At 66.1% G+C, this 47354-nt stretch carries 45 protein-coding genes (1 of these 45 cut by a window edge); 11 read left to right on the forward strand and 34 right to left on the reverse strand.

From position 1 onward, the window contains the following. Both NFH66_RS17435 and NFH66_RS17440 read right to left on the reverse strand, forming a co-directional pair. Window positions 1-996, reverse strand: partial view of an ABC transporter permease subunit gene (locus tag NFH66_RS17435; protein ID WP_349611562.1) — the 5' portion only. It extends 219 nt beyond the left edge of the window; only the first 996 of its 1215 coding nucleotides appear in the window; the start codon lies at window positions 994-996; its stop codon lies beyond the left edge, outside the window. 73 nt (window positions 997-1069) lie between these two features. Then, window positions 1070-1993, reverse strand: a complete 924-nt coding sequence (locus NFH66_RS17440) for a PstS family phosphate ABC transporter substrate-binding protein (RefSeq protein WP_349611563.1) — start codon at window positions 1991-1993, stop codon at window positions 1070-1072. Window positions 1994-2185: 192 nt separating this feature from the next. Here NFH66_RS17440 and NFH66_RS17445 point away from each other — a divergent pair, with 192 nt between their 5' ends. Further along, complete coding sequence (locus tag NFH66_RS17445) at window positions 2186-2587, forward strand: acyl-CoA thioesterase (RefSeq protein ID WP_349611564.1); 402 nt, start codon at window positions 2186-2188, stop codon at window positions 2585-2587. 129 nt (window positions 2588-2716) lie between these two features. Here the strand turns inward: NFH66_RS17445 and NFH66_RS17450 are convergent, their stop codons facing one another. The 3 genes from NFH66_RS17450 to hexR form a co-directional block, all read right to left on the reverse strand. After that, entirely contained in the window at window positions 2717-3817 is a 1101-nt protein-coding gene (locus NFH66_RS17450; protein ID WP_349611566.1) for a TRAP transporter substrate-binding protein, read from the reverse strand. A 127-nt stretch (window positions 3818-3944) separates the two neighbouring features. Then, window positions 3945-6146, reverse strand: a complete 2202-nt coding sequence (gene uvrD / locus NFH66_RS17455; RefSeq protein ID WP_349611567.1) for a DNA helicase II — start codon at window positions 6144-6146, stop codon at window positions 3945-3947. Window positions 6147-6375: 229 nt separating this feature from the next. Next, complete coding sequence (hexR, locus tag NFH66_RS17460; protein WP_349611569.1) at window positions 6376-7233, reverse strand: transcriptional regulator HexR; 858 nt, start codon at window positions 7231-7233, stop codon at window positions 6376-6378. Window positions 7234-7453: 220 nt separating this feature from the next. On the opposite strand from hexR, the gene NFH66_RS17465 reads away from it, so the two are divergent. Then, window positions 7454-7669 carry a PA3496 family putative envelope integrity protein gene (locus NFH66_RS17465; RefSeq protein ID WP_349611570.1) on the forward strand — a complete coding sequence of 72 codons (216 nt, stop codon included), beginning with the start codon at window positions 7454-7456 and terminating at the stop codon, window positions 7667-7669. An 82-nt stretch (window positions 7670-7751) separates the two neighbouring features. Here NFH66_RS17465 and NFH66_RS17470 read toward each other — a convergent pair whose 3' ends face one another. The 25 genes from NFH66_RS17470 to argC all read right to left on the reverse strand — a co-directional run bounded on the left by NFH66_RS17470 (window position 7752) and on the right by argC (window position 33307). Continuing rightward, on the reverse strand, window positions 7752-9095 hold the full coding sequence (locus tag NFH66_RS17470; protein ID WP_349611571.1) for a sodium-dependent transporter: 1344 nt from the start codon (window positions 9093-9095) through the stop codon (window positions 7752-7754). Between the two features lie 332 nt (window positions 9096-9427). Further along, window positions 9428-10297: a DUF72 domain-containing protein gene (locus NFH66_RS17475; protein WP_502878684.1), complete on the reverse strand. Its 870-nt coding sequence runs from the start codon at window positions 10295-10297 to the stop codon at window positions 9428-9430. 5 nt (window positions 10298-10302) lie between these two features. Then, on the reverse strand, window positions 10303-12138 hold the full coding sequence (glmS, locus tag NFH66_RS17480; protein WP_349611573.1) for a glutamine--fructose-6-phosphate transaminase (isomerizing): 1836 nt from the start codon (window positions 12136-12138) through the stop codon (window positions 10303-10305). A gap of 14 nt (window positions 12139-12152) precedes the next feature. Next, on the reverse strand, window positions 12153-13517 hold the full coding sequence (gene glmU, locus NFH66_RS17485) for a bifunctional UDP-N-acetylglucosamine diphosphorylase/glucosamine-1-phosphate N-acetyltransferase GlmU (RefSeq protein ID WP_349611575.1): 1365 nt from the start codon (window positions 13515-13517) through the stop codon (window positions 12153-12155). A gap of 3 nt (window positions 13518-13520) precedes the next feature. After that, the gene (locus NFH66_RS17490) at window positions 13521-14627 is read right to left on the reverse strand and encodes an FAD:protein FMN transferase (RefSeq protein ID WP_349611577.1); all 1107 of its coding nucleotides are present in this window, start codon (window positions 14625-14627) and stop codon (window positions 13521-13523) included. A 22-nt stretch (window positions 14628-14649) separates the two neighbouring features. Beyond that, on the reverse strand, window positions 14650-15447 hold the full coding sequence (locus NFH66_RS17495) for an undecaprenyl-diphosphate phosphatase (protein ID WP_349611578.1): 798 nt from the start codon (window positions 15445-15447) through the stop codon (window positions 14650-14652). Window positions 15448-15551: 104 nt separating this feature from the next. Next, window positions 15552-16925, reverse strand: a complete 1374-nt coding sequence (gene mgtE / locus NFH66_RS17500) for a magnesium transporter (RefSeq protein WP_349611579.1) — start codon at window positions 16923-16925, stop codon at window positions 15552-15554. A 113-nt stretch (window positions 16926-17038) separates the two neighbouring features. Beyond that, window positions 17039-17467, reverse strand: coding sequence for a F0F1 ATP synthase subunit epsilon (locus NFH66_RS17505; protein WP_349611580.1), 429 nt, complete (start codon window positions 17465-17467; stop codon window positions 17039-17041). A gap of 25 nt (window positions 17468-17492) precedes the next feature. Continuing rightward, window positions 17493-18869 carry a F0F1 ATP synthase subunit beta gene (gene atpD, locus NFH66_RS17510; RefSeq protein WP_349611581.1) on the reverse strand — a complete coding sequence of 459 codons (1377 nt, stop codon included), beginning with the start codon at window positions 18867-18869 and terminating at the stop codon, window positions 17493-17495. A 66-nt stretch (window positions 18870-18935) separates the two neighbouring features. Then, a complete protein-coding gene (atpG, locus tag NFH66_RS17515; RefSeq protein WP_349611582.1) occupies window positions 18936-19817 on the reverse strand; it encodes a F0F1 ATP synthase subunit gamma in 882 nt (293 codons plus the stop codon). A 71-nt stretch (window positions 19818-19888) separates the two neighbouring features. Then, window positions 19889-21433 carry a F0F1 ATP synthase subunit alpha gene (gene atpA / locus NFH66_RS17520; RefSeq protein WP_349611583.1) on the reverse strand — a complete coding sequence of 515 codons (1545 nt, stop codon included), beginning with the start codon at window positions 21431-21433 and terminating at the stop codon, window positions 19889-19891. 16 nt (window positions 21434-21449) lie between these two features. Next, window positions 21450-21986, reverse strand: coding sequence for a F0F1 ATP synthase subunit delta (locus NFH66_RS17525; protein WP_349611584.1), 537 nt, complete (start codon window positions 21984-21986; stop codon window positions 21450-21452). A gap of 11 nt (window positions 21987-21997) precedes the next feature. Then, on the reverse strand, window positions 21998-22468 hold the full coding sequence (locus NFH66_RS17530; protein ID WP_349611585.1) for a F0F1 ATP synthase subunit B: 471 nt from the start codon (window positions 22466-22468) through the stop codon (window positions 21998-22000). A 76-nt stretch (window positions 22469-22544) separates the two neighbouring features. Then, window positions 22545-22772, reverse strand: coding sequence for a F0F1 ATP synthase subunit C (atpE, locus tag NFH66_RS17535; protein ID WP_023006402.1), 228 nt, complete (start codon window positions 22770-22772; stop codon window positions 22545-22547). Between the two features lie 76 nt (window positions 22773-22848). Then, window positions 22849-23676, reverse strand: a complete 828-nt coding sequence (gene atpB, locus NFH66_RS17540; protein WP_349611586.1) for a F0F1 ATP synthase subunit A — start codon at window positions 23674-23676, stop codon at window positions 22849-22851. 16 nt (window positions 23677-23692) lie between these two features. After that, the gene (locus NFH66_RS17545; protein ID WP_349611587.1) at window positions 23693-24085 is read right to left on the reverse strand and encodes an ATP synthase subunit I; all 393 of its coding nucleotides are present in this window, start codon (window positions 24083-24085) and stop codon (window positions 23693-23695) included. 176 nt (window positions 24086-24261) lie between these two features. After that, the gene (locus NFH66_RS17550) at window positions 24262-25182 is read right to left on the reverse strand and encodes a ParB/RepB/Spo0J family partition protein (RefSeq protein ID WP_349611589.1); all 921 of its coding nucleotides are present in this window, start codon (window positions 25180-25182) and stop codon (window positions 24262-24264) included. Window positions 25183-25217: 35 nt separating this feature from the next. After that, a complete protein-coding gene (locus NFH66_RS17555) occupies window positions 25218-25988 on the reverse strand; it encodes a ParA family protein (protein ID WP_161431915.1) in 771 nt (256 codons plus the stop codon). A gap of 31 nt (window positions 25989-26019) precedes the next feature. Continuing rightward, window positions 26020-26670, reverse strand: coding sequence for a 16S rRNA (guanine(527)-N(7))-methyltransferase RsmG (gene rsmG, locus NFH66_RS17560; protein WP_349611590.1), 651 nt, complete (start codon window positions 26668-26670; stop codon window positions 26020-26022). Further along, window positions 26667-28571 (reverse strand): tRNA uridine-5-carboxymethylaminomethyl(34) synthesis enzyme MnmG, encoded by a 1905-nt coding sequence (gene mnmG / locus NFH66_RS17565; RefSeq protein ID WP_349611591.1) that lies wholly within the window; start codon window positions 28569-28571, stop codon window positions 26667-26669. The genes rsmG and mnmG overlap by 4 nt, the downstream gene beginning before the upstream one ends. Window positions 28572-29306: 735 nt before the next feature. Continuing rightward, the gene (locus NFH66_RS17570; RefSeq protein WP_349611592.1) at window positions 29307-30074 is read right to left on the reverse strand and encodes an amino acid ABC transporter ATP-binding protein; all 768 of its coding nucleotides are present in this window, start codon (window positions 30072-30074) and stop codon (window positions 29307-29309) included. 33 nt (window positions 30075-30107) lie between these two features. Then, window positions 30108-30779 (reverse strand): amino acid ABC transporter permease, encoded by a 672-nt coding sequence (locus NFH66_RS17575; protein WP_349611593.1) that lies wholly within the window; start codon window positions 30777-30779, stop codon window positions 30108-30110. A 110-nt stretch (window positions 30780-30889) separates the two neighbouring features. Next, window positions 30890-31678 carry a transporter substrate-binding domain-containing protein gene (locus tag NFH66_RS17580; RefSeq protein ID WP_349611594.1) on the reverse strand — a complete coding sequence of 263 codons (789 nt, stop codon included), beginning with the start codon at window positions 31676-31678 and terminating at the stop codon, window positions 30890-30892. 123 nt (window positions 31679-31801) lie between these two features. After that, window positions 31802-32155 (reverse strand): iron-sulfur cluster insertion protein ErpA, encoded by a 354-nt coding sequence (gene erpA / locus NFH66_RS17585; RefSeq protein WP_349611595.1) that lies wholly within the window; start codon window positions 32153-32155, stop codon window positions 31802-31804. 117 nt (window positions 32156-32272) lie between these two features. Beyond that, the gene (argC, locus tag NFH66_RS17590) at window positions 32273-33307 is read right to left on the reverse strand and encodes an N-acetyl-gamma-glutamyl-phosphate reductase (protein WP_349611597.1); all 1035 of its coding nucleotides are present in this window, start codon (window positions 33305-33307) and stop codon (window positions 32273-32275) included. A 129-nt stretch (window positions 33308-33436) separates the two neighbouring features. Here argC and NFH66_RS17595 point away from each other — a divergent pair, with 129 nt between their 5' ends. The 9 genes from NFH66_RS17595 (at window position 33437) to NFH66_RS17635 (ending at window position 42889) form a co-directional block, all read left to right on the forward strand. Continuing rightward, window positions 33437-35281: a chloride channel protein gene (locus tag NFH66_RS17595; RefSeq protein ID WP_349611598.1), complete on the forward strand. Its 1845-nt coding sequence runs from the start codon at window positions 33437-33439 to the stop codon at window positions 35279-35281. Window positions 35282-35317: 36 nt separating this feature from the next. After that, entirely contained in the window at window positions 35318-35749 is a 432-nt protein-coding gene (gene hemJ, locus NFH66_RS17600; RefSeq protein ID WP_349611599.1) for a protoporphyrinogen oxidase HemJ, read from the forward strand. Beyond that, window positions 35749-36594, forward strand: coding sequence for a bifunctional hydroxymethylpyrimidine kinase/phosphomethylpyrimidine kinase (gene thiD / locus NFH66_RS17605; protein ID WP_282040508.1), 846 nt, complete (start codon window positions 35749-35751; stop codon window positions 36592-36594). The genes hemJ and thiD overlap by 1 nt, the downstream gene beginning before the upstream one ends. Window positions 36595-36749: 155 nt before the next feature. After that, window positions 36750-38042 carry a glutamate-1-semialdehyde 2,1-aminomutase gene (gene hemL / locus NFH66_RS17610; RefSeq protein WP_161431925.1) on the forward strand — a complete coding sequence of 431 codons (1293 nt, stop codon included), beginning with the start codon at window positions 36750-36752 and terminating at the stop codon, window positions 38040-38042. Between the two features lie 64 nt (window positions 38043-38106). Next, window positions 38107-39366, forward strand: a complete 1260-nt coding sequence (locus tag NFH66_RS17615; protein WP_349611601.1) for a P-loop nucleotide/nucleoside kinase family protein — start codon at window positions 38107-38109, stop codon at window positions 39364-39366. Between the two features lie 10 nt (window positions 39367-39376). Beyond that, window positions 39377-39991: an RdgB/HAM1 family non-canonical purine NTP pyrophosphatase gene (gene rdgB / locus NFH66_RS17620; protein WP_349611603.1), complete on the forward strand. Its 615-nt coding sequence runs from the start codon at window positions 39377-39379 to the stop codon at window positions 39989-39991. Beyond that, window positions 39991-41172, forward strand: coding sequence for a radical SAM family heme chaperone HemW (gene hemW / locus NFH66_RS17625; RefSeq protein ID WP_349611605.1), 1182 nt, complete (start codon window positions 39991-39993; stop codon window positions 41170-41172). Before rdgB ends, hemW begins: the two co-directional genes overlap by 1 nt. 100 nt (window positions 41173-41272) lie before the next feature. Beyond that, window positions 41273-41950: a YiaD family glycine zipper/OmpA-like lipoprotein gene (locus tag NFH66_RS17630; protein WP_349611606.1), complete on the forward strand. Its 678-nt coding sequence runs from the start codon at window positions 41273-41275 to the stop codon at window positions 41948-41950. A gap of 90 nt (window positions 41951-42040) precedes the next feature. Next, on the forward strand, window positions 42041-42889 hold the full coding sequence (locus tag NFH66_RS17635; RefSeq protein ID WP_349611607.1) for a 23S rRNA (adenine(2030)-N(6))-methyltransferase RlmJ: 849 nt from the start codon (window positions 42041-42043) through the stop codon (window positions 42887-42889). Between the two features lie 6 nt (window positions 42890-42895). Here the strand turns inward: NFH66_RS17635 and mnmE are convergent, their stop codons facing one another. From mnmE to rpmH, 4 genes are all read right to left on the reverse strand, one after another. Then, entirely contained in the window at window positions 42896-44263 is a 1368-nt protein-coding gene (gene mnmE / locus NFH66_RS17640; protein ID WP_349611609.1) for a tRNA uridine-5-carboxymethylaminomethyl(34) synthesis GTPase MnmE, read from the reverse strand. Window positions 44264-44367: 104 nt separating this feature from the next. Beyond that, window positions 44368-46056: a membrane protein insertase YidC gene (gene yidC, locus NFH66_RS17645; protein ID WP_349611610.1), complete on the reverse strand. Its 1689-nt coding sequence runs from the start codon at window positions 46054-46056 to the stop codon at window positions 44368-44370. 135 nt (window positions 46057-46191) lie between these two features. Then, the gene (gene rnpA / locus NFH66_RS17650) at window positions 46192-46638 is read right to left on the reverse strand and encodes a ribonuclease P protein component (protein ID WP_349611611.1); all 447 of its coding nucleotides are present in this window, start codon (window positions 46636-46638) and stop codon (window positions 46192-46194) included. 13 nt (window positions 46639-46651) lie between these two features. Continuing rightward, complete coding sequence (rpmH, locus tag NFH66_RS17655) at window positions 46652-46786, reverse strand: 50S ribosomal protein L34 (protein ID WP_023005112.1); 135 nt, start codon at window positions 46784-46786, stop codon at window positions 46652-46654. Window positions 46787-47354: the final 568 nt, after the last annotated feature.

A 47354-nucleotide genomic window follows, 5' to 3' on the forward strand; every position in this document is an offset into this window, starting at 1 on the left:
ATTGCCGCTGGCCATCAGCACGATCATGGTCTCCCCCACCGCACGACCGGCGCCGATCATGATCGCGCTGAAGATGCCCGGCGCGGCGGCGGGCAGCAATACCTTCCACAGCGTCTGCCAGCGGGTAGCCCCCAGCGCCTGGGCACCCTCGCCGAGGCTTCCGGGGACACTGTTCAGGGCATCTTCGGCCAGGGCGTAGATGCCGGGGATCACCGCGAAGCCCATGGCCAGGCCAACGATCATGGCATTGCGCGCGGCATAGTCGAGGCCCAGGGTATCGGCGAGCCAGCCACGCAGGTCGCCCCCGAACAGTGCGGCCTCGACCACCGGCGCCAGCCACAGGGTGGCAACCCCCACCAGTATCAGCCAGGGCATCAGCCACAGCCCCGCCCAGCCCAGCGAGAGTCGCCTGCGCAGGGGCATGGGCAGCAGCGCCCGGAGACCACCGGCGGCCACGGCCCCCAGCGGCAGGGTCACCAGCAGCACCAGAGCGCCCGCGAGATGGCGCTCCACCCAGGGGGCCAGCAGCATGCCGGCCACGAAGCCGATCACCACCCCGGGTAACGCCTCCATCAGCTCCAGGGTGGGTTTCAGGCGGGTACGCAGGCGACGCGGCATGTAGAGAGCCGAGTGAATGGCGGCGCCCAGTGCCAGGGGAATCGCGAACAGCAGCGCCCAGAGCGCCGCCTTGAGGGTGCCCCAGACGAGTGGCGCCATGCCGAAATGGGGCGTATCCCCCTCGACCAGGGGGCCGGGCCGCCAGCGATGCTGGGGCTCGGCATATCCCTCCACCGGCTGGGGACGCCACAACTCATGGGGCTCCAGGGCATCGGCCCCCAGAAACAGCGGCACCACCTCCAGGGCCAGGAACACCCCGATGGCCAGTACCGAGACCACCACGCCGACGCCCCCCGCGGTAATCAGCAGGGTCGCCAGGCGGTCACGGACGCGACGGCGGCGTAGTCGCAGGGAGAGGGGGTGACGAGGATCGTTCATGGCCACTCATGGGCGTTGAATAAGGGGTGAAGGCACCACTTTACGACACTGTGGTGACAATCACGTGACAACGCTACTCGGCAGGCGGCAGCGAGGCTAGCCATTCGCGCTGCCGGGCCAGACGTTCCTCGGTCAGGACGACGAAGCCCTGCTCCTCCACCACTGTCTGTCCCAGCGGGGAGAATACCAGCTCGAGGAAGGCATGCTCCGGAGCCGGCAACGCGCCGCCGGGAGGCAAGTTAAGGTAGAGATAGAGGGAGCGCGACAGCGAGTAGTCACCACGGCGTACCGCCTGCGGCGTGGGCCAGGCGAGCTCGCCTGCCGCGTCGCGGCGTGGTAGCGCCTTGACCCCGGCGTTCAGGTGGTTGAGGCCGGCGAAGCCGATGGCCGAGGGCTCGGCGGCCACCGCGGCCACCACGGCCGCCGAGCCGGGGTGTTCGTTGAGATCCACCCGGTAGCTGCCACCACACAGCGCTCGCAGGCGGAACAGGTCGTGGGTACCCGAGGCGGCGTTGCGCCCATGCAGCACGACGCGATCGCCCGGCAGCGTCACTCCAAGCTGACTCCAGCGCTCGATGGGGTGCTCGGCGCCACACCGGCGCGACTCGGAGAAGATGGCATCCAGCTCCCGTCGGCTGAGGCTTTCCAGCGGATTGTGGCGATGCACGACGACCGCCAGGGCGTCGTAGGCGACCTCCAGCTCCACGGGAGGATAGCCGTGGCGTTCGATGAAGGCCTCGCGTTCAACCTCGTTCATGGGACGCGACATGGGCCCCAGACGCGTGGTACCTGCCGTCAAGGCGGCGGGGGCGCTGGCCGAGCCGCTGGCCTGGAGCTGCAGACGCACGCCCGGGTGGCGTTCGGTCAGCAGCTCGCCCCAGCGCAGCATCAGCCCCGCCAGGGTGTCCGAACCTACCGCGCCCAGGGGGCCGACGACGTCATTCGCCGACAGCCGTGCCGCCATCAGGCTCAACAGCCCGCCGAGCAGCAGCGCCATCCAGCGCCCTCGCCTGTGCCCTCGTCTGGGCCTGCCGATTACCACCATGCTACCTCCACCGATCGTTGCTCCCCCGGCTGATGATACCCCTTCGTACCCGACAGGCCGGACGGGGCTGGAGGGCGGGCCGGGCTGGGTTTACCATGGGCCGCGGTCTCGCTCCCAATAACAAGCCAGGACAATGACATTTTCATGACAGATCTCGACGACAGCCCCCGCCCACGGGGCGAGCTGACCCTCAAGCTGCTGGCCAGTCGCCAGGACACCAACCTCCACGGTGATATCGCCGGCGGTTGGCTGGTCGCCCATATGGATCAGGCCGCCGAACTGGCCGCCGACCGGGAGGCCAATGGCCGTACCGCCACCGTGGCCATCGAGGCCATGGACTTCCTGTGCCCGGTGCGGGTCGGCTCCGTGGTGAACATCTTCACCCGCCTGGTGGAGATCGGCCACAGCTCCATTCGCATCGACGTCGAGGTGTGGATCCGCCAACCCCATGAACGCAATCCCGACGAGCTACACAAGGTCACCGAGGCACGCTTCGTGATGGTGGCCATGGATGACAAGGGGCGCATCCGCGCGGTGCGCCAGTAGGTTCACTCATCTCCCCAGCGGACTTCCCAATGCAACGGGGGCGCCATTCGGCGCCCCCGTTCTACTCTGCTGGGTCATGCTCGACGGGAGCCTGCCATGCCGAACCACAGGCTGCCAGGCACGCCTCCCTCAGGCGCCGACCGCCTCGCGGGCCTTGAGGTAGGCGAACTCGCCGGCGTCGTTGGAGGGCCGCACCAGCTTCTGGAAGGCGACATAGGAGTCATGGACCTTCTTCGAGTCCGCATCGTTCTCGACCTGCTCGGCGATCACCTCCTGGGAGGCCTCATAGAGCGCCTTCATCACATCCTCGGGGAAGCTGCGCAACTCGACACCATGCTCGTTGACCAGTGTCTCCAGGGCCTGGGCGTTGCGGAAGGTGAACTCGCTGATCATCGCCAGGTTGGCCGCCCGGGCCGCCTCGGTCACCACCACCTTGAGGTCGTCGGGCAGGGCGTTCCAGGCATCCAGGTTGACCGTCCCCTCGAGGATCGCACTGGGCTCGTTCCAGGCCGAGGTGTAGTAGTAGTCGGCCACCTGGTGCAGGCCAAAGGCCAGGTCGTTGTAGGGGCTGACCCAGTCGGCGGCATCCAGCACCCCGGTCTGCATGGAGGTGAAGATCTCCGAGCCCGGCATGTTGACGGTGGTGACGCCGATACGGTTCATCGCTTCGCCGGCCAGGCCGGGCAGGCGCAGCTTGATCCCCTGCAGGTCCTCCAGGGAGTTGATCTCCTTCTTGAACCAGCCACCGGGCTGGGTAGTGGTGTTACCCACCGGGAAGGGCTTGAGGTTGTGCTTGGCATAGACCTCGTCCCACAGCTCCTGGCCACCACCATGATAGAGCCAGGCGTTGGTCTCCTGGGTGTTCATGCCGAAGGGCACCGCGGTGAAGAACTGCGCCGCGGCCACCTTGCCGCGCCAGTAGTAGGAGGCGGAGTGGCCCATCTCGGCGGTACCAGCGGCCACGGCATCGAAGACCTCCAGGGCGGGCACCAGCTCGCCGGCGCCGTGCACGCGAATACGCATGCGGCCGTTGGAGAGGGTCTCGATGCGCTGGGCAAACTCGCTAGCACCGGTGCCGAGCGCCGGGAAGTTCTTGGGCCAGGAGGTGACCATGTCCCAGGTGATGGTCTCCTGGGCACTGGCGGTGGAGACGAAGGGGGCAGCTGCAATACCGGCAGCGCCGGCACCCAGGGTCTTGATGCTGTTCTTGAGGAAGAGACGGCGTTGCATGCAGAAGGCTCCGTACGGATTTTTATAAGGGCGCCAGGAGGCGCTGGTGTCCAGCAGGCAGTATGCGTCAAGGGGCCCGGGGCGCCAAGCGTATGCCGTTGACGTGAAAGTTAACGCACGCAGCCGCTCACAGCGGCGTCAGCTTGGCGAAACCCAGCACCAGCCACTTGTCGCCCTCGCCCTCGAAACTGACCTGCACCCGGGCACGGGGTCCTTCGCCCTCGGCATTGAGGATGACCCCTTCGCCGAATACCGGATGGCGCACCCGCTGGCCCAGGGAGAGCGAAGGCAGGTCGTTGCCGCCATTGACCTCGCTCTGGCGCAGCCCGGCGGGACGCGAGACGGTTACCGGCCGCGACACCTGGCCGCGCAGGCGCACCTCCTCGAGGTACTCCTCGGGAATCTCGCTCAGGAAGCGCGAGGCGCGCTGGAAGGTCTCCTTGCCGTGGAGCCGACGAATCTCGGCGTGGGTCAGATAGAGCTTGCGCATGGCCCGGGTCAGGCCGACGTAGCAGAGGCGGCGCTCCTCCTCGAGGCGGCCCGGCTCCTCCGCCGACATGCGGTGGGGAAACAGCCCCTCCTCCACCCCGGCGATGAAGACCACCGGAAACTCGAGCCCCTTGGCGGAGTGCAGGGTCATCAGCTGGACGCCGTCCTCGAACTCGTCGGCCTCGTGCTCGCCGGCGTTGAGCGCCGCCTCGGAGAGGAAGGCCTCGAGTGCCACCGCTCCCTCGCCGGCCTGCGGCGGGTCGAAGGACTCCCCCTGGGTGAAGGCCCTGGCCGCGGTGACCAGTTCCGCGAGGTTCTCGACCCGAGCCTGCCCCTTCTCGCCCCGCTCGTTGCGATGGTGCTCAAGCAGGCCGGTACGCTCGATCACATGGTCGATGATCTCATGCAGTGCCAGGCCGGCGCTGTCGTTGTCCAGGGCGTCGATCAGGTTGGCGAAGAGCTGCAGGGCGCTGCCGGCACGCCCCTTGAGGGAGCCATCGGCCAGGCCGTCGTGGAGGGCATGCCACAGCGAGACGCCGCCCTCCCGTGCCCGCTGGCGCAGCAGCTCCACGGTTCGCGTGCCGATGCCGCGGGCCGGCACGTTGATCACTCGCTCCAGGGAGGCATCGTCATCACGGTTGAGCAGCAGGCGCAAGTAGGCCAGGACGTTCTTGATCTCCAGGCGCTCGTAGAAGCGATGGCCGCCGTAGATGCGGTAGGGCACGCCCTGACGGATCAGGGTCTCCTCGATCACCCGCGACTGGGCATTGGAGCGGTAGAGGATGGCGATCTCGCGGCGATTGATGCCCTCCTCGACGCGCTCACGCAGGGTATCGACGATAAAGCGCGCCTCGTCCAGGTCATTGAAGCCGCTGTAGACCGAGATCGGCTCGCCGCGCTCGCCGGCGGTCCATAGCGTCTTGCCCATGCGCTCGGCGTTGTGGCTGATCAGGGCGTTGGCGGCCTCGAGGATGGCACTGGTGGAGCGGTAGTTCTGCTCCAGGCGCACGGTCCTGGTGCCGGAGAATTCACGCTCGAAGCGGCGGATGTTCTCCACCCGGGCGCCGCGCCAGCCATAGATCGACTGGTCATCGTCGCCGACCACGGTCATCGGCGTGGTCATGCCGCTGAGCAGCTTGAGCCAGGCGTACTGCAGGGTATTGGTATCCTGGAACTCGTCCACCAGTATATGGGCGAAGCGCTCCTGGTAGTGGGCCAGCAGCGCCGGGGTGTCACGCAGCAACTCCAGGCTACGCAGCAGCAGCTCACCGAAGTCCACCAGGCCACCGCGTTCGCAGGTGAGCTGGTAGCGCTCGTAGAGCTCGACCATCTGCCCCAGGTAGGCGTCACCGTGGACGTCCACCTGGTGGGGACGCAGCCCCTCCTCCTTGCAGCCGGAGATGAACGACTGCACCTGGCGCGGCGGGAAGCGCTCGTCGTCGATCTCATTTTCCTTGATCAAGCGCTTGACCAGGCGCAGCTGGTCGTCGGAGTCGATGATCTGGAAGTGCTGGGGCAGGCGCGCATCCTGCCAATGGGTGCGCAGCAGGCGGTGGGCGATGGAGTGGAAGGTGCCGACCCAGACGTTGCGCAGCGAAAGGCCGAGCAGCGCCTCCAGGCGGGTACGCATCTCGCGCGCCGCCTTGTTGGTGAAGGTCACGGCCAGCACCGCGTAGGGGGAGAGCCCCTCGGCCTGCATCAGCCAGGCGATGCGATGCACCAGCACCCGGGTCTTGCCGGAACCGGCCCCGGCCAGTACCAGCATGTTGCCCTGGGGGGCGCTGACCGCCTCGCGCTGGGCGGCATTCAGGTGGTCGAGGATCGGCGTGACGTCGTCCATGGAGAGGGCATCGCTGCTGGGAAAATGGGCGAACAGCTTAGCATAGCCGCAAGCCGCAAGCTGGAAGGCAGCATGATGCCCCCCACCCAAGGGGTAAGCCGTAAGCCGTAAGCCGTAAGCCGTAAGCCGTAAGCCGTAAGCCGTAAGCCGTAAGCCGTAAGCCGTAAGCCGCGAGGTTACCCCAGCCCACTAACGGCAACGGTTTTACTTATAGCTTACGGCTTAAAGCTTATGGCTTTGGTTCGGGGAAACGCAGCGGCGTCAGGCTCTTCTTGACCGCCTTGAGCTGCTCGGCGAGCTTCGGCCCGCGGGTCTTGGCCACGCCGACGGCAAGCACATCGACCAGCACCAGATGGGCGATGCGCGAGCTCATGGGAGTATAGATCTCGGTGTCTTCGTGGACATCGATGTAGAGCGGCAGGGTGACCTCCTCGGCCAGCGGCGAGCCGCTGGGGCAGAGCCCGATCACAGTGGCGCCGGCCTCCTTCGCCAGGCGCACGCTGGCCACCAGCGCCCGGGTACGCCCGGTCTGGGAGATCGCCACCACCACATCGCCCTCGTTGAGGGTCACCGCCGACATGTTCTGCATATGCGGGTCGGCATAGGCGGCGGTGGAGATCTGCAGGCGGAAGAACTTGTGCTGGGCATCGAAGGCCACCGCGCCGGAGGCCCCGAAGCCGTAGAATTCGACCCGGTTGGCCATCGCCAGGGAGTTGATCGCGCGGCTCAGCGCCTCGTTGTCGAGGCGGTCACGCACCGACAGCAGGGTGCCTACGGTGGAGTCGAAGATGCTGTGGGAAAACTCCGCCACCGAGTCGCTGTCGTTCATGGAGAACTGGGCGAACTGGCTGCCGGCGGCCAGCATCTGGGCCAGGCGCAGCTTGAAATCCTGGAAGCCATTGCAGCCCAGGGCACGACAGAAGCGCACCACGGTAGGCTCGCTGACCTTGGCCTCGGTGGCCAGATCGACGATGCGCATATGGATGACATCGTCGGGGTTGCGAAGCACGAAGCGTGCCACCTTCTGCTCGGAGCGGCGGAAGTGCTCCATGCGGCGTCTCATCTCATCGAACAAGGCACGGCTCACGCGGGACTCCTCGGCTGGCCGCCGGGCGGCGGCAAACGATCATGGGTTCTCGCTACAGTATGCCCCAAGGCGGGGTGGGATGCGCAGCCCATCGCCATACGGCCCGCCACTCCCCCCGGCGCAGGCGCCCCACTCCGCCCCGAAGCTCACAGCGTCATAATTCTGTCAAGTACGGTATAGTAGATAGTGCAGTGTCGCGAACCCTCGAGGAGAGTCGAAGATGCACGACGCCGAACGGTTAACGTCCCTGAAGAGTGAGCTTCTCGATATTTTCATGAGCATGGAGGTCCAGGAGCACCAGCAGCGCGCCCGCACGGCGGCCCAGCGCCATCTGCGCGCGCGGCGAGGCATCGAGCTGCATGAGGAGTTCAAGCAGCTGACCCAGGAGATCGCCGAACTGGCCGAGGAGGAGATGACCGACGACGCCATGCACTGATGCCCTATGATCCAACGGCAGCAAGCCCCACGGAGGTGGGGCTTGCCAGGGCCGACGGATGCCCCGCCAGGGGCTTTCGCGGCTAGATCAGGCCATAGACGAACACCGCAATCACGCCGATCGGCGCTATCACCCGGGCGACGATCTGCCACAGCGAAGCCTGCATGCCGGAGAGGCCCAGTTCGCCGAGCACGCTGTCACGATCGAGGCGCCAGGCCACGAACAGGATCGCCCCCAGGCCGGTCAGCGGCAACATGAACTTGCTGGTCAGGGTATCCAGGAAGTCGAAGATGTTCAGGCCCACAATCGACAGTTCGCTCCAGACGTTGAACGACATCAGCGCGGCGATGCCCAGCGCCCAGACTGCCACGCCGGCCACCAGGGTGGCGGCCATGCGGGAGAGCGGGGTGCGCTCCTCGAGCAGCTCCACCGTCGGCTCCAGCAGGGAGATGGCCGAGGTCAGGGCGGCGAAGGTCAGCAGCAGGAAGAACATCAGGCCGAGGATGGCGCCGCCTGCCATGTTGCCGAAGGCGAGCGGCAGGGTGACGAAGATCAGTCCCGGTCCCTCGCCCGGGCTCAGGCCGTTGGCAAACACGATGGGGAAGATCGCCATGCCGGCGAGCAGCGCGATGACGGTATCGAAGATGATCACGGTACGGGCGGTGCTGATCAGACTGATGTCCTCGCCCAGGTAGGAGCCGTAGGCCATCATGATGCCCATGCCCAGCGACAGGGTGAAGAAGGCCTGGCCCATGGCGGCAAGCACCACCTCGCCGTTGATGGCGCTCCAGTCGGGGCTGAACATGAAGGCCATGGCCTCGCCGAAATGCCCGGTGGTCATGCCGTAGATCACCAGGATCACCATCAGGATCACCAATGACGGCATCAGGGTGCGCACGGCGCCCTCCAGGCCCTTGGTCACGCCGCGGGCGACGATGAAGATCACCAGCGCCATGAAGGCGGTGTGCCACAGGGTCAGGGCCATGGGGTTGGCCAGCAGGCCACTGAACAGGGCGCCGATGCCATCGGAGTCCTGGCCGCTGAACTGGCCAGTGATCGAGCCCAGGGTATAGGAGAGCGACCAACCGCCGATGACGCTATAGAAGGAGAGGATCAGGAAGGCGGCGAGCACGCCGCTGACGCCGACCATCGCCCAGGCCGGTAGACGACCGCTCTGGCGGGCCAGGTCCAGCATGGAGTTGATCGGGTTCTCCTGGCCACGGCGGCCGATCAGCCACTCGGCGACCAGAATCGGCAGGCCCACCAGGGCCACGCAAGCCAGGTAGACGAGCACGAAGGCCGCGCCTCCGCTGTCACCGACCATATAGGAGAAGCGCCAGATATTGCCCAGCCCCACCGCCGAACCGGTGGCTGCCAGGATGAAGGCCATCTTCGATGACCACTGTGCGTGGGAGAGTTTCGACATGTTTCACCCTGAATGTACGTGTCACCAACGGCCGATCCGGCGCGATGGCGGCTTGTGCTTGTCATTGCCACGTCCAGAGCGCCCCGGGTCACGGGGCACCGTCAAGAGTGGCAGGGATCCAGGCAGGATCGCTGCCGTTGCGCTCGCGACAGCCGGCGGGTGGCCATCTGTCGTGAGTGCTGGAGCGCCAGAATATCGAAAGATCCACGCGAATTAGGCGCTAGATCCAGTCAAAATCCAGAGATATGGACGCTCCGACCCATAAAACTATCCGATCAAACGCCCAATGGCCAGCGTCTTTTGGGCTATAAGACTTGTCCCCGGGAGCCCCCCTAGGGACTGAACAGACTGGCCTGGGCCTCGCCGGGAAAGGCGGGAAGCGGTGGCAATGACAGCCTTTCCGCCAGCCGCTCATAGAGGCGCCTGGCCAGCTGGGGTGCCTGGCGATTATCGGGAGTATGCACAAACAAGAAAGGGGTTTTCCCCTGATCTATCCACAGGGAGAGTCGCTCGATCCAGGCCTCGAAATAGCGCTCGTTGACCTCCGCATCCAGGTGCCCGATAAATCGCACCAGCGGTCGATTCCCCGTGGAAAGCACGTGTAATGGGCGTCTCGGCTTCTCGCGCTGGGCTTGGATCAATCCGGCATGGTCACCGGCAGGCGTCGAGAAGAGCGGCCGAACGTCGAGCATCACGCGGTCGACGCCGTGAGTTATCAACAATCTGTTCAGGGCGATCTCGGCCCACCCCTTGTGGAAGAATTCGCTGTGACGCACCTCCACGGCGCAGGGAATTCCTACCGGCCAGCGCGCCAGCAGGGCTTCCAGTCGTCCCAGCTCGGTGCCACCAAAGTCTCGGGGCAACTGGACCATCAGCGGGCCCAGGCGATCATGCAACGGCTCGAGCGCCGCGAGGAAGGCGTCGAGATCCGACTCGATGCCAACCAGGCGCCGCTCATGGGTCAGGGTGGCGGGCAGCTTGAAGCAGAAGCGGAACCCGGGCGGTGCCTGGCGGGCCCAGGCCGCCACCGTCTCGCTCCGCGGTGCGCCGCTGTAGAAGGTGGTGTTGCCCTCCACGGCGGCGAACACCCGGGCATACTCCTCGAGCCCACCACCACCCGCCGGGTAGAGCCCCCCGCGCCAGTCGGCATTGGCCCACATGGGCAGGCCCAGGTGCAGGCGGGGCTCAGCGCTATCGGGGATAAGGGTTACTCCACCGTCACCGACTTGGCCAGGTTGCGCGGCTGATCCACGTCGGTGCCCTTGAGCACCGCCACGTGGTAGCTGAGCAGTTGCAGCGGCACGGTATAGAGGAGTGGTGCCAGCGCCTCGTGTATCCGTGGAAGGTGCAGTACATGGATGCCCTCGGCCGGCGCGAGGCCGACCCCCTCGTCGGTGAATACGAACAGCTCGCCGCCCCGGGCCCGCACCTCCTGGAGGTTGGACTTGAGCTTGTCGAGCAGCTCGTCGTTGGGCGCCACGGAGATCACCGGCATGTCGCTGTCCACCAGGGCCAGGGGGCCATGCTTGAGCTCTCCGGCCGGGTAGGCCTCGGCATGGATGTAGGAGATCTCCTTGAGCTTCAGTGCCCCCTCCAGGGCGATGGGGAAGTGGGCACCACGGCCCAGGAAGAGGGCATGCTGCTTCTCCGCGAAGGCCATGGAGAGTGCCTCGATGGCCGGATCCAGCGCCAGCACCTGTTCCACCAGTCGCGGCAGGCCACGCAGTGCCGTCACCACCTCGGCCTGCACGGCCTCGTCGAGGCCCCGGATGCGGCCCAGCGCCAGGGTCAGCAGCATCAGCGCGGTGAGCTGGGTGGTGAAGGCCTTGGTGGAGGCCACGCCGATCTCGGGACCGGCCTGGGTCATCAGCGAGAGGTCCGACTCGCGCACCAGGGAGCTGCCCGGCACGTTGCAGATCGCCAGGCTGCCCAGATAGCCACCGGCCCTGGCGAAGCGCAGTGCGGCCAAGGTATCGGCGGTCTCGCCGGACTGGGAGAGGGTCACGAACAGGGTGCCCTCGGGCACCACCACCTGGCGGTAGCGATACTCCGAAGCCACCTCCACCTGTACCGGCACGCCTGCGTATTTCTCAAGCCAGTAACGCGCCACCATGCCCGCATGGTAGCTGGTGCCGCAAGCGACGATATGGATCTGCCTGGCCTGCCGGAAAAGCGCCTCGGCGTCGGGACCGAAGCTCTCCACCAGCGCCGAGCGATCCCCCAGCCGCCCCTCCAGGGCGGCGGCGATCACCGCCGGCTGCTCATGGATCTCCTTGAGCATAAAGTGGCGGTACTCGCCCTTGCTGGCGGCGCCGTCGCCGTGCTCGAAAGCCTGCACTCCGCGCTCCACCGCCGCACCCTCGGCGTCGAACACCTCGATGCGTCCGCCGGCGGAGAGCCGCACCGCGTCGCCTTCCTCCAGGTAGATGAAGCGGTCGGTGACCTGCAGCAGCGCCAGCGGGTCGGAGCCCAGGAAGGCCTCGCCGATGCCCACGCCCACCACCAGCGGGCTGCCCTTGCGGGCGCCGATCACGACACCCGGCTCCTCGGCGTGGATCACCCCCAGCGCATAGGCTCCGTCCAGCCGAGCCAGCACCCGCTGCACCGCGGTGAGCAGGTCGCCGGCCTGGCGGCTCTCGCGCTCCAGCAGGTGGGCGATCACCTCGGTATCGGTCTCGGAGCTGAACACATAGCCCTCGGCCTCGAGCTCGCGGCGTAGCATTTCATGGTTCTCGATGATGCCGTTGTGCACCACCGACAGGCTCTCGCCGGACTGGTGGGGATGCGCGTTCTCCTCGCTGGGCCGGCCATGGGTCGCCCAGCGGGTGTGGGCGATCCCGCTGTGGCCCAGCAACGGCTCGGCAACCAGGCGCTCCTCCAGCGCCGCCACCTTGCCCATCGCACGACGCCGCTGCAGGCTGCCGTCGGCGGCGAGCACCGCCATGCCGGCGGAGTCATAGCCGCGATACTCCAGGCGCTTGAGTCCCTCCAGGAGTATCCCTTCCACGTTGCGCTCGGCAACGGCTCCGACGATTCCACACATCGCTGTCTTTCTCCTCAGTCGTCCTGCTTACGGGGTCGCGGCCACTCGGCCTTGCTGACCTGGCGTGCCCGGGTTACCGCCAGGGCGTTGTCGGGCACATCCTTGGCCACGGTGGAGCCGGCCCCCACCGTGGCGCCACGTCCGATGCTCACCGGCGCCACCAGGGCGCTGTTGGAGCCGATGAAGGCATCGTCGCCGATCTCGGTACGGTGCTTGTTGGCGCCGTCGTAGTTACAGGTGATGGTGCCGGCACCCACGTTGACGCCCCGCCCCAGGCGGGCATCGCCCACGTAGCTCAGGTGGTTGATCTTGCTGCCCTCGCCCACCTCGACGTTCTTGGTCTCGACGAAGTTGCCCACCTTGGCCCCCACCGCCAGGCGCGAACCGGGACGCAGCCGCGCGAAGGGCCCGATGGTAGCGCGTCCGGCGATCACCGAACCCTCGATGACGCTATGGGGCTCGATCACGCTCTCGGCGCCGATATGGCTGTCGCGGATCACGCAGTGAGGGCCGATACGCACCCCTTCGCCGAGCTCCACGTCCCCCTCGAAGACACAGCCCACGTCGATCTTGACGTCGTGACCACAGTGCAGGGACCCACGTACGTCGAGACGCGCTGGGTCGGCGAGCGCCACGCCCTCGGTCATCAGCCGCTCGGCGATGGCCTGCTGGTGGGCCCGCTCGAGGCGCGCCATCTGCAGGCGGTTGTTGACGCCCTCCACCTCGACCGGGTCGGCCGGCTGGGCGGTGACCACCCTGACCCCCTCGGCGGCGGCCATGGCGATGATATCGGTGAGATAGTACTCGCCCTGGGCATTGTCGGCGGAGAGCCTCGGCAGCCAGCGGCGCAGCTGGCTGGCGGTCATCGCCATGATACCGGTATTGCACTCGCGCACCGCCCGCTCGCTCTCGCTGGCATCCTTGTGCTCGACGATGGCCACCGCCTCCCCCTCGGCGTTGCGCAGGATGCGCCCATAGCCGCTGGGGTCGTCGAGGGTCACGGTGAGAAGCCCCAGGTGGTCATCATCGACACCCTCCAGCAGCCGCTCGAGGGTCGCCCGATGGATGAGCGGCACGTCGCCGTAGAGCACCAGCACACGGCCGTTGCCGAGCCCCTCCAGGGCCTGGGCCACGGCATGGCCGGTGCCCTTCTGCTCGGCCTGCAGCGCGAAGTGCACCCGGCAGTCGGCCAGCGCCTCGCGCACCTTCTCGGCACCATGGCCCACCACCACATGGGTACGCTCGGCATGTAGGCCTGCGGCGGTTTCTATCACATGGCGCACCATCGGCTTGCCGGCCAGGCGGTGCAGCACCTTGGGCAGGGTCGAGCGCATCCGGGTGCCCTGCCCGGCGGCCAGTATCACGACGTCAAGTGTCATCCATCACTCCTGATCCTGTTGTCCATGTGGCTGCGGGCGGACGCCGGCCATGGCCTCGAGGCCGAGCTCCTCCACCCGCGCCTGGCCGAACCGCTCGACGAAGGCGGGGGTGACCCGGCTCGTCCAGCCGTCGTCCTCGCGTATGATCATCAGCGCACTCAGCTGGCGCTCCCGGGCCAGTGCCATGCCCGCCTCCTCGCCCAGTACCATCAGCGCCGTGGCCCAGGCATCCGCCCAGGCGTTGGAGGCGTGGAAGACGCTCACCGAGGCGAGCCGATGGGTGATCGGCCGCCCGTTGCGCGGGTCCAGGGTGTGGGAGTAGCGCCGCCCGTTCTCCTCGAAGTAGTTGCGGTAGTCGCCGGAGGTGGCCACCGAGACATCGTGCAGCGGCAGCAGGTGCCGCGCCTGCTGGCGATCCTCCAGGGGGGCCTCGATGCCGATGCGCCAGGGCTCCTCAGCGCCGTCGCGGTAGCCGCTGGCGAGCAGGTCACCGCCAAGGTTCACCAGGTAGTGCTCGATGCCCTCGCGGTCCAGGAAGGCGGCTACCCGGTCGGTGGCGTGCCCCTTGGCCACCCCGCCCAGGTCGACGGTCACCTCCCGCGTTCGCCTGGCCTCGCGGCGCTGCTCGTCGAGCTCCAGGGCATCCGTGCCGATCTGCGCCAGTCGCTCGGCCAGCTCACCGGCGGCGGGGATCTCCCTGGGACGCGCCTCCGCGCCGAAGCTCCACAGGTTGACCAGCCCGCCGACCGTCATGTCGAAGGCGCCGCCGCTGGCCTCGGCCACCGAGCGACCGATGGCCAGCACCTCGACCAGCTCGTCGGAGAGGGGCTGCCACTCCCCCGTCGGGGCCTGGTTGAAGGCCGTGAGCTCGGAGTCATCACGGTAGATCGACATGCTCGCATCGACGGCCTCCAGCTCGGCGAGGATCCCCTCTTCCAGGGCATTGACCTCGGCCTGGGTCAGGGCATCGACGAGGGTGACCTGATAGAAGCTGCCGAAGATGGCGCCCTCGAGGCGTACCGGCGAATCGAGCGGCCGGTCACGCTCGGAGCAGGCCGCCAGCGCAAGCAGCAGCAGTAACAAGGGCCACAGCAACGGGCGTCGGGTCACGCGGAGCCTCCTCACAGGGTGTTTACCAGAATAGCCACAGCAGCCAGATACCGAGAAGCAGCCGATAGATCACGAAGGGCTGCATGCCGACCCGCTTGATGAATGCCAGGAAGTAGTGGATGCAGAGATAGGCGCTGATCCCCGAAAGCAGGGCTCCCACCGTCAGAGTAAACCAGTCCACCTGGGTCGCGTCGCGGATCAGCCCGCTAACCTCCATGCCACCGGCCAGCACGATCACCGGGATCGACATCAGGAACGAGAAGCGCGCCGCGCCTTCCCGGCTCATGCCCAGCAACAGCGCCGCGGTGATGGTGATGCCCGAGCGCGAGGTGCCGGGGATCAACGCCAGTGCCTGGGCCAGCCCGATCAGCAGGGCATCGCGCAGGGTCAGCTGATACTCGTCGCGGCTGCCACGCTGGCGCAGGTCTGCATAGGCCAGCAGCAGCCCGAAGGCAATCAGGCCGAAGGCGATGATCAGCGGCGAGCGCATGCCTTCCGCGATGGGATCGTGGAAGGCCAGGCCCACCAGGCACACCGGGATCGTCGCCAGTACCACCCACCAGGCCAGGCGGGCGTCCGGATCCGCCCCGCGCCCCGCCAGGGAACCTCCCCAGCTCAGCGCCATGCGTACCAGCTCCTGGCGGAAGTAGAGCACCACCGCGGCCAGGCTGCCGATATGCAGCGCAACGTCGAAGGCCAGGCCCTGGTCGCCCCAGTCGGTAAGCGCCGGCACCAGGATCAGGTGAGCGGAACTGGAGATCGGCAGGAACTCGGTGAGTCCCTGGACGATGGAGAGTACGACGACCTGAAGCCAATCCATGGAGATGTCCTGTCAGCTGTAGCCAACGCCCGCAGGCGACACGCCGCGCAGAGGATACACGCCCGGCGGCGGACTGTCCGCCCCGCTTGCCATCGGGCCAAGCCTCATGCCGCGGAAAGGAGCGCCGTGGCGATGCCGAAGTAGATCAGCACTCCCGAGGCGTCGATCAGGGTAGTCACCAGTGGCGCCGAGGCGGTGGCCGGATCCCAGCCCAGGCGATCGAGCAGGAAGGGCAGGCACATGCCGAGCAAGCTGCCGAACAGCACGATGGTGACCATGCTCATGGCCACCACCAGGGCCAGCGCCTCGCCGCCGCGCATGACCCCGATGGGTGCCACCGCCAGGGCCATGGTCAGCCCCAGGGAGCCGGCCACCAGCAGCTCGCGCCCCAGCAGCTTGCTCCAGTCCTTGATCCCCACGTCTCCGGTGGCCATGCCGCGTACCATCAGGGTGGCGGCCTGGGCACCGGCGTTGCCGCCGCTGCCGATCAGCAGCGGCAGGAAGAACACCAACGCCACCTGGGCGGCGATGATCTGCTCGAAGTAGGCGATGCCCGCCCCCGAGAAAAGGTTAGCGAACACCAGCAGCACCAGCCAGGTCACCCGCTTGCGGTACAGGCTCCACAGCGGCACCCGGCTGACCCCGTCCTCCAGCGTGCCGATCGACATCCCCTTGTGGATATCCTCGGTGGCCTCGGACTCGACCACGTCCATGGCATCGTCGTGGGTGACGATGCCCACCAGCCGCGTGTCGGCATCCACCACCGGCAGCGCCAGCAGGTCATAGCGAGCGACGATGCGCGCCACCGCCTCCTGGGTCTCGTCCACCGGAACGTGGATGACGTCACGGATCATCAGCGCGTCGATACGCTCCCCGGGGGGAGCCACCATCAGTTGGCGCAGCGACAGCGTGCCGGCCAGCCGCCCCTGGGCGTCGACGATATAAAGCTGGTAGACCGTCTCGGCATCGGGGGCCGTCTGGCGCACCCGCATCATCGCCTGGGAGACCGTCATGCCACTGGGGATGGCCACATAATCCGCGGTCATGATCGCCCCAGCGGTGCCCTCTGCGTAGCTGGCCAGGCGCTTGAGCTCCTCGCGTTCGTGGCGTGCCATCCGTCGCAACAGCCGCTGGCGGCGATCCTCGTCGAGCAGGTTGAAGAGATCGGCACGCTCGTCGGACCCCATCTCCTCGAGGATCGCCAGCAGGCGCTCATCACTGAGCGCCTCGGCGAGCACCAGCTGAGCATCACCGGGCAGATGCCCGAGCACGCTGGCGCGACGCTCCAATGGCAGGCGTCCCAGCAGGGCAAGGGCCCGGGGCGGGTCGGCCTGCTCCTTGAGGATCGCCTCGAGAATCTCGGCAATATCCGCCGAACGCAGCTCGGGCAGCAGGGCATCGAGGCGTTCGCCATCCTCCTCGTCGAGGGCCTGGCAGAGTGCGAGCCGGTGCGTGTTCAGGCTCTCGCTGATTGACATGGCATCCTCCACGGCGCCCCAGGGACAGGCCACCGGGATGTCAGAGACAAGAACGCCCCCGTACGCGTCGTTGCCGACGAGCAGGGGGCGCGAGACTCACGCAGGGGCGATGATCAGCCCTTGCCGGCCTTCTTGCGCAGTTGCTGGATCGTGCGCAGTTGGGCCACGGCCTCGGCCAGCTCGGCCGATGCACGGGTGTAGTCCAACTCGGCGGACTTGTCGTTGAGGCTCTTCAGCGCATGCTGACGTGCCTCTTCGGCCGCCGCCTCATCGAGGTCATGGGCACGGGTGGCCGAGTCGGCCAGGATGGTCACCACGTCCGGCTGGACTTCCAGGAAGCCCCCCGAAACGTAGTAGCTCTCTTCCTGGCCGCCATCATGAAGCACGCGCACCGGTCCCGGCTTGAGCTCGGTCAGCAGCGGGGCGTGGCCGGGCAGGATACCCAGCTCGCCCATACGCCCGTTGGCGATGATCCGCTCGATCTGGCCGGAGAAGACTCCCTCTTCGGCACTGACGATCTCGCACTTGAAGCTCTTCGTCATGACGACGTCTCCCAGGTAGACGGGATTACTTCATCTGGTTGGCTTTCTCGACGGCCTCGTCGATGGTGCCGACCATATAGAAGGCCTGCTCCGGCAGCTCGTCATACTCGCCGTCGAGGATGCCCTGGAAGCCGCGGATGGTGTCCTTGAGGGACACATACTTGCCGGGCGAGCCGGTGAACACCTCGGCGACGAAGAACGGCTGCGACAGGAAGCGCTGGATCTTACGCGCCCGTGACACGGCCAGCTTGTCCTCGTCGGAAAGCTCGTCCATGCCCAGGATCGCGATGATGTCCTTGAGCTCCTTGTAGCGCTGCAGCACGTTCTGCACGCCGCGAGCGGTCTTGTAGTGCTCCTCGCCGACCACCAGCGGATCGAGCTGGCGGGAGGTGGAGTCCAGCGGGTCGATGGCCGGATAGATCCCCAGCTCGGCGATCGAACGCGCCAGTACCACGGTGGCATCCAGGTGCGAGAAGGTGGTCGCCGGAGACGGGTCGGTCAGGTCATCCGCGGGCACGTAGACGGCCTGCACGGAGGTGATCGAGCCGGTCTTGGTGGAGGTGATGCGCTCCTGGAGCACACCCATCTCCTCGGCCAGGGTCGGCTGGTAACCCACCGCGGAGGGCATCCGGCCCAGCAGGGCGGAAACCTCGGTCCCGGCCAGGGTATAACGGTAGATGTTGTCGACGAACAGCAGCACGTCACGGCCTTCATCGCGGAACTTCTCGGCGATGGTCAGGCCGGTCAGGGCCACGCGCAGGCGGTTCCCGGGCGGCTCGTTCATCTGACCGTAGACCAGCGATACCTTGTCGATAACGTTGGATTCGGTCATCTCGTGATAGAAGTCGTTACCCTCACGGGTACGCTCACCGACACCGGCAAACACCGAGTAACCGCTGTGCTCGGTCGCGATGTTGCGGATCAGTTCCATCATGTTGACGGTCTTGCCCACACCGGCGCCGCCGAACAGGCCGACCTTGCCGCCCTTGGCGAACGGGCAGACCAGGTCGATGACCTTGATGCCGGTCTCGAGCAGCTCGTTGGAGGCCGCCTGGTCGGCATAGCCCGGCGCACTACGGTGAATCGGCATGCGCTCTTGCTCGCCGATCTCGCCCGCCTCGTCGATGGGCTCGCCGAGCACGTTCATGATGCGACCCAGCGTCTCCTTGCCCACCGGCACGGAGATGGCCGCACCGGTGTTGGTGACGTCCATGCCACGCTTGAGCCCCTCGGTGGAGCCCATGGCGATGGTACGCACCACGCCATCACCCAGCTGCTGCTGGGTCTCGAGCACGGTCTCGACATTCGAGACCTTCAGCGCGTCGTAGACCTTGGGAACATTGTCCCGCGGAAACTCTACGTCAATCACCGCGCCGATGATTTGTACGATACGTCCGCTCATCTTGGTTCCTCTCAAATACCTGAAAATGAAACCTGCATGCCGGGAGGACCATGGCCTCCCTGGCGCTTATACGGCCGCGGCACCACCGACGATCTCGGAGATTTCCTGGGTAATGGCCGCCTGACGGGCCTTGTTGTACACCAGCTCCAGGTCGTCGATCAGATTGCCCGCGTTGTCGGTGGCACTCTTCATGGCGATCATCCGCGCGGCCTGCTCGCAGGCCCCGTTCTCGACCACCGCCTGGTACACCTGCGATTCGACGAATCGCACCAGCAGGCTGTCCAGCAGCGCCTTGGCATCCGGCTCATACAGGTAGTCCCAGCTACCGGGACGCTTGTCTTCTTCGTCGTTCGAATCCGAGCCCATATCGGGTGACAGGGGCAACAGCTGACGGACCACCGGCTTCTGGGTCATGGTGTTGACGAACTCGTTGTACACCACGCACAAGCGGTCCAGCCGGCCCTCGTCATAGGCATCCAGCATCACCTTCACGCTGCCGATCAGGGCCTCGACCTCGGGCGCTTCGCCCAGGCCGCTCTTCGCGGCGACGAGGTTACCCCCGTAGCTCTTGAAGAAACTGCCGGCCTTGCTGCCCAGGGCACAGAAATCCAGCTCGGCCCCCTGGTCGCGCCACTCCTTGGCATCCTTGATCACGGCCTTGAACAGGTTGACGTTCAGGCCGCCACACAGGCCGCGGTCGGTGGACACCACGATGTAACCGACGCGCTCTACCTTGCGCTCGACCATCCAGGGATGACGGTACTCCGGGTTGGCATCGGCGACATGCGCGACCACGTTGCGAATCTGGCGCGCGTAGGGCTGGCTGGACTTCATCAGGTCCTGGGCCTTGCGCATCTTCGACGCCGCGACCATTTCCATGGCGCTGGTGATCTTCTGCGTGTTCTTGATGCTCCCGATCTGGGTGCGTATCTCTTTTGCAGCTGCCATAGCGATCTACTCCGTTCGTGGCACTCAGTAAGCTCCAGGGCCCGTCCCGCTGACGGGACGGGCCAACGGGATTACCAGCTCTGAGTGGCCTTGAACTTCTCGAGACCCTCTTTCAGTCCATCCTGGATCTCGCTGTTGTAGTCGCCGGTCTGGTTGATCTTGTCGAGCAGCTCGGCGTACTCGGCCTTCATGAAGTCGCGCAGGGCACGCTCGAAGTCCAGGATCTTGCTGACCTCGACCTCCTCCAGGTAGCCCTCGTTGGCGGCATACAGGGAGAGCGCCATCTCGGCCACGGACATCGGCGAGTACTGGTTCTGCTTCATCAGCTCGGTCACGCGCTGGCCGTGCTCCAGCTGCTTGCGGGTGGCCTCGTCCAGGTCGGAAGCGAACTGGGCGAAGGCCGCCAGCTCGCGGTACTGGGCCAGGGCCAGACGCACGCTGCCGCCGAGCTTCTTGATGATCTTGGTCTGGGCGGAGCCGCCGACACGGGAGACCGAGAGGCCGGCGTTGATGGCCGGACGGATGCCCGAGTTGAACAGGTCGGTCTCGAGGAAGATCTGGCCATCGGTGATGGAGATCACGTTGGTCGGCACGAATGCCGAGACGTCCCCCCCCTGGGTCTCGATGATCGGCAGCGCGGTCAGCGAGCCGGTCTTGCCCTTCACCTCGCCGTTGGTGAACTTCTCGACGTAGTCGGCGTTGACGCGCGCGGCACGCTCCAGCAGGCGGGAGTGGAGGTAGAAGACGTCACCCGGGTAGGCTTCGCGGCCCGGCGGACGGCGCAGCAGCAGGGAGACCTGACGATAGGCCACGGCCTGCTTGGAGAGGTCATCGTAGACGATCAGGGCGTTTTCACCGCGGTCGCGGAAGTACTCGCCCATGGTGCAACCGGAGTAGGCCGCGAGGAACTGCATCGGGGCCGGATCGGCGGCGCCGGCGGCGACCACGATGGTGTGCTCCATGGCGCCATGCTCTTCGAGCTTGCGCACCACGTTGGCGATGGTCGACTGCTTCTGACCGATGGCCACATAGACACAGGTGACGCCGGTGCCTTTCTGGTTGATGATGGCATCGATGGCGATGGCTGACTTGCCGATCTGGCGGTCGCCGATGATCAGCTCACGCTGGCCACGACCGATCGGCACCATGGCGTCGATGGACTTGAAGCCGGTCTGGATCGGCTCGTCAACGGATTGACGAGTGATGACGCCGGGGGCGACCTTCTCTACCGCGTCGGTCAGCTTGGCGTTGATATCGCCCTTGCCGTCGATGGGGTTACCCAGCGCATCGACCACGCGCCCGCACAGCTCGGGGCCCACCGGCACCTCGAGGATACGACCGGTACACTGGGCGGTCATGCCCTCTTCGAGCTGCAGGTAGTCGCCCAGCACCACGGCGCCCACGGAGTCGCGCTCGAGGTTGAGCACCATGCCGAAGATGCTGCCGGGGAACTCGATCATTTCACCAAACATCGCGTCCTCGAGGCCGTGCACTTTCACGATGCCGTCGGAAACGCTGACGATGGTGCCCTGATTGCGGGCTTCGGATGCGACGTCAAGCTTCTCGATACGCTGCTTGATGATGTCGCTGATCTCGGAAGGATTCAGTTGCTGCATGCCATGTCCCTCAGACTCAGGCGGAAAGGGCTTCGGAGAGGCGGTTCAATCGACCACGCACCGACCCGTCGATGACGGTGTCGCCGGCACGCAGGATGACACCACCGAGAAGCTCGGGATCCACCTGAGTGGTAATGGAGATTTCGCGATTCAGGCGCTGCTTGAGCGCGCCGGCGAGCTTGTCCTGCTGGGCCTTGGTGAGCTTGTAGGCCGACACCACGCTAACGTCGACGCGCTTCTCGTGATCGGCGAGCAGCGTCTCGAACTGTTCGCGGATCGCGGCCAGCGCCGGCAGGCGCCCCTTCTCACCCAGAGTGGCGAGGAAGCGGGCGGCCGCCTCATCGAGCTCGACCTCCGCCAGTTCGACCACCAGGGCCACCTTGCGCTCGACGTCGAGCTTGGGGCTGGAGAGAAGCTTGAGCGCCTCGCGGCTCGTTACCACGATGGCCAGCTTGTTCAACCAGTCGGACCAGGTATCCAGCGTCTGGTGATCGCGTGCGTACTCGAACGCCGCCTTGGCATAGGGCCTGGCGACGGTAGACAGTTCCGCCATGGATCACCTCCTCACAGTTCGGCAGCAAGCTGGTCGAGCAGCTTGCGATGGGCCTTCTCGTCGATGGAGGCTTCCAGGACACGCTCGGCGCCGGTGACCGCCAGGCGGGACACCTGGGCACGCAGCTCGTCCTTGGCACGATTGACTTCCTGCTCGATCTCGGCGCGGGCGGAGGCGACGATACGCTCACCTTCGACGCGGGCCTGCTCGCGGGCCTCCTCGACCATCTGGGAGGAGCGCTTGTTGGCCTGCTCGAGAATCTGTGAAGCCTGCTCCTTGCTTTCGCGCAGCGTCTGCTCGACACGCTCCTGGGCGAGCTCCAGGTCGCGCGTGGCACGACTGGCCGCATCCAGCCCATCGGCAATCTTCTTCTGGCGCTCGGCAAGCGCGTTGCTGACCGGCGGCCACACGTACTTTATGCAGAACCAGACAAAGATCGCGAAGGCGATCGTCTGCCCGATCAGCGTCATGTTGATATTCACGGGGCGGTACCTCTGACAGGTTCGTGTTGTCCGGAAACAAGCAAACCGAGCGCCAGGCGCTCGGTGCTGTCAGGCATCAACCGGCAACGACGAAGATCAGGTACATCGCGATACCCACGCCGATCATCGGCACGGCGTCGAGCAGGCCGGCCATCAGGAAGGTCTTGGTCTGCAGCTGGTCGCCCAGCTCCGGCTGGCGAGCGGTAGACTCGAGCAGCTTGCCACCCAGGATGGCGAAGCCGATGCCGGTACCCAGCGCGCCCAGACCGATCATGAGAGAGGCAGCGATATAGACGAGTTCCATGGTAGTGCTCCTGATTGAGAGTAGTTAAGGGTAAAGGTTAAGGGTTGAGGTTAAGGGTGTTGCAAGGGGTTCGACTTCAGTGGTGCTCGTGAGCCTGGCTCAGGTAGACGACAGACAGCACGGTAAAGATAAAGGCCTGCAGGGTGATGATCAGGATGTGGAAGATGGCCCAGGGCACGTTCAGGGTCCACGCCACCCAGAAGGGCAACAGGGCGATCAGGATGAAGATCACCTCACCGGCAAACATGTTGCCGAACAGACGCAGGCCGAGGCTAAGCGGCTTGACCAGCAGTCCGATGGTCTCCATCACCAGGTTGAAGGGGATCAGCGACCAGTGGTTGAAGGGCGTCAGCGAGAGCTCCTTGGCGAAGCCACCCACTCCCTTGACCTTGAGACTGTAGTAGATGATCAGGGCGAACACGCCGATGGCCATGCCCAGGGTGGCATTGGGATCGGTGGTGGGCACGATCTTCATGTAGTTGATGCCGAGGCGGGCAAACAGCTCCGGCGCATAATCCACCGGGATCAGCTTGAGCAGGTTCATCAGGAAGATCCAGACGAACAGCGTCAATGCCAGGGGAGCGATCACCGGGTTGCGGCCATGGAAGGCGCCACGCACGGTAAGCTCAACAAACTCGATGACCACTTCCACGAAGTTCTGTAGCGGCCCGGGAACACCGGTGGTCGCCATCTTGCCGGCCTTGCGGAACAACCAGATGAACAGCACGCCCATGGCGATGGACCAGCCCATGGTATCCAGGTGAATGGCCCAGAAGCCCATCTCGCTGGCCTCTTGACCACTATGCGCCAGCGACCAGCCATTCTCGGGGTGGTGGCCGAAGGTCAGGTTCTGGAGGTGGTGCTGTATATAGTTAGCCGCCGTGTTATCACTGCCTGCTGCCATGCGAAGTTCACCTCGGTTAAGGGGTCGACCGCTCGCGCCTAAGCCATATTGCCAGCCAGGGCATGAGGTGGGTCGCCACGTATGCGCTGAAGAAAGAAATCGGGTTTGAGGGGGGCACGGCCACGAAGACCAATGCCAGCAGTGCCACCGTCAAACCAAACTTGCCCGCTTCCGCACGGTAAAGGTTCATCACGAACCGATGTGCCTGTCTCCCTCCTCGCGCCAGGCTGCTACGCCAGACGAAGAATGCCTGGGGAACCAGCCCCACCAGGGCGCCTGAAAACGCGGATTGTCCCGCCTCGATGCCGCCGAGCAGGGCCGCCCCCGTGATCACGACGAGCATTCCCAATGCTTCCAGCCGCAGCAGGCGCCAGCCCATGGTACGCCGGCGGGTGACGGTATGCCTCATCGTCTTCTCACCGCCCCCTCGGGCGGACCTGGCGCCAGGCCAAAACCACCGCGGATTATAGGGAAGCCCCCTCGGGGCTTCAACTGAGGCATCATGCTTTCGGCCTGATTTTCGATCATTTCTCGACCAAAGGCGCAGAAGTTGTCGACAGCTTGACGCGTATCATGCCGCATCGCCTACCGAATATGTTCCAGGATGCCATCCAGCTCGTCGAGGCTCGAGTAGCGAATGGTGACGCGCCCCTTGCCGCCACGCCCATGCTGAATCTTTACCGGCGCGCCGAGTACCTCGCCGAGACGCGTCTCCAGGCGCGCGACATCGGGGCTTACGGGTGCCTGCTCGGCCGTCCTGCTCCCTCCCTCGGCGAGACGCTTCACCAGCGCCTCGGTAGCGCGCACGGTGAGGTCCTGGTTGACCACCTCGTGGGCGGCCCGGCGCTGCTTGGCCGCAGAGAGCACGAGCAGGGCGCGGGCGTGGCCCATGTCCAGGTCGCCGCGCTCGAGCAGGGTCTGTACCTCGGGGTCGAGAGCCAGCAGGCGCAGCAGGTTGGTGACCTGGGTCCGGGACTTGCCCACCGCGTCGGCCACCTGCTGCTGGGTGAGCTCGAACTCCTCCAGCAGGCGTTTGAGGGCCATCGCCTCCTCGATCGGGTTGAGGTTCTCACGCTGGATGTTCTCGATCAGCGCCAGGGCCAGGGCCACCTCGTCGCTGACCTCGCGGATCACCGCGGGGATCACGTCGAGCTCGGCCAGCTGGGCGGCGCGCCAGCGGCGCTCGCCGGCGATGATCTCGTAGCGGTCCTCGGCCACGGGGCGCACCACGATGGGCTGCATCACCCCTTGGGCACGAATCGAGTCGGCCAGCTCCTCCAGCGCCTCGGGCTGGATGTCGCGGCGCGGCTGGTACTTGCCGCGGGAGAGCTGTCCCAGCGGCAGGCGCTCGAGGCGTTCGGCCGGTGCCGGTTCGGCAGACGGGGTGCTGGCCGCCACCTCGCCATCGGCGAGTTCCATCTCGGGCAGGTCGAGGCTCTCGCGACGGCGGGCATTACCACCGATCAAGGCATCCAGGCCTCGTCCCAGGGCGCGTTTACGCGTCATCGACATTCCCTCATCACTGATGTTGCACAACAGGGTTACAGCGACAGGCGCCGAATCAGTTCCTTGGCCAGCACCCGGTGGGCCTGGCTGCCCCGCGAGAAGCGCGCATATTTGGTTACCGGCAGGCCGTGGCTGGGCGCCTCCGCGACCCGCACGTTGCGCGGGATGGTGGCCTTGAGCAGGGTCTCGCCGAAGTAGTCGCGCAGCTGCTTGGTGACGTCGCGGGTCAGGCTGTTGCGGGCATCGAACATGGTGCGCAGGATGCCGTAGACCTCGATCCGGGGGTTCACGCTGTCCTTGATCTGCTCCACGGTGTCGAGCAGCGCCGAGAGGCCCTCCAGGGCGTAGAACTCACACTGCAGCGGAATCAGTACGCCATGGGCGGCGGTCAGGCCATTGACGGTGAGCATGTTGAGCGATGGCGGGCAATCGATCAGCACGACGTCGTACTCGTCCGCGACGCCGGCCAGGGCGTTCTCCAGACAGCGCTCGCGCCCCGCCTCGCGATCCAGCAGCGCCACCTCGGCCGCGGTGAGGTCGCCGTTGCCCGGCAGCAGGGCATAGCCGGCTTCGGGGCAGTCGAGGATCACCCCGGCGGCATCGCGCTCGCCCAGCAGCACCTCCAGCACGCTGCCATCCAGTTCGTGCTTGTCGATGCCACTGCCCATGGTCGCATGGCCCTGGGGATCGAGGTCGACCAGCAGCACACGACGATCCAGCGCCGCCAGGCTGGCAGCGAGATTGACCGCGGTGGTGGTCTTGCCGACGCCACCCTTCTGGTTGGTCAAGGCGATGATCTTGGTCACGGGCAACTCCGTTGCGAGGAAACGCGGGTTGTCAGGGAGCCGGGACTCGTGTCCGGCGCTCGAGCACCACCAGCAGGCGTGTGCCAACCTCGAAGGGCACCTCGAGGAGATGGCGGGCCACCGGCGCGACCTCCGCCGGCAAGCCGGCAAGCTCCTCATCCACGGCCGGCCCCTTCATGGCGAGCCACTGCCCGCCCGGGGCCACGCAGTCACGGGTCAGCGAAACGAAGTCGCCGAGGCTGGCGAAGGCCCGCGAAATGACCTGGTCGTAGCGCTCCTCGAAGGCCTCGATGCGTGCCTGCACCGGCGTCACGTTGGTGAGGCCCAGTTCCATCACCGCCTGGCGCTGGAAGCGTACTTTCTTGCCGTTGCTGTCGAGCAGGGTCACCTCCAGCTCGGGCTTGAGGATCGCCAGCACCAGCCCCGGGAAGCCCGGTCCGGCCCCCACATCGAGCAGTGTCCCAGCGCTCAAATAGGGCAGTACTGCGGCGCTGTCGAGCAGGTGGCGCGAGACCATCTCCTCGGCAGAGCGTATCGCGGTGAGGTTATAGGCGCGGTTCCACTTGTGCAACAGCCCGACCAGGTCGAGGAGCCGACGACGCTGTTCGGGGTCCACGACGATGCCCAACTGCTCGAGTCCCTGGTCGAGGCGCGTCGCCACGCCGTCTTTGCTTGCCGTCATGCGTTGGCCGCCTTGCGATCGTCGAGGAGTCGACGCTTCTTGAGGTGAATCAACAGGATCGACACCGCCGCCGGGGTGACCCCGGAAATGCGTGCGGCCTGGGCCAGAGTCTCGGGGCGCGCCTCGGCGAGCTTCTGGCGGATCTCGTGGGAGAGCCCCTCGACCCGGGCATAGTCCAGGTCGGCCGGCAGCGGAGTCGCCTCGTGGCGCTTGAGCTTGGCGATCTCCTCCTGCTGGCGGTCGATGTAGCCCTGGTACTTGGCCTGGATCTGCACCTGCTCGGCGGCCGCCTCGTCGCTCAACGGTTGACCGTCGACTCCCGGCAGGTCGGCCACGTCGGCATAGCCCAGTTCCGGACGCTTGAGCAGATCCATCAGGCTGTACTCACGCGTCGGCTCCTTGCCGGTCTTCTCGGCGATACGCTGCGCTGCCTCGCTACCGGGCTGCACCCAACTGGCCTTGAGCCGGGCGCTCTCGCGCTCGATGGCCTCGCGCTTCTCGTTGAAGGCCGCCCAGCGGGCATCGTCCACCAGCCCCAATGTGCGCCCGATCTCGGTGAGCCGCAGGTCGGCGTTGTCCTCGCGCAGCAGCAGGCGGTACTCGGCCCGGGAGGTGAACATGCGGTAGGGCTCGCGGGTGCCCAGGGTGATCAGGTCGTCCACCAGCACGCCGAGATAGGCCTCGTCGCGACCCGGGCACCAGGCCTCGAGCCCCTGTGCCCGGCGCGCGGCGTTGAGACCCGCCAGCAGCCCCTGGGCAGCGGCCTCCTCGTAGCCGGTGGTGCCGTTGATCTGGCCGGCGAAGAACAGGTTGCCGATGTATTTCGTCTCCAGCGAGTGCCGCAGGTCTCGCGGATCGAAGAAGTCGTACTCGATGGCGTAGCCGGGCCGGGTGATATGGGCATTCTCCAGCCCGCGCATGGAGCGCACCACCTGCAGCTGCACATCGAACGGCAGCGAGGTGGAGATGCCATTGGGGTAGAGCTCGTGGGTATCGAGCCCCTCGGGCTCGATGAAGACCTGGTGGCTCGCCTTGTCGGCGAAACGATGCACCTTGTCCTCGATGGAGGGGCAGTAGCGTGGACCGACCCCCTCGATCGTCCCGGAGTACATCGGCGAACGGTCGAGGTTGGCGTGGATGATCTCGTGGGTGCGCTCGTTGGTATGGGCGATATGGCAGCTGACCTGGTGAGGGTGCTGGTCGCGATTGCCCATGAACGACATCACCGGGGTCGGGGTGTCGCCCGGCTGCTCCTCCAGCAGCGTGAAGTCCAGGCTCCTGGCATCGAGGCGCGGCGGGGTACCGGTCTTGAGGCGATCGACCCGGAACGGCAGGGCACGCAGCCGCTCGGCCAGGCGGTTGGAGGGCGGGTCGCCGGCGCGACCGCCGCGGGTACTGTCGAGCCCGATATGGATCACCCCGCCGAGGAAGGTCCCGGTGCACAGCACCACGGTCTCGCCGAGGAAGCGGATGCCGGTCTCGGTGACCACGCCTCGTACCTGGTCGTGGTCGACGATCAGGTCGCCGGCAGCCTGCTGGAACAGCGTCAGGTTGGGCTGGTTCTCGAGCAGGCCGCGGATGGCCGCCTTGTAGCGTACTCGATCGGCCTGGGCCCGGGTGGCGCGCACTGCGGGGCCCTTGCGGGCGTTGAGCACGCGGAACTGGATCCCACCAAGGTCGGTGGCCAGCGCCATGGCGCCGCCCAGGGCATCGACCTCCTTCACCAGGTGGCTCTTGCCGATGCCGCCGATGGCCGGATTGCAGGACATCTGGCCGAGGGTCTCGATGTTGTGGGTCAGCAGTAGGGTACGAGAGCCCATGCGAGCGGCGGCCAGGGCGGCTTCGGTTCCCGCATGGCCGCCGCCGATGACGATGACGTCGAAGCGGTCGGGGTAATCCAAGGTGCACCTCGTTGGCGCCGGGGCGCCTGTCTTTCTGTCAGGGGGGTGAAATCAGCCCGGCAGTATAAACCGACTGTGGGTAATCGTCAGGGTTTTCCACACCCGGCCTCTCGCTCGGGCCGGTACCCACCTCACTTATCAATTAATATCAGTATATAAATAAAGAAGTTCTGTTGTGGTAGTAACTACTGGTGTGGACAAAACCCGTGGATAAGTAATTTTCTATCAATTACTTCAGCAGTTTACACTGTTGATAATACGCAGGAGAAAAGGCTGACAGCCTGCGGACTAGCGGTCGTGAGCCTGTGGATGGAATGGTGCCTTGTCCACACCACCAACCCTGCACGGCTTGTCCACCGGCGGGTACCCTGCTTGTGCCCGCGGCTGTGAACAACTGGGCCTCTTATCCACGACCCCCTGCAGCACGGGGCTCTCAGCCAGGATGTGGGGCGCCTGGAGGGAATTCTGTCCACAGGCGAAAAAAGGGGTTCTTTGCAGACTGGCGTGAAAGCGAACAGTAGGAGGGAGGCTCCGCCTCGCGACTGGAGGCCGAAGGCCTCCCGGTAATGCCACGAGGCTAGGCACCACCACCAGGGCGCCTGACGGCGCCAATCGCGATGCAGAGCATCCCTCCTACAACCTGAATCACGCCAAAGTGCGAAGATCCAAAAAAGGGCCCTGTCGCGATGCGACAGGGCCCTTTCCATCCTGGTGGAGCCGATTCTGGTGCTTGAGCTAGTGCTTGAGTACCCGCGAGAGGAAGCTGCGGGTGCGCTCATCGCTTGGGCTATCGAAGATCGTCTCCGGCGGGGCCTCCTCGACGATTTCTCCCCGGTGGACATAGATGACGCGATCGGCCACTTCGCGGGCGAAGCCCATCTCGTGGGTGACGATGATCATGGTCATGCCCTCCCGAGCCAGCTCGCGCATGGCGTCGAGCACCTCGCCGATCATCTCCGGGTCCAGCGCCGAGGTAGGCTCGTCGAACAGCATCAGCCGCGGCTCCATGGCCAGGGCGCGGGCCAGGGCGACGCGCTGCTGCTGGCCACCCGAGAGCTGGGTCGGGTACTTGTCGGCCTGGTCGGCGATGCCGACTCGCTCGAGCAGGCGCTCGGAGGTCTCCACCGCGTCCTCCTGGCTCCAGCCACGCACCTTCATGGGCGCCAGGGTGACGTTGTCGCGCACGCTCAGGTGGGGAAAGAGGTTGAACTGCTGGAACACCATGCCGACCTCGGTACGGATCTTCTGCAACGCGCGGCCGCTCTTGCCATGGGGCGTCAGCTCGTTGCCATCCACCTCGATATGACCACCCTGGAACTCCTCCAGGCCGTTGATGCAGCGGATCAGGGTCGACTTGCCGGAGCCACTGGCGCCGATGATCACTACCACCTCGCCGGGTATCACCTCGAGGTCGATGTCCTTGAGCACGTGCAGCTTGCCGAAGTGCTTGTTGACCCTCTCCATGCGGACGATGGCGGTGGTCGGGTTCTCGTTCTGTGTCATGTGATTGGCCTCCCTTGCTCTGTGTTGACCCGATCACTGGCCGACCAGGCCACGCCGCTCGAGCTGGCGCAGCAGGATCGACAGGGTCCAGGTGATGGCCAGGTAGAGCAGTGCCACCATCAGGTATACCTCCATGGCGGTGAAGGTGGTGGCGATATAGATCTGCCCCTGACGCACCAGCTCGCCCACCCCGATCACCGAGAACAGCGAGGTGTCCTTGATACTGATGATGGCCTGGTTGCCCAGCGGCGGGATCATGCGGCGCAGGGCCTGGGGCCAGATCACGTAGCGGAAGGCTTGGCTACGGGACAGGCCCAGGGAGAGCGAGGCCTCGCGCTGGCCGCGTTCGATGGACTGCACGCCGCCCCGGACCACTTCGGAGATATAGGCGCCGGAGTTGACGGCAATGGCCGCGATCCCCGCGGTAAGGGCGTTGATCGGCTCGCCGAGGATCTGTGGCAGGCCGTAGAAGATGAACAGCACCTGCACCAGGATGGGAGTGCCGCGAAACACCTCGATATAGAAAATGGCGGGCAGACGCAGCCAGAAGAGCGGGCTGATGCGCATGAGGCCGAAGACGATACCGATCACGAAGCCGATGGCGAGGCCACCGAAGGAGATCAGCAGCGTCCAGGGAATGCCCGGCAACAGGTAGGGTATCGAGCTGAAGGCGGCCGCCCAGTCGAATTGAAAGGTCACGTCCACGAGGAGGTCTCCGGGAGCGTTGAACGACACGGGGCCGGGTGGTCACACCGCCCGGCCCCGCGGACTCTCGCATCGCCCAATAGGGCGATGATATCGGGTGGGGAGTCGCCTCAGTCGTCGCTGGGCGCCTCGCCGAACCACTTGGTGTAGATCTCGTCGTAGGTGCCGTCTTCCCGCATCTCGGCCAGCGCCTGGTTGACCGGCTCCACCCACTCGCTGCCCTGGTGGAAGACGATGCCGTACTGCTGGCCCTCGTAGAGGGGCCCCACTACCTTGGTGCGGCCCTCGCCGCGGGTCTTGGCGAAGTAGCCGACGTTGGGCGCATCGTAGAAGGCGGCGTCGACGTTGCGGCCGAGCAGCGCCATGTACATGTCGGAGGTGCCCGGGTAGGGAGTGATCTCGGCACCATCGCCCAGATTCTCCTGGAGGAAGTCGTAGCTGGTAGAGCCGATCTTGGTGGCCACGTTCAGGTTCTCGAGATCCTCGATGGTCTCCACGTCATCGTTGTCGGCACGCACCATGATGCGCAGGCCGGAGTCGTAGTAGGGATCGGAGAAGTCGACGATCTTGGCGCGCTCCTCGGTGATGGTCACACCGGCGATGGCGATCTCCTGGCTGCCGGTCTGGATGGCCGGGATGATGCCGTTGAACTCCATGGTGGTGAGGTTGACCTCGAAGCCGGCGCGCTCGGCGACCTCGTGGATGATGTCCATGTCGAAGCCGATCATCTCACCGGTCTCGGTATCCAGCATCTCGAAGGGCACGAAGCTGGGGTCGGTGACCACGTTGACGGTGGTGTCCTGGGCCAGGGCTGTGCCTGCCAGGCCGGTGCCCAGTGCCAGGGCGCTGGCCAGGAGGGAGTGCTTCAGGAAGGGTGAAGCCAGAGTCGATTGTTTCATGAGATTCCCCGTTCTTAGGACTTTTCTGATGGGACTCGCCGTTTCAGCCGTTTCAACCTTGGCGAGATTCCCCCAGAGCGTCAAGTCGGGGTCGCTCACGGTCCACGCATGGGGAAGGCGCCGCTATACCATGAAGGAAGCACCACAGCCGCAGGTAGTGGTGGCATTGGGGTTCTGGATCAGGAAGCGGGCGCCGGCCAGCCCCTCCTCGTAGTCAACGGTGGAGCCGACCAGATACTGATAGGAGAGCGGGTCGATCACCAGCGCCACGTCGCCGAACGGGATGACGGTGTCGTCATCGGCCGTCTCGTCGGCGAAATCGAAACCGTACTGGAAACCCGAGCAGCCACCACCGGTGACGTAGACCCGCAGCTTCAGCGCGCTGTTGCCCTCTTCCGCAATCAGGGTGCGCAGCCGGGCCCTTGCACTGCTGGACAGCATCAGGGGCGTAGGGACGAAGGATTCGGCTTCGCTCATGGTGGACTCCAAAGGATGGAAGCTTGACCGGTCATTATCCGCAAACCCCAGTAAAAGGGTCAACTTTCCGGGGAGGGACCTTCCCTGGCGCCCTCAATGTCTGGTGGGAGAGCCGGATCAGGGCATCAGGGCGGGGGCAGCCAGGCCGGCGTTCTCGTCGCAGCCGAACATCAGGTTGAGGTTGTGGATCGCCTGGCCCGAAGCACCCTTGACGAGATTGTCGATCACCGCAAGCACCACCACGGTATCGCCGTCGCCGGGGCGGTGCACGGCGAGTCGACAGAGGTTGGCGCCCTTGACGCTGCGGGTCTCCGGGTGGCTGCCCGCGGGCATCACGTCGACGAAGGGCTCGCCGGCGAAGTGAGTCTCGAACAGTGCCTGGAGATCGCCGGGATCGCCGGTGAGGCGACCGTAGAGGGTGGCATGGATACCGCGGATCATCGGTGCCAGATGGGGAACGAAGGTCAGGCCGACCGCCTGGCCGGCGGCGTCGCCGAGACCCTGGCGAATCTCGGGCAGGTGACGATGGCCCGAGGCGCCGTAGGCCTTCATGGATTCGCTGGCCTCGGCCAGCAGCGAGGGTACCTTGGCACCGCGGCCGGCGCCGGTGACCCCTGACTTGCAGTCGGCGATGACATGCCCGGCATCGATCAGCCCCGCCTTCAGCAGCGGCAGCAGGCCCAGCTGCACGGCGGTGGGGTAGCAGCCGGGGACGGCCACCAGGCGTGCGCCGCGAATGCGCTCCCGATTGACTTCGGGCAGGCCATAGACGGCCTCGGCGAGCAGCTCGGGAGCGCCGTGGGGTTGGCCGTACCACTCCGCCCACTCCGCGGCATCACGCAGGCGGAAGTCCGCGGAGAGGTCGATGACCCGGGTGCCGCGTTCCAGCAGTTCGCCGGCGAGGGCGTGGGCCACGCCATGGGGGGTGGCGAAGAACACCGCATCGCAGGCGCCCAGGCGTTCGGCGTCGGGCTCGCTGAAGGTCAGGCCGTCATAGTGTCCGCGCAGGTTGGGGTAGAGCTCGGCGACACCCAGGCCGGCCTCGGAGCGCGAGGTGATGGCCTCGACCTCCACCTCCGGATGCTGGGCCAGTAGCCTGAGCAGTTCGACGCCGGTGTAACCGGTACCGCCGACGATTCCGACCTTGATCACGTGAGTCTCCTTGATTGACGAAATAAAGGGAGGACGCTCCGCAAGCGGCGGGCTGTCATCGCCCTGGGGATATGATACACAGGTGGAGGACCGGAAGGGTCGTTACTCAGTCTTAAAGGAAGCCGCGACGTGCCGCGTTTGCCTCGCCTCGATGCTGGTCAAGGACTGGAGCGCTTTCGACATCAGCTTGCCAATGTGGATGCCCTGCCGCAACTCTGCGTCCTGGGCGTCGTGGCAGGGGTGTTGACCGGTATCCTGATGGTGGGGTTCCGCAGCCTGCTGGCGTTGGGCGGGCTGTGGTTGTTTCCCACCGACAACCCCGAGGCATTCGAATCCTTGTCGCCGGTGCTGCGCAGCCTGCTGCCGCTGGGGGCGGCGCTGCTGATCGGCCTGTGGATGTGGCTCACCCCCCAGGTCGGCCGCCAGGTTGGGGTGGTGCACGTGATCGACCGCTTGGCCTATCACCAGGGACGCTTCCCGCTGCGCAACTGGCTGACCCAATGGGTGGTGGGCCTGATCTCGGTGCTGGGGGGACTCTCCGCCGGCCGCGAGGGGCCGGCCATTCACCTGGGGGCCGCCGCCTCCAGCGGCCTGGGCCAGCACCTGCGCCTGCCCCATAACAGCCTGCGGGTGCTGGTCGCCTGCGGTACCGCGGCGGGCATCGCCGCCTCCTTCAACACACCCATCGCCGGGGTCATCTTCGCCATGGAAGTGGTGATGATGGAGTACACCATCATCGGCTTCATGCCGGTGATCCTGGCCTCCACCATGGGCGCGGTGGTAGCCCACCTGGTCTATGGTCCCGACCCCGCCATCGGCGTGCCCGACCTGCACCTCAACTCCCTGCTCGACCTGCCCTGGATCATCGTCAGCGCCCTGGTGATCGGCCTGTTGGCCGGCCTGTTCGTCAGGGTATCGCGGCTGGGGCCGCGCCTGGAGCGCCTGCCGATGGCGCTACGCTTCTTGATGGCCGGCGGTGCCGTGGCCGCCGTGGCCTGGTGGTATCCTCAGGTGCAGGGCATGGGCTATGACACCCTCCAGGCCACCCTCAGCGGTTCGGTGGCGGTGGACGTGCTGCTCGCCGTGGCCATTGGCAAGCTGCTGCTCACCGCTGGCACCGTGGCCTGCGGGATTCCGGTGAGCATCATCGGCCCGGTGCTGGTGGTCGGCGGCGCGGCCGGTGCGCTATGTGGCATGACCGGCCAATGGCTGCTGCCCATCGAGGCCTCCAATCCGGCACTCTACGCCATGCTCGGCATGGCGGCGATGATGGGCGCGGTACTGCAGGCGCCGCTGGCGGCGCTGATGGCGCTGCTCGAGCTGACCCACAACCCGAATATCATCCTGCCCGGCATGCTGGCGGTGGTGGTCTCCTGCTTGACCGCGCGCCAGTTGTGTCGCTGCGGTGGGTTCTTCATCAGCGTTACGCGCCAGGGGTTGCACCCCCTCCAGCAGCCGCTGATGCAGGCGCTCTCACGCGTCTCGGTGCCGGCGGTAATGGAGCGCCGGCTGGTGCGCACCCAGCGCATGGTGTCCCCCGAGAAGGCACGCGGGTTGCTGGAGTCGGAGCCTGTGTGGATCCTGATCGAGCGCTCCAGCGACGACAAGCCGGTGCTGGCGCTCAAGGCCGCCGACCTGGCCCGCTGGCTCACCGAGCAGGCGGCCAGTGACCAGGTGGCGTCCCACGCCGAGGGGGGCGAAGCGATAGCGGCTCGACCGAGTGCCGGGCAGGCCTTCGAGGGCGACCCAGCGGAGGACGAGACATCCCTGATCGACCTGCTGGAGATTCCCGGCGTGCGCCTGGAGCTGGCCCCGATCGGGCTGCAGGCTACCCTGTCGGAGGCCTTCAGCAAGCTCAATGACTCGATGCTCGATGCCCTCTACGTGGAGCACGGCCATCGGCCGAAGCAGAAGCGGATTTCCGGTATCATCACCCGTGGCGCCATCGAGCGATTCTACCGCGTCGATCACTGACGCTACGCCCTTTCCCCCGACCCGCAAGGAGCTTGCATGTACCTGTGGTTCAAGGCCCTGCACCTGATCGCCATGGTGACCTGGTTCGCCGCCCTCTTCTATTTGCCGCGGCTCTACGTCTATCACGCCATGGCGCGCGACCGCGGCGAGCAGCAGGCGATCGATCACTTCCTGGTCATGGAGCGCAAGCTCTATCGCGGCATCATGACCCCCTCCATGATCGCTGTGCTGCTGTTCGGCGGCGTCATGCTGGTGCTCAATCCCGGCTGGCTGACCCAGGGCTGGATCCACGCCAAGCTGTTGCTGGTGGTATTGCTGGTGGGCTATCACCATGTCTGCCTGATCTACCTGAAGCAGTTCGCCGAGGCGCGCTGCAAGCGTGGCCACGTGTTCTTCCGCTGGTTCAATGAGCTGCCGGTGATTGCCCTGCTGATCATCATCTTCCTCGCCGTGCTCAAGCCGTTCTGATGGCAGCCATCACGGACCACGACCCCCATCTGCCGGTCGTGCTGGTGCTCGCCGGCCACGACCCTACCGGCGGCGCCGGCCTGGTGGCCGATGCCGAGGCGGTTGCCGCCGGCGGCGGCTGGGCGCTGACCGTGCCAACCGCCCTGACCGTGCAGTCCTGCAGCGATGTCTCGCGGGTGATCCCCGCCGATCCCGAGGTCATGCGCGCCAGCGTTGCCGCCCTCGACGAGTTCGCGGTGGCGGCGATCAAGATCGGCCTGGTGGCCGACCTGGCGACCCTGGATGCGATCACCGACATCCTCCGGCGCTTTCCCGGGGTGCCGGTGGTGGCCGACCCGGTGCTGTCTGCCGGCGGCGGCAGGGAGTTATCCACAACCGAGCTCGTCGATGCCTACTGCGAGCGGCTGCTGCCGCGTGTGGATATCCTCACCCCCAACCGGGGGGAGCTGGCGCGGCTCTCCCCAAGCCTGCTGCAGGATACCGAGCGGGCCGTGGCGCTGATGCGCCTGGGCTGTCAGGCGGTGCTGGTGACCGGCACCGATGACCCGGCGCCGGGGGTACCGGCGGAGCGCGTGGCGCATACGCTGCATGCCCCGGACCAGAGTCGCCAGTGGAGCTGGCCGCGGCTTGCGGGGCGTTATCACGGCTCAGGCTGCACCATGGCGGCCTTCCTGGCGTCGCGTCTGGCCGTCGGGGAGTCACTGGTGATGGCCTGCGAGCAGGCACAGGCATTCACCTGGGAGGCATTGGCCCACGGCTGGCGGCCCGGCGAGGGCCAGGCGCTGCCTCGTCGCCTCTGGCGACTGCCGACGGTGGCGAGCGTCGCATCACCCGCTTCTCCCTGAGGGGGGTCTGGCCTTTGGCGGCCGGAGCATCGAGAATGGGGGCAATGTTCAGGCATGCCGCCGCGGCGCTCAGATCGGCGGAAATTGCCGCCACTTCACTTCCTGTGAATAGCTTATCCAGAGAATTATCCACAGCCTCGAGGACACGACACGACATGACGACCTCCGCCCAGCTCTTCGCCCAGGCCTGCCGGCATATCCCCGGTGGGGTCAACTCCCCGGTACGCGCCTTCAAGGGGCTGCAGCGTCCGCCGATATTCATGGAACGCGCCCAGGGCGCCTACCTGTTCGATGTGGAAGGCCAGCGCTACGTGGACTACGTGGGCTCCTGGGGACCGATGATTACCGGTCATGCCGATCCGGACGTGCTGGGGGCGGTGCGTGGGCGGCTCGACAACGGCCTCTCCTTCGGCACCCCCACCGCCATCGAGACCACCATGGCGGACCTGATCTGCGAGATGATCCCCTCCATCGAGATGGTGCGCATGGTCAACTCCGGCACCGAGGCCACCATGTCGGCGATCCGCCTGGCGCGTGGTGTCACCGGCCGCGACAAGATCGTCAAGTTCGAGGGCAACTACCATGGCCACTCCGACTCGCTGCTGGTCAAGGCGGGCTCCGGGGCGCTGACCCACGGCGAGCCGAGCTCTCCCGGCGTGCCGGCGTCCCTGGCCGAGCACACCATCACCCTGTCCTACAACGATATCGATGCCGTGGAGCAGTGCTTCGAGGAGATCGGTGACCAGGTGGCCTGCATCATCGTCGAGCCGGTGGCCGGCAACATGAACTGCATCCCGCCCCAGCCCGGCTTCCTGGAGAGCCTGCGTCGGGTCTGCAATGCCCACGACAGCGTGCTGATCTTCGACGAGGTGATGACCGGCTTCCGGGTGGCCATGGGCGGTGCCCAGGCCCACTACGGCGTGCGCCCCGACCTCACCTGCCTGGGCAAGATCGTCGGCGGCGGCATGCCGGTGGGTGCCTTCGGTGGCAGCGAGACCATCATGTCCAATATCTCGCCGCTGGGCCCCATCTATCAGGCGGGTACCCTCTCCGGCAACCCGCTGGCCATGGCGGCGGGCATCGCCTTGCTGACCAAGCTGCGCGAGCCGGGTTTCCATGATGCCCTGGCCCAGCGCGTCGAGACCCTCTGCCACGGTCTCCAGGAGCGCGCTGATGCGGCCGGCGTGGAGATGATCACCCAGCGTGCCGGTGGCATGTTCGGCCTCTTCTTCACCGGCCAGAGCCGAGTCGACAACTTCGCCCAGGCCACCGCCTGTGACGCCGACGCCTTCCGTCGCTTCTTCTCTGCGATGCTCGACGAGGGGGTCTACCTGGCGCCTTCGGCCTACGAGGCGGGCTTCATGTCCAGCGCTCACACGCCGGAGGATATCCAGTTCACCCTGGATGCCGCTGAAAAGGCCTTTGCGGCTATGCAACGTCAAGACTGAGCAACGTCAGGACTGAGCAGCGTCAGGACTGACGCCTCATCGAATCACCACCGGGAGAACCGCCATGCGTGATACCCAGGATGCCGACAAGGCCGGCAGTGGCGAAAGTCTGGAACTGGAATCGCTTATCGATGCTCTGGTGGCCTATCACCGCGGGGCGGCTTCCCATGATGCCGAGGGCCAGGCCGCCGGTGAGCCCCTCGCCAGGATCATGGCGGCCGAACTGGCGGCGATCCGCGAGGCCCTGCTCGATGAGGAGGAGCGCACGCGCCTCGATCAGCTGGGGGGGTGGCTGGAGCAGGACCTGGTGCGCCTGACGCCCATCCTCGAGGCACGCGCCGCGCGCCGGGTACCGAGCTGGGCGCTGCGCCACCCCGCCAGCCGGCTGTTCCACGCGGGTAGACCGCTGCTGGCCAATGCCATCGGGCGAGACCTGGAGGTGGCCGGCGCCGAGCTCGCCGATGATCCCGCCAGCGACCTGGCGGCGCTGCTGGTGGGCCTGGAGGGACGCGAGACCCCGGAATTGACGCGGCTGGCGCTGGATCGCTATCTGCGCCACTCGGGGGACTACGAGCTCTCTCGGCTGCTGTCGCTGTTCGGCACCTGTCATGCCCTGACCGCCGCCCGGCGAGCCCTGCGTCGTCGATCCGTCCGGGGGCTCGACCCGGAACACCCGGCCCTGCTGGCCGAGAGCATGGCCGAGTGTCGTCGCTACCTGGCGCTGGCCGAGCGTATCGCCGAGTTCCGCTTCCCGCCGCTGATCATCGCCGTGGGCGTCTCGGGCAGCGGCAAGAGTCGCTTTACCCGCGGACTGGTCACCGGCCTGGGAGCGATCCGCGTCAGCTCCGAGGCCGAGCGGCAGCGACTCGCCCAGGCCGATGACGACTCGATTCATGCACAGGGCGATGGCGACTCGGGGGGTGTGGATATCTTCGGCGAGGCGGCCACGGCGGCGACCTATCGCCGGCTTGCCGCCTGCGCCAGCTATCTGCTGGATGCCGGCATCCCGGCCTGCGTGGATGCCACCTGCCTGACCCGCGTCCAGCGTGACCTGCTGCGCCAGCAGGCCGAGGCCCGCGGCCTGCCCTGCCTGCTGGTCAGCTTCGAGGCCGACGACGCCACCCTGCGCCGGCGTATCGAGAAGCGTGCCTCACGCCAGGGCGTGGCCGTCGAGGAGAGCCTGTCGGTGCTGGCCCAGCAGCAGCAACGTTTCGAGCCGTTCGCCGACGAGGAGCGCCTGCACCTGGTCCATCTCGACACCACCGCGGACAATGCCGCCGAGTCCCTGCTGAGCCTTATCGAGGAGCATGTGAAGCTTGCCTGAGAGGAATCCCATGACCCCCATTGCTAGCCTGGTGCTGGCCAGTGGCAATCCCGGCAAGCTGCGCGAGTTCGCCCAGCTGCTGGCGCCGCTGGGCATGCAGGTGCGCCCCCAGTCGGACTTCGCCGTACCCGAGGTGGATGAGACCGGCCTGACCTTCGTCGAGAACGCCCTGCTCAAGGCGCGCGAGGCCAGCCGCGTCAGTGGCCTGCCGGCCCTGGCCGATGATTCCGGCCTGGAGGTCGATGCCCTCCACGGGGCCCCCGGCATCTATTCCGCCCGCTATGCCGGCGAGCCGAAGAGCGACGAGCGTAACAACGCGCGCCTGCTCGAGGCGCTGGCCGAGGTGCCCGAGGGAGCTCGCAGCGCGCGCTACTGGTGCGTGCTGGTGTATCTGCGTCATCCTGAGGATCCCGTGCCGCGGATCGTTCAGTGCAGCTGGGAGGGCGAGATCCTGGCCCATCCGCGCGGCGAGGGAGGCTTCGGCTATGACCCGTTGTTCTGGCTGCCCGACCAGGGCATGAGCGTGGCCGAGCTGCCGGCGGCGGAGAAGAACCGGCTGAGCCATCGCGGCCGGGCCCTGCAGGCCCTGGTCGAGCAGTTCCGCCAGGACCACGGGAGCCACTGATGGCACTGCCACCCCTGGCGCTCCCCCCGCTGGCCCTCTATGTGCACGTGCCCTGGTGCGTGCGCAAGTGCCCCTACTGCGACTTCAACTCCCACGCTGTCGGCCGCTCCGCCGGCCTGCCCGAGGAGGCGTATCTCGCCGCCCTGCTCGCTGACCTCGATGCCGACCTGCCGCTGGCCGCGGAGCGGGAGCTGGTTAGCCTGTTTATCGGGGGCGGCACGCCGAGCCTGCTCTCCGCCGACTTCTACCGGCGCCTGCTGGCAGGCGTGGCCGAGCGCCTGCCCCTGGCCCACGATATCGAGATCACCCTCGAGGCCAATCCCGGTACCCTGGAGCGCGGTCACTTCGCCGGCTACCGCGAGGCGGGCATCAATCGCCTGTCGCTGGGCGTGCAGAGTTTCCAGACGCCACAGCTCACGGCACTGGGGCGCATCCACAGCGGTGATGATGCGGAGGCGGCCTTTTCCGAAGCGCGCCAGGCGGGCTTCGACAACCTCAACGTCGACCTCATGCATGGGCTTCCCGGGCAGACACCGGAACTGGCGTTGAAGGACCTTCAGCATGCCCTGGCGCTGGAGCCGGAACACCTCTCCTGGTACCAGCTCACCCTGGAGCCCAATACAGAGTTCTACCGCTACCCGCCGCTCCTGCCCGAGGAGGAGGCGTTGTGGGAGATCCAGGATCAAGGCCATGAGTGCCTCGAGGCGGCGGGATTCCATCGCTACGAGATCTCGGCCTATGCCCGGGAGGGGCGCCGCTCACGCCACAACCTCAACTACTGGCGGTTCGGCGACTACCTGGGCATCGGTGCCGGCGCCCACGGCAAACTGAGCGCCCCGGGCGAGGATGGCCGCTTGCGCATCGAACGACGCTGGAAGAGCCGCCAGCCCGAGGCCTATCTGCGGCGGCGTCACGATCCGCGAGGGTTCGTGGCCGATGTGCATCCCGTCGACGAGACCGACCTGCCGCTGGAATTCACCATGAACGCGTTGCGGCTGCCCGAGGGTGTGCCACTGGCGCTATGGAGCGAGACCACCGGCCTGCCGGAAGCGGTGCTGGTCGAACGTCTCGCCAGCGCACGCAAAAAAGGACTTCTGGTGGAAGATGGCCAAAGGGTTCAAGCTTCCCCCCGAGGTCTACTATTCTTGAACGAACTGCTGGCGTCCATCGACGAGTCCTGATGGTGCCTGTGCTACGCTCATCGCAATCGCTGCCATTGACGGCCCCAGGGATGAACGAACGGGCCAATGACCAATGACCCAAACCAAGGAGAACACCACGATGACCAAGCCACTTCGTTTCATGGCCCCGCTGGCCGCTGCCGTGCTGCTGGCCGGCTGTGCCACCACTGACCCCTACAGCGGCCAGACCGACCGCAACCAGACCGGCACCGGTGCCGCCATCGGTGCCGTGGTCGGCGCCGCCGCCGGCGCACTGAGCGGCGACGGCAGCACCAGTCGCCGCGACCGTGCCCTGGTGGGTGCCGCCGTGGGTGCCGCCGCGGGTGCCGGTATCGGTGCCTATATGGATCGACAGGAGCAGCAGCTTCGCCAGAGCACTCAGGGCACCGGCATCGGTGTCGATCGTCGCGGCGACGATATCGTGCTCAACATGCCCAGCGAGGTCACCTTCGGCTTCGACTCCAGCGAGCTGACCCTCAGCGCAAGCAACGCCCTCAACGATGTGGCCAGGGTGCTGACCCAGTACGACGATACCCGCGTCAATATCGGGGGACATACCGACAGCACCGGTGATGCCACCTACAACCAGCGGCTCTCCGAGCGCCGTGCCCAGGCGGTGGGCAACTACCTGGCCCAGGCCGGTGTCGCCGGTAGCCGCCTGAACATGACCGGCTATGGCGAGAGCCAGCCGGTGGCCAGCAACAACAGCGAGCAGGGGCGTGCCCAGAACCGTCGCGTCGAGATCACCCTCTCTCCCATCGAGAGCCGCTTCGAGTAAGCGCTACCTCGATACCCAGCGGTAACCGTCGGGCTCGCCACTCCTGTGGCGGGCCCTTTCTATACCCTGCCGATACGCGGATCCGCAGCCATGCTCTCCTACCAGCACGCCTACCATGCCGGTAATTTCGCCGACGTTCACAAGCATCTGACCCTGCATGGGGTCATCGATTATCTATTACGTAAAGAATCATCGATTACGTTCATCGATACTCATGCCGGTCGCGGCCTCTATCCCCTGGCCGCTGAGGAGACATCCCGGCTGCATGAATACCGCCAGGGCGTCCTGCCCCTGTGGGAGGGACGCGATTCGCTCATGGCTGAGGAACTGCTGGGCGGCTGGCTGGCGGCGCTGGTGGAGGCGCAGCCGGACCCCCGCCACCTGACCCTCTATCCGGGGTCACCCTGGTGGATGGGGCGGCGACTGCGCTCCGGTGACCGCCAGCTGCTCTTCGAGCTGCATCCCGGGGAGCATGCCCATCTGGCGGGCCAGCCGCTGGAGGGGGATATCCGCACGATTCATGGCGACGGACTGAAGGGTCTCGTCGACCGCCTGCCGGTGAAGACGCCGCGCCTGTGTGTGCTGATCGATCCGAGCTACGAGCGCAAGCAGGAGTATGTCGAGGTGGCCCAGGCGCTGCTGGCGACACTGCACAAGGCGCGGCATGCCGTGGTGCTGGTGTGGTACCCGTTGCTGCCGGCAGGCCGGCACCACGAGCTGCTCGATGCCGTGAAGGCCGGTGGCGTACGCAAGGTATGGCGCAGCGAATTTCGCCTGCAGGCGCCGGGCCACGAGGCGCGCGGCATGTTCGGCAGTGGCATGCTGGTGGTCAACCCGCCGTGGGGACTCGACCAGCGTCTCGCCGCGGCCATGGGGCGGGTAGCCCCGCTGCTGAGCGGTGCGGCGAGCTATCGCGGCGACTGGTGGGTCGGCGAGTAGGCCTGCCTACTTGCCGATACAGAAGCTGCCGAAGATCTCGCCGAGCAGGTCGTCGGCGCTGAACTCCCCGGTGATCTCGCCCAGTGCCTGCTGGGCGTCGCGCAGGTCCTCCGCGAGCAGCTCGCCGGCCCCGAAGCCCGAGAGCTGGGCCTCGCCGTTGTGAAGCGCCCGCTCGGCGCGATCCAGGGCGTCGAGGTGGCGGCGGCGGGCCGAGAAGCGTCCCTCTGCCGTCGCATTGAAGCCCATCACCTCCTTGAGGTGCGCCTTCAGGTTATCCACACCCTCTGTGGTCTTCGCGGAGAGCCTGACGATGGGAGTGGTTGTGGATAAGTCGAGTCCCGGGCGCTCCTCGCTGGCGTCGATCTTGTTGCGTACCAGGGTCAGCCGCGAGGGGTCGGGTAGCCGGGCCACGAACTCGGGCCAGATCGCCATCGGGTCGGTGGCGTCGGTGGCCGCGGCATCAACCAGCAGCAGCACCCGGTCGGCCTTCTCGATCTCTGCCCAGGCGCGAGCCACACCGATCTGCTCCACGGCGTCCGGCGTGTCGCGCAGGCCGGCGGTGTCGATGATATGCAGTGGCATGCCGTCGATATGGATGTGTTCGCGCAGCACGTCGCGGGTGGTGCCGGCAATGTCGGTGACGATGGCGGTCTCCTGCTCGGTCAGGGCGTTGAGCAGGCTGGACTTGCCGGCATTGGGGCGACCGGCGATCACCACGCTCATGCCCTCGCGCATCAGTGCACCCTGGCCGGCGGCGGCACGCACCGCGGCGAGCTCCTGCAGCACGCTGGCGAGCATCTCGGTGACGCGGCCATCCCCCAGGAAGTCGATCTCCTCCTCGGGAAAGTCGATGGCCGCCTCCACATAGATGCGCAGTTCGATCAGGCGCTCCACTAGGCCCTCGACCCGGCGCGAGAAGTCTCCCTGCAGGGAACGCAGGGCGTTCTCGGCGGCGGCACGGGAGCTGGCGTCGATCAGGTCGGCGATCGCCTCGGCCTGGGCCAGGTCGAGCTTGTCGTTGAGGAAGGCGCGCTCGGAGAACTCGCCCGGGCGGGCCGGGCGCGCGCCCAGCGCGATGCAGCGCTCCAGCAGCAGGTCCATGATCACCGGTCCACCGTGGCCCTGCAGTTCCAGGACATCCTCGCCGGTGAAGGAGTGTGGACCCGGGAAGAACAGCGCGATGCCCTCGTCGAGTACCGTCTCTTCGCCCCGGAAGGGCCCGTAATGGGCGCGGCGTGGCGCGGGGCACTGGCCTATCATCGCCTCGGCGAGCGTCGCGCTGAGCGGGCCCGAGACGCGGATGATACCGACCCCGCCGCGTCCCGGCGGTGTGGCCAGTGCGGCGATGGTGTCCTGGTCGTGAAGCGGGGCCATGGGGGGTCTCCTCGGCGTGATGCCAGCATTGTCGTTGCGGCTCCCCTGAAACGCCAGACCCCCGCTCGGGGCGGGGGTCCAGGGAGTCGCTCAGGCGAGCTCGGTCACTTGGTCTTCATGCCCTTGCCCACGCTGGGGTCGTTCTCGATCTTGCGGGTAATCACGTACTGCTGGGCGATGGAGATGATGTTGTTCACCACCCAGTAGATCACCAGGCCGGCCGGGAACCACAGGAAGAAGAAGGTGAAGACGATGGGCAGCATGCGCATGATCTTCGCCTGCATGGGATCCGGCGGGGTGGGGTTGAGCAGTTGCTGCACGAACATGGAGGCACCCATCAGGATCGGCAGGATGAACAGCGGATCCTTCACCGAGAGATCCTGGATCCAGAACATGAAGGGCGCATGGCGCAGCTCCACGGACTCCAGCAGCATCCAGTAGAGGGCGATGAACACCGGCATCTGCACCAGGATCGGCAGGCAGCCACCCAGAGGATTGATCTTCTCCTTCTGGTAGAACTTCATCATCTCCTGGGACATCTTCTGGCGATCGCTGCCGTACTGCTCCTTGAGGCGCTGCATCTCCGGGCCCAGCTTGCGCATGCGGGCCATGGACTTGTAGGCCTTGGCGGAGAGTGGCCACAGCGCGGCCTTGACCAGAATGGTCAGCAGCACGATGGACCAGCCCCAGTTGCCCACCACGTCATGGATCTTGTCGAGCAGCCAGAACAGCGGGTTGGCGATGAACCACAGCCAGCCGAAGTCGACCGTGAGGTTGAGGTTGGGAGCCACGGCTTCCAGGTAGTCCTGCACCTTGGGGCCCACATAGAGGGTGGCGGCGAGGCGAGATTCGCCCTCGGCGGCTACCTGGGTCACCGGGCCGGCGAAGGCGGCCACATTGCGCCCCCGGGAGTCGGTGGTGGCGTAGTAGAGGTTCTGCTGGCTCTGGGACGGAACCCAGGCGCTGACGAAGTAGTGCTGGATGATCGCGACCCAGCCGCCCTCGGCCTCGCGGTTCTCGAAATTACCCTTCTGGATATCCTCGAAGTCGACCTTCAGGTAGCGATCCTCGGGGGTGGAATAGGCCGCGCCAAGGAAGGAGCGCATGCCCATCTTGGGACCACTGGAAGGATCGCTGCTGTTGTCGCGGGCCAGCTGGCCGATGAAGCGGGCCGAGACGGGCTCCGCGCTGGTGTTGGCCAGGAAGTATTCGACGTCCACCGCATAGTTGTTGCGCTCGAAGGTGAAACGCTTGGTCACCTGGATGCCGTTGACCTCGCCAACCAGATCGACCTCCAGGCGCTTGTCACCCTCGGCCAGGCGATACTCGGTCTTCTCGGGAGCGTAGGCGATGCGTCCCGACTGGCCGTCCAGCTGCAGCCCGGAGCGTGCCACGTAGCTGCGCGTCTCGCCGTCGGAGAGCATCACATAGGAGCGGTCCGAGTCGAGGGTCAGCTTGTGCTGGGGCAGCGCCGCATAGACGATATCGCCGCCTTGGGGGTCGATGCGCAGGTCCAGCACGTCGGTCATCACGGCAACCAGATCGCGGCTGGCGGCCGATTCCGGCTCGTCGGGCATGGCCTCGGTCATGCCATTGCCACTGCTCGTTGCCGGAACCGCCAGGCCATCCGCGGCGCCTTCGGCCAGGGAATCGTTGCCTCCGGGCTGATTGCTGGTGAAGGAGGGAGCCTGCGGCTCGACGGCCGTCTGGCCATAGTCCTGATTCCACTGCACGACGATCAAATAGGCGAGCACCGCCAGTGGAATCAGCAATAGGAGTCGTTTTACGTCCATGAAGGTTCTGCCCAGTGGGAAGTGAACATGCCAGGGGCGGAAGGCGATTCAGCCGCCCGAGATAGACAAAAGCCTGCCGATGGCAGGCTGAATTCCGAACACGGACTCTCGAGGGTTGCCCCGGCTGCGTCAAGCCTAGCCTTGCGAAGGGATGTGCTCATGCTTACGCGGGCTCCGATCGGATGAAGACGGCGCGACGCTTGATGACGGGTGTCCTGCGGGCGTCTTCTGGGCCTCGCGTGTCAGTCGTCGCCACATCCCGAACAGCTGCCGGTGCAGGGTCTCGTTGTCCAGATCGCCCACGCCGCGTCGCGAGAGTATCACGATGTCGACGGCCGGGAGACGATGCTGTTGAAACCGGATCGACTCACGCACCAGCCGCTTGACGCGGTTGCGGTCCACGGCACGGCGCAGACTCTTCTTGCTGATGACAAGGCCGATGCGGGGATGCCCCAGATCGTTGGGCGTGGCCAGTGCCATCAGCCCCTTGCCATGCACCTTGAAGGATGCATTCTCGAAGACCTGGCGATAGTCCCCTGCCGTCAGCAGGCGCAGACGGCGGGGAAACGACTGACGGGGCACGCAGGGTCCGTGATCAGGCGCTCAGGCGCTTGCGACCCTTGGCGCGACGACGCGCCAGGACGGCACGTCCATTCTTGGTGGCCATCCGGGCACGGAAACCGTGCGTACGCTTACGCTTCAGGACGCTGGGCTGAAAGGTGCGTTTCATAACTCGTTATTCCCACGTGGTTTTCTGGACGATTCGTCGTTTTCGAGGCGCCTGGATTCCCGCTGGGAACCCGAGCGTATTCGGTTCAAGACCGGAAATTGTAGTGATTTCCTCCGGGCGGTGCAATTTTTCTGTGTGTCGATCGCTCGATTGCCCGGATGCCGTTGCCCCGATTTGCTCACACGAGGAGCGGCAGGCGGCTCGCACAACCCGTTCGCTGCCTATGTCCGGCTACCATAATTACAATGTTTATAACCTGTAGTACGTTGTTATTAATACTGGGGAGCCATTTTGTGGATAAGTCAATTAACATTAACATTCACAAGGATTTAAAGAGATGATACGGCTGTGGACAATGGCGGGATGAAGGGTGCGTGAGAGTGGGGTATCCTGTGGATGGAAGATGATCTTCTACACAGCCGCCGGTTGCACACAGTTCCACCCCGAGGAAGTCAGCCTATCATCGGCCTACTTTTCCACAGGCCGTGGAGAGGCGTCGGGGGTGTGGATAACCAGCCCCCGGGGCGATACAATGCTCGGCCGTTTTTCGACAAGGTGGTGACGTCGC

The organism is Halomonas sp. H10-9-1 (assembly GCF_040147005.1).
Lineage (GTDB): Bacteria > Pseudomonadota > Gammaproteobacteria > Pseudomonadales > Halomonadaceae > Halomonas.

Bases quoted from the DNA above. Each gene is read 5' to 3' on its own strand.
- hemL (WP_161431925.1), top strand. From the start codon at position 36,750: ATGACGACCTCCGCCCAGCTCTTCGCCCAGGCCTGCCGGCATATCCCC.
- NFH66_RS17445 (WP_349611564.1), top strand. From the start codon at position 2,186: ATGACAGATCTCGACGACAGCCCCCGCCCACGGGGCGAGCTGACCCTC.
- thiD (WP_282040508.1), top strand. From the start codon at position 35,749: ATGGCAGCCATCACGGACCACGACCCCCATCTGCCGGTCGTGCTGGTG.
- NFH66_RS17450 (WP_349611566.1), bottom strand. From the start codon at position 3,817: ATGCAACGCCGTCTCTTCCTCAAGAACAGCATCAAGACCCTGGGTGCC.
- NFH66_RS17550 (WP_349611589.1), bottom strand. From the start codon at position 25,182: ATGACGCGTAAACGCGCCCTGGGACGAGGCCTGGATGCCTTGATCGGT.
- NFH66_RS17470 (WP_349611571.1), bottom strand. From the start codon at position 9,095: ATGTCGAAACTCTCCCACGCACAGTGGTCATCGAAGATGGCCTTCATC.
- NFH66_RS17545 (WP_349611587.1), bottom strand. From the start codon at position 24,085: ATGAGGCATACCGTCACCCGCCGGCGTACCATGGGCTGGCGCCTGCTG.
- rdgB (WP_349611603.1), top strand. From the start codon at position 39,377: ATGACCCCCATTGCTAGCCTGGTGCTGGCCAGTGGCAATCCCGGCAAG.
- uvrD (WP_349611567.1), bottom strand. From the start codon at position 6,146: ATGGACGACGTCACGCCGATCCTCGACCACCTGAATGCCGCCCAGCGC.
- atpD (WP_349611581.1), bottom strand. From the start codon at position 18,869: ATGAGCGGACGTATCGTACAAATCATCGGCGCGGTGATTGACGTAGAG.
- erpA (WP_349611595.1), bottom strand. From the start codon at position 32,155: ATGAGCGAAGCCGAATCCTTCGTCCCTACGCCCCTGATGCTGTCCAGC.
- NFH66_RS17495 (WP_349611578.1), bottom strand. From the start codon at position 15,447: ATGGATTGGCTTCAGGTCGTCGTACTCTCCATCGTCCAGGGACTCACC.
- NFH66_RS17630 (WP_349611606.1), top strand. From the start codon at position 41,273: ATGACCAAGCCACTTCGTTTCATGGCCCCGCTGGCCGCTGCCGTGCTG.
- NFH66_RS17615 (WP_349611601.1), top strand. From the start codon at position 38,107: ATGCGTGATACCCAGGATGCCGACAAGGCCGGCAGTGGCGAAAGTCTG.
- rpmH (WP_023005112.1), bottom strand. From the start codon at position 46,786: ATGAAACGCACCTTTCAGCCCAGCGTCCTGAAGCGTAAGCGTACGCAC.
- NFH66_RS17635 (WP_349611607.1), top strand. From the start codon at position 42,041: ATGCTCTCCTACCAGCACGCCTACCATGCCGGTAATTTCGCCGACGTT.
- NFH66_RS17505 (WP_349611580.1), bottom strand. From the start codon at position 17,467: ATGACGAAGAGCTTCAAGTGCGAGATCGTCAGTGCCGAAGAGGGAGTC.
- hemJ (WP_349611599.1), top strand. From the start codon at position 35,318: ATGTACCTGTGGTTCAAGGCCCTGCACCTGATCGCCATGGTGACCTGG.
- atpE (WP_023006402.1), bottom strand. From the start codon at position 22,772: ATGGAACTCGTCTATATCGCTGCCTCTCTCATGATCGGTCTGGGCGCG.
- yidC (WP_349611610.1), bottom strand. From the start codon at position 46,056: ATGGACGTAAAACGACTCCTATTGCTGATTCCACTGGCGGTGCTCGCC.
- NFH66_RS17570 (WP_349611592.1), bottom strand. From the start codon at position 30,074: ATGACACAGAACGAGAACCCGACCACCGCCATCGTCCGCATGGAGAGG.
- atpA (WP_349611583.1), bottom strand. From the start codon at position 21,433: ATGCAGCAACTGAATCCTTCCGAGATCAGCGACATCATCAAGCAGCGT.
- hemW (WP_349611605.1), top strand. From the start codon at position 39,991: ATGGCACTGCCACCCCTGGCGCTCCCCCCGCTGGCCCTCTATGTGCAC.
- NFH66_RS17440 (WP_349611563.1), bottom strand. From the start codon at position 1,993: ATGGCGCTGCTGCTCGGCGGGCTGTTGAGCCTGATGGCGGCACGGCTG.
- NFH66_RS17465 (WP_349611570.1), top strand. From the start codon at position 7,454: ATGCACGACGCCGAACGGTTAACGTCCCTGAAGAGTGAGCTTCTCGAT.
- rsmG (WP_349611590.1), bottom strand. From the start codon at position 26,670: ATGACGGCAAGCAAAGACGGCGTGGCGACGCGCCTCGACCAGGGACTC.
- mnmE (WP_349611609.1), bottom strand. From the start codon at position 44,263: ATGGCCCCGCTTCACGACCAGGACACCATCGCCGCACTGGCCACACCG.
- NFH66_RS17525 (WP_349611584.1), bottom strand. From the start codon at position 21,986: ATGGCGGAACTGTCTACCGTCGCCAGGCCCTATGCCAAGGCGGCGTTC.
- glmS (WP_349611573.1), bottom strand. From the start codon at position 12,138: ATGTGTGGAATCGTCGGAGCCGTTGCCGAGCGCAACGTGGAAGGGATA.
- atpB (WP_349611586.1), bottom strand. From the start codon at position 23,676: ATGGCAGCAGGCAGTGATAACACGGCGGCTAACTATATACAGCACCAC.
- NFH66_RS17580 (WP_349611594.1), bottom strand. From the start codon at position 31,678: ATGAAACAATCGACTCTGGCTTCACCCTTCCTGAAGCACTCCCTCCTG.
- atpG (WP_349611582.1), bottom strand. From the start codon at position 19,817: ATGGCAGCTGCAAAAGAGATACGCACCCAGATCGGGAGCATCAAGAAC.
- mgtE (WP_349611579.1), bottom strand. From the start codon at position 16,925: ATGTCAATCAGCGAGAGCCTGAACACGCACCGGCTCGCACTCTGCCAG.
- glmU (WP_349611575.1), bottom strand. From the start codon at position 13,517: ATGACACTTGACGTCGTGATACTGGCCGCCGGGCAGGGCACCCGGATG.